The sequence below is a fragment of the Micromonospora sp. WMMC250 genome (genome assembly GCF_027460215.1).
GTDB lineage: Bacteria > Actinomycetota > Actinomycetes > Mycobacteriales > Micromonosporaceae > Micromonospora > Micromonospora taraxaci.
The window spans coordinates 7,264,769-7,322,439 of record NZ_JAPZBJ010000002.1 but is presented as its reverse complement, the minus strand read 5'-3'; the positions used below and the strand labels follow the sequence as shown (position 1 = coordinate 7,322,439).

Genomic DNA, 57,671 nt, shown 5'->3' with positions numbered 1-57,671 from the left:
GCCGAGGTCGACGCAGCCGTTGAGGCTGAAGCGGAGCTGGCAGCGGACCTGCTCTTCCAGCGGCTGGCCAACGCTGCGACGGTCGCGAGCCGGGCAATGACCTCCGGCACCGCCAACTCGATCCGCAGCCAGCGGCTGTGGTGGCCAACGAGTTGGTGGACCGATCGCCGAACGGACTGGCAGGTCAACCAGCTGTGGATGACCCTGCGAGCGGGCATGCCAGAGGCCGCAATCATCACCACCACTACTACTGAAAGGGTCCCGGTAGAAATTGGCGGCAGCCGCCAGCGATACCGGCGGGCCGTCGAGGTGCACGAGGCATTGCGGTTGCTGCGTCCGTGGTACTCGCGGCAGGTACACAACAGCGCGACCCAGCGTGCCCAGCGCTATCAATTAGATGCCACCAGTACGGCTGCGGTGGTCGAGGCGGCTCAGGTGGCGGTGGCCCTACGGCGCCATCAAACGGAGTCCCCCTCGGATGACGTTCCACCGTTACCTCAGCGACGGCTTGCCACATATGACGTTCGCGCGGAGGCCCGCCGCCTGGCGCTGGTCGGTCTTGCGCTACATGACTCCCCCCTCGTCGCTGCGGAACTCGCTCGCTGGAGCCCGGTGGCCTACGGCTCGCGGCCCGAGGAACCTAGGTCCACGGGCTTCGATAGTTTCCCGATCGCCCCGCTGAACAGGGCTGTGACTCGAAACGGCTGGGCCGGCGCGGCGTAGACGGAGCGGCAGGACCTGCGCTGCAGCGGCGTCCAAAGCTGACGGCTGCCAGAGTGTCGCGTGATCCCTGATCTGGGACGGGAACATCTCGCCGCCGAAGTGCGGGCCGCTTCCGAGGGCGCAACCGAGAGCAGCTAGTTCGCGTCGCTCGTCGTCGCTGGCGATGCCCGGGGCGATGACTGCTAGGTCGAGATCTACCGCTAGGTCAACGGCCGCGCGTATTACCGACCGCGCGGGGCGCCAACCCGCGTCCAGCGCGTAGGCCGGGTGCACTCGCAGGAAATGCCACGGTGCCGCATTCAGCGACTCAATACTCCGTGTACTACTGCCGTAGTCCTCCAACAGCAGCCGGACACCCAAATGACGGAGTTGCTCCGAGGCATCGCCGGGAGGTAGATCCGCTGCCTGACCTAGTGCGAGCACGAGCGAGGAGCCTGCCAGGCTGCCTTGCAGCGCCTCTCGCAACCCATCGGCAAACCGGGGTGTCACGGCGCGGGCGGGGACCGGCACGACCAGTGCAGCGTGTGGGAGCGCGTTCCGCCACGTCGCGGCGGCGGCTATCGATCGGGTCAACACTGTTCTCGCGAGACCCTCCAACGCGTCTTGGTCGTCAAGGAGTTGGTACGCGTACCCGTCGGCGGCGAGCACGTCATAGCGCGAGTACAGCCAACGGGGCACGGACTGAACCATCGTGATGCTGCCGCGGGCGAGATCAACGATAGGTTCGAAGGAGATCGACATGCGTGCGTCGTCGAGCTCTCGTGCGAGCGGAACGCTCTGGATCGGGCCAGCCTGATACGTGACCAAACGGTCTTGGCCTTGACGGATGGCCCACCACATCACCCGCTCCGCCGCGTCGAGTAGAGAGGCGGCTTCGTCGGGGGCGCCCGAGGTCATGCCTGCGCTCACCCGGACCGCTAGCAGCGAGCCTCCGACGTGGATGGGTCGGCGCAGGGTTGCCACGGCGTAGCACGCCCGCTGGTAGGCGCTCATCTCTGTCGTAGCCCACATCACGAGTGCGAACTCCGCGTCGCCAACCCGGGCGACCTCCGCCGCGTCTCTCGATGTGCGGCTGAGCCGTGTCGCTAGCTCGTTCAGCAGGACGAGAGCCTTATCGCGACCAACCGCGTCAGCCAGGAACTCATAGTTCTCTAGCCGGATTGCCACCACGTGACAGGTGTCCGAAGCCTTCTCAGCAACCCAGGTGAGCAGCGTCGCCCGGTTCGGCATGCCGGTGTCGCGGTCATGATGCGCCTCGTGCCTCATCAAGGCGTAGGCATGCGCGATGTCCAGGCTCGTCGACAGCGTCGCCGAAAACGCCCGCAGGGTCGAGCGCTCGCGAGCGGACAACCTGTCGCGAGGACCCCGAAGGTACAGTCTCAACGTGCCTTGCAGTCCAATCGTATTGGCACCAATCTCGTGCGCGATCGGCAGCGGGGCGCCGGCGGCGTACACAGGGACTTCTTCCGCTGGACCGTCGAACACCACCGCCGCGTCGCGATCGGCACGTACCAACCGGCCGCCGCCGGCAATCTCGATGTCCGCAGCCTGAGCACCGAAGAGCTTCACCGCCCCGGCAGCCGCGGTCCGGATCACGACATCGATGTCCCGGCTGGCCAAGGCATCGCTCAGTACAGCGAGGTGCTCCCACGCGCGCCGTTCCTCACGGATCCGAAGGCGATGTGTCAGCACCAGGTGCAGGACCAACATCGCGGCAGGCAAAGCTATCAAAGCCCGCATATCAAGGCTGGTGAGAACCGAAACCAAGCCTGCCGTGCCGACTTCGGCTAACCCCACGATCAGTCGTGTACGCCACATGTAGCGCAGAACCGTCAGGACGGGACGTCCAGTAGCCAGCGTCGCTGCGGCCGTCGTGACTATTTCCTGTAGAGCTAGCACCGCGATCCCTGCGATAAGGAATCCGAGTACATAGAGTTGCCACCGGGAAGTTGCCAGCCCCGAGTCCTCAAATCTCGGGCGTATACCGAAGGCGTGCATAGTTACGGCGGCCAGCGCGGCGGCTACGATATCCATGCTGACGTTGTGGATAGCCTTATGCACACCAGCGGAACGTGGGTATCGTGTGAGAATTCGGGCCACGCTGACGCCGACAGCTGTGCAGATAATTACCCACGGCACAGGCAAGACTGATGCGCATAACAGCGTCGCGGTCGGCGTCAGCGTGATCCGAAAAGGTATACGGGGGGGCACAGGCGCCGAAAAGATGGCACCGACCGCCATCACGGCCGCGCCCATGATCGGGTACACCGAATAATACGGTGTCGGTTGACGTAGGTTTATCGTCGCCCACAGAACGCTTGAGAACGCCGCCGCAAAGACTGTGATCGTCAGCAGTACCAGCGCAGGCCCGCGTCGTCGGGATGACATCAATCATTCCCCCGTATTCATCAACCCGAGCCCTCTCTGCAGCAGATCGTCCACATTAACAGGTGAAGCCAACCTTAGTCCCACTCAACGCCCTTGCGCATCACTGAACCCCCTCTCCTATCTCTCTCGTGGTGGGAACATATGACCGCGTGTAGACCATTATCAACTGCAAAGAGTCGTTTTCGTCACTTACCGCGCACTGGGACTCACCGACGTAACGAAAGGCAATCGCCTGGGGACTCGGCGCGAGAGTTGGTGGCTTAGTGTGACCACGCCGCCACATGAGGTACGCCATCGCCCTTGACGCTCGCAGCTTGGTCACTCGGTGCAACGAAGAAATGACTAAGGGGATGGACGCGGGATCCACGCCGCGGGTGGCAGATCCGTGTCCCCGCCGATCTTGCGCGCTCAATTCATGCCTCCCCCACCCGACGAGCCGGTTAGGTCAGGGTCGTGAGGAAGGTGTGCTGGTGTCGGTGGCGGCGCGGCCGCGTTCGAGGATCAGCACGAGGGAGAACAGGCCCGCCCTAGCGCCGGTCACCTGTTCATGAGCAGAGAGGACTTCACCGGTGCCAGGGTTGAGGATGAGCTGCGTTGTGGAGCCGTCGGCAGTCACGCTGAAGTCAAGGCCAGCCCGTCCGGCCAGGTCTGTCTGCTCGCCTTCGAAGGAGATGTTCGGCACGCCGGCCAGGACGCGCAGAGTCTCCGCGCGCTGCTCCTGGCTGAGATATTGGCTAGTGGCGAGGCCGATGACGCCGTGGACGAGCATGCGAGGGTAGGCAGGCTCGTTAGCCAGCTCGCGTGGTGCTAGGGAGCCGGCGAGCGTGGTCGCATCGACGGGCAGCGGTTCCGCCAGATACGGCTGCAGTTCGCCCGCCAGGTATCGCGTGGTCTTCTTTGGTGCTGCCGGGAAACTACTCCGCTCAGCCGGTGTCGGGCGGTGGGTGAGGCCAGGCACATCGCGCAGGCGGCGTGTCAACTCGCGGCCGGAGCTGTCGGAGTCGCGGCGCCAGCGACGCACATCAGAGCGTGTAATCACGTTGGTAGCGCGGGTCCACGACTGAGTGTGCAGATAGGTGTACGGCAGGCCGGTGGAGGCATCGGCGGGGGTGCTGGCGACGCTCGAGGCCAGTGTCATCAGGCGTTGGTGCGGGGTGAGGCCGGGATCGGTGGCGGCCGTTGCAGGCATCGTGGTGCTCTGCTGCTGTGGTGATGCGGACGCAGGGTGCGAGCCGGTTTCGCCGGTGGGGGTGCTTGATTGGCAGGCAGTGAACAGGACTCCGAGAGCGCTCGCAATCACCAGGTGGGCGAGAGTAGTCGTTCGGGACATGGGCATCGCGGCGATGATTCCTCGCTGGATAGGTAAGTGGTCAGAGGGCTGGCGCTGGCACGCTTCGGCGGTGAGGCGACCCGGCGTCGGTGTGGTCGGTTGGCAGTCGGGACGTATGCGCATGGACGTCGCTCGGTCTGTTTGGTCGGCTTGTAGGCGCTAGGTGGCACTGCTGAGCAGGTTGGTCAGTGCCTGTCGGCCGCGGTCGGTGAGCATGGCCGTCAGGGATCGCCGGTGTGGCACCTGCCGCAGGTGTCCGTTAGCGAGCAGCACATTGAAGGTGTCGCGGACGGTGCCCTCTGAAGGGGCCTCTGGAGGGCTGTTCACCATGCCGGCGAGCTCGCGCACCGTCCATGCCCGCGTGGGATCCTCGAGCAGCGTCGCGTAGATTCGGTGCCGCTTGCCTGCCATCGACCCATCGTCCGAGCGCAATTCCTCACCGCCTGGTCAGATTGGCCTGGCGCACAGGACAGGGCTGCGCTCACTGAGCGATGTGTCGGTCGCGATCGGCGTCTCTTGAGTGGGCTGGTCGGGGACGTAGGCGGGTGAGCCGATGGTGGCCGCGACCCACCCAGCGTTATGCCGATAGGCGAGCTTGGTTGCCGGCTTCGGGGAGGTCAGCATCAGGTAGCCATTCGGGCGTGGAGGGTGACGCTGCTGCCGACGCGAAGCAGGACCCCGGTGTCCTGCATGAGTAGGTCGAACTGGTCGAGTTCGGCGTTGGTGAACCCGACGGTGCCGGTGAGCTGATCCCGCAGGTGCCGGGCGGCGTGGCGGTAGAGGGCGCATCCGGGTCCGCCGCCACGGCTGGTCTCGGTATGCGTAGTCGCGCACACCTGGTCCATGCCCAGGGCGACGAGCAGCCCGATGGTGGCGTCGGTAGAGGGACAGACGGCCGGAGACGGAGTAAGAGCGTTGATTGCCCGGACAACCTTGTCGATGATGGTGGTGCCACCCGGGACAGCGGCGTAGATGACCGGCGGGGCGACGATGGTGCCGGCGAGGATGAGCCACCCCCCGGAGCGGAGCAGCGCGATCACCGGCGCGAGCGCGTCGAGGGGGTCTGGCTGACGGTGGGCGAGCACGACGTCGTAGCCGCCCGGATCGGCACGTGCATCCGTCTCAGTCGATGGGTCGGCTGCGGTGACGTGTCCTCGCGCCGACCAGGCGGGACACGTGCGCAATGTCGGCGGCGCCAGTCAGGTCCAAGACTCGGTGACCGGCGCTGACGTTGACCCGCTCGAGTTGGTCGGTCAGTAGTCGCGTGAGTGTTGTCTGTGCCGCTGCCCGCCACTGCTGTTCGCCGGTCGGCGTGCTGGTGTCGTTGTTGTGATCAGCGCGGCTAGTGCTACGGATCATGGTGTTGAGCTCCCATGGGTGAGTGCCGCCGCGGAATCGTGTGGCGGGTCGTCTAGTCCGGCCGGGTGGCCGTGGCGTTGGTCAATGCAGGTGGCACGCATGCGGGTTAATTCGTGGCGCAGACGCGGGCCGTCGCGGTGACCCGGGTGAGCGACGCGGTGCTCGGCGGCGGCCCGGGCGAGGAGTTGACGCGCGGGTGCGCAGTGCCCGTCTTGATAGAGGACGAGTGCGAGGGTCGCTTGCGCGGCGAGGGTGGGCAGTGCCCGGGGGCCGTCGGCGGACGTGTGGTGGCGGATGAGATCGCGGTAGCAGTCGGCCGCTTCGGCGAGTTTGCCGGTGCGGCGGTACGTGTTGGCCAGGATTCTGAGAGCGGCACGTGCCTCCGGCGATGTGGCGCCGCGCAGGCGGCCTAGGGAGCGGCACGCCCAGCGGGCCCAGGGCAGTGCGGCGCTGGGACCGTCGCCCTTGAGGGTGAGTTCTGCGAGCAGGGCGGCGGCGTTTGCGGTGGCGACGTCCAGGGCGGGCAGGTGGTCGGTGGGATCACTGTGCAGCAGGCCGGTCTGCAGAGCTTCGATCGCGCGCGCGTGGTCGCCGTGCTCGGCGCGGGCCCGCGCGTAGTCGAGGCGTTGTGCCATGGACATCCGAGGTCCGACGAGCTTTCGGGGCTCGGACCGCCACGTGACGTGCAGGTCGGTGGGCCCGGCACCGACCGCGACGCGGTGGATGCCACCGGGGGCGTACGCGGCAGCGCAATGGATCTTGCCGGGAGGTACGAGGTGAGGGGCGCGGTGCAGCACGGCTTGGGCGACCCCGTCGCGCAGCGCTTGCGCTGGCACGGGTGCGCGCCCGCAGGCGGGCATGCACAGGTAGACCGGCGGGCACCCGGGCAGCTGCACCAGGATCATCGGGTGGTTGCAGTCATGGCAGGTCACCAGTCCCGGCGGGACGGGGGCGGCTGGCACCGAGCGAGCTCGCGACACCCACTCGTCGATCGTGGCGGATGATAGGCCGCGCTCGCGGGCTACCTCGCTGATCGCCTGGTGTAGGTCGTGCTCGACGGCACGCTTCAGCGTCGCGGCGACCGCGTCGGCAACGAACGCAGGCGTCCATGGGGTGACCGGCGTGCTCCGCGACGGCATAGCGTGTTCCTTTCCTGATCAGGTGGTTCTCGCGGTTGGCAAGCCAGTCAGTGCTGGCCATGAGGGGGTTGCCTGGGTGCAGACGGCGCGGTGGTTTTCACTGGCGGGCGTCGCAGCGATGTCCGTGATGCGGGCGCGATGTGGATCGCCTTGGGGCAGGTAGCGGACGGCGATGGTCGCGGCGACGGTGAGGCAGCGATGGGCGAGGTCGCGCCATCCGCAGTCGCGGTAGAGGCACGCGAGTTGTGTGAGCGTTTTCAGGCTGACCGGCGCTTCGGGCCCGTGCGTCTGTGTGGCAGTGGTGTAGACGCCTGCGAGGTCTCGGATTGCCTTTGCGCAGTGGCCGACGCGGTGGTGTGCCTCGGCCATGCCGGCTCGGGCGTACAGGGTCCGCTCGTGGGTGAGGCCGAGTTCGGCGGTGGCGAGGTCGACCAAGTCGCGGTAGGCGGTAACGGCCTGGTTGGTGTGTCCGGTCAGCGCGGCCAGGGGTGCCAGCAGCACCGCGGCGTCGAGCTGCTCCGCTGCGGACGCGCCGTGGTCGGCGAGTGTCCGGGCGTAGACGGCCCATTGGTAGGCGTCCGTGAGGTCGCCGAGCGTCTGCCGTTCGGCGGCGTGGTCGATTGCCCTGCGAGCGGGCTTCTGGTGAAGCCCTCGCGCCGGTTGCGGTGCCCGGGGCATCGTGAGGTGCATGGTTGTTCCCTTGCGTCGGTCGAAGGGCTGAGAGGGGACTGTCGGGCTAGACGCGAGCCGCCGGTCAGGTGCCGCTCACGTCGGTGCGCGTGCAGTGGCGGCCAGGCGCCGAGGTTTCGTTCTGGCGCGGGCGCACTAGTGGGCGGGGGCTTGGGCGATGGTGGAGGTGAACTGGTAGGAGCGCAGTACCACCATCGGATCGGCCATCAGCTCCGCGAAGCGGCCCAGATCCTCTTCCGTCGCGCCGTCGACGAGGAGTTGGTCGGCCAGGTGGTGGACCTGGTCGGCGTAGAGCTGGCAGCCGGGGCCGCCGCCGGTCCAGGTGCGGGCGGTGGTGCGGGCGTGCACGTGGTTCATCCCGGCGTGCAGCAGCAGGGAGGCTGCCCTGTCGCCCCAGTGCAGGTCGACGCCCTGGCTGGCGAGGACGTCGAGGACGCGGTGCACAACGGCGGCGAGTAGTTCCGCGTCTTCAGGGGAGGGTGCCCGGTGCACCCACATGCGGGAGTAGACGATGTCGCCGAGGACGAGCCATCCGCCCGGCTTTAGTAGGGAGATCATTTCGTCGAGCAGTTCGGTTCGGTTGGCAAGCGGCGCCAGCGCGCAGCGCGCGTTGATCAGGTCGAACGGCGCGGTTTCGGCGGGTAGTTGCAGCCCGTGGCGCAGCTCGCGTTCATAGACGTAGACGATCGCGGTGGGGTCGAGCAGTTTCGCGTCGTCATCTAGGGCGACGACGCGACCCGACGATCCGACCAGGCCGGCGAGGTAACGCGTGAGCGAACCAGCCCCAGCACCGACATCGAGAGCCTGCTGCCCGGTTCGGACTCCGATACGTGCGAATTCACGTGTCGCGATCGGGTCGAACACCTTCGTGAGGTCTCGGGGCGGCGTGCTGCTGCTTATCGGGTTGCGCTGGTGGGTGGACGTCATGGTTCCTCCTAGGTTCAACCCTGGTTCGCGAGAACGCTGGTGCTGCTGTGGGTCCAGCGCAGCTCGACGGACTCGGGGCTATGGACGAGGGCCTGCTGGACAAGCCGGAGCAGGTGGTGGCGTAGGCTGGCTCGGGTGGACTCCTGCCATCGCTGGTAGGTAATGAGTGGCCGGGTGGCCGCGGTGCGCCGGTCGTAGGCGGCGGCGAAGCCGACAACGAGTGCTTCCAGGTGCTGCGCGTCGTACAGGCCCTCAGGGCAGAAGCAGACATAGAACCGGCGACGCGGGGCGGCGGCATAGGGCAGGAGGTACTGCTCGCAGGTGGTGCAGCGGGCCAGGTCGGTGAGCAGCCAGAGGCTGGTGTCGTCCTCGCTCACTCGCGTCACCGCCCATACCTGGGCAGCGGTGGGTGGGTGGTCGGCGACGTCGTTCGGGTCGGCGTCGCCGACCACCCGCCGCCGCCCGCGGTGGACCTTCGGCCGATGGCCCTGCACCTGGTGGAGCCGGACCCGCCAGGCGACGGGGTGCAAGCAAGGCGCGGAGGTCGCCTCGCTGGGCTGCGGAGTGTGGCGGTGTTGGTCATCGTGTGGATCCCGTGGGTACGGCAAGCACGTCGTGCAGTCGTGTGGGATCGGCACGCAGGTCTGCGGCGGGCGCGTGCAGGGTGATGGCGCCCCGGTCGAGGACGGCGACGTCGTGCGCGATGTCGAGGGCGAGGGCGAGGTTCTGCTCGGCGAGCAGGACCGCGCTGCCGGTCGCCGCGAGGCCGGTGATGATCGCGGCGAGCTGGCCGACGATGGCGGGGGCGAGGCCTTCGGAGGGTTCGTCGAGCAGCAGCACCTGCGGCCCGGCGAGCAGGGCGCGGGCCAAGGCGAGCATTTGCTGTTCGCCGCCGGAGAGTTGGTGGGGCCGGTGGTGTCGGCGCTCGGCCAACGCGGGAAACAGGTCGAGGATCTGCCGGGCGGTGACGGTGCGGGGGCGGCCGAGGTGCGGTCGGGGTAGCGCGAGGTGCTCGGCGACGGTGAGGCCGACGAACAGGCGGCGTCCTTGCGGAACGAGGCCGATGCCGGCGCGGCAGCGGCGGCGGGCGGAGAGGCCAGTCAACAGCCGGTCGTTGAGGACGATTTCAGTGCCCGACAGGGCGGGGTGCAGGCCAGCGATGGTGTTGATCAGGGTGGTCTTGCCGGCGCCGTTGCGGCCGACGACGGCGCTCACCCTCCCGGCCTGCACATCGAGGGCGACGCCGGTGAGCACAGGTGCGCCAAGGTGCCCGGCTCGCAGGTTGCGCACCCGCAGGACGGGCGGCACAGCTGCAGATGGGCCGTTGGGGGCGCAGGGCGTTGTGGGCACGTGGTCGGTGTGGTCTGCCCCGGCGAGGTACACGCGTCGCACGTCGGGGTGGGCGCGCACGTCGCTGGGGGTGCCGGTCGTGAGGTGTCGGCCGTGGTGCAGGACGGTGACGGTGTCGGCGACCGCGGTGACGACGTCGAGGTTGTGGTCGACCAGCAGCACGGCGATGTCGGTGGGCAGTGCGCGGATCAGCTCGACGAGGCGGGTGACCTCGGTGGTGGCGAGGCCGGCGGAGGGTTCGTCGAGCAGGAGCAGTCGGGGCTGGGCGGCCAGGGCGACGGCCACTTCGAGGCGGCGTTGGTCGCCGTACGAGAGTTGGCTGGTGGGCCACTGGGCGTGCTCGGCCAGCCCGACCTGGGCCAGGGCGTCCAGGGCCGCCGCCGATGCGCGAGGCCGCTCGCGCAGCGCGGCCATGTGCTGCCCGGGCACGGCGAGGAGCACGTTCTGCACGACGGTCAGCGGGCGGGCGAGAGTGGGATGCTGCCAGGTGCGGGCGATGCCGGCGCGGGCGCGGCGGTGGGCCGGCCAGCGGTGGATGTCGTGTCCGGCGTAGTGGATGCGACCGGCGGTGGGGCGCAGGGTGCCGGCGATCAGGTGTAGCAGGGTGCTCTTGCCGGCGCCGTTGGGTCCGATGAGCGCGTGCCGGGCCCCGGGGTGCAGGTTGAGGCTGACCTCGTCGACGGCGCGGCGGGCGCCGTAGGCGCGGCTGACGGTGTCCAGTCGCAGCAGCGGTGCGCTCATGTCCCCTCCCGGTCGCGTCGGGTGAAGAGCCCGGCCAGCCGGTGTCGGGGCAGGTAGGCCAGGGCGAGGAAGCTCAGGCCGAGCAGAGTGCTCCCGTGGCCGCTGAGCAGGCCGCCGGCCCAGTCCCGGGCGGCCACGAGGAGGATCGCGGCGGCGCAGGCGCCGATCATGCTGCCCGAGGCGATCAGCGCGGCGGCAAGGGCGAGGGCGGAGATGCCCATGGCGGCGTCGGCAGGCGAGACGTAGCGGGTCACCGCAACGAGCAGCGCGCCGGCGGCGCCGGCAATGGCACCGGCGAGGGTGTAGGCGGCGAGTAGAAGTCGGCTGGTGTGGTGGCCGGCGGCTTGCACGCGGGGCTCGTGGGCGGCGATGCCGCGCAGGAGCAGGGCGAAGCGAGTGCGGGTGAGGACGATGACGGCAGTGCCGATGATCAGGGTGCACGCGAGGACGTACAGGTATACCCAGCCGGGCCGGACCATCGGTGTCAGGCCGGGCAGCGCGACCACCGGTGGGGTGTGGGTGCCTTCGCTGCCGCCCGGCGCCCACTGGCTGGCGGCGGCGTGCACGAGTTCACCGACACCGAACGTGACCATCAGGAAGGTGGTGGCCCGAACCCGCACCGCGACCAGGCCGGTCACGGCGGCGGCGACGGCCCCGGCAGCGGTCGCTGCGAGCAGGTGGATCGGACCAAGACTGGTCAGCGTGGCGAGGGTAGCGGCGGTGTACGCGCCGACGACGAGGTACGCGGCCTGCCCCAGCGGTGGTTGCCCGGCCAGCCCGACCAGCAGCTGCGCGCTCATCGCGAGCACGGCCATGACCAAGGCGGTGGCGGCGAGCGAGATGACGTAGGCGTTGACCATCCACGGCAGCGCCACCGCCACCGCGACGACGATTCCCGAAGCGACAGGTACCAGGCGCGCCGCCCGGCTGACGGGTCGCCGTTGCGCCGTTGCGCTGGTGGGTGCGGGTGTGAGGGTGGTGGTCACGCGGGCCGTCCCGCAAGCGCAGGGCGGTGCCGGACAGTGAGCGCGACCAGCATCGCGGCGGCAAGGACAAACGCGGCGGCGCCGGGGACGAGAGCGACGCCGAGCGTGAGGATTTGGCCGACGCCGAGGGCGGCGAGTAGGGCGCCGCGGATGCTGCCGAGGCCGCCGACGACGCAGACGATCAGCGAGTAGACCAGGATCGTGGTGTCCACGCCGGGGGCCGGGCCGATGACCGGGGCGCCGAGCACGCCGGCGGTGACCGCGAGGACTCCCCCACCGACCAGCACGGCCGCCCGGGTCGTGCGGGTGCGTAGTCCGGTGGCCTCTGCCATGTCGGGGTCGGCGACCACGGCCCGCACGACCGCTCCGGTGCGGGAGCGCTCGACGAGCAAGATCAGCAGCACGACGATCAGGGCGGCGACCGCGATGAACCCCAGCCGGTAGACCGGGTACTGGTAGCCGCCGAGGCTGACCGACCCGGCGAGCGCGCGGGGTGGGTCGACGGAGCGCGGTTCGGCGCCGAACACGGTGCTGAATCCGTCGGCGGCGATATATGCCACCCCGAGGGTGGCGAGCACCTGGTCCAGCGGCCGGTCCGTGAGGGGGCGCACCGCGGCGGCGAGGCCCGCTCCCCCGACGGCGCCGATCAGGACCGCCGCGGCGAGGGCCAGGCCGAGGCCGACCCAGCCGCCGTCAGCGAGCTGCCAGGCGATGTAGGCACCAGCGAGGTAGAGGGTGCCGTGGGCCATCGAGAACACGCCGGCCACGCCGAAGATCAGCGTGAGTCCGGCCGCGATGACGAACAGCAGCAGTCCGTACGCGACTCCGTCCAGCGCGGTGATCGTGTAGGGGTTGACGAGCCCGCTCAGGCCCACGGCACTCTCCTTCCAGACGTCGGTCAGGTCAGGCTGGGGCGAGGCGCCGGCCGATGGTGGTGTGCATCAGGTAGCCCGACAGCATCAGCTGCGGGTCCATCAGCACCTCCCGCAGCTCGGCCAAGTCGTCGCGGCTCATGCCGGCAGCGACCAGCTCGTCCTCACGCTGAATCGAGTTGGAGTGGTGCAGCCGGCAGATGCCGGTGCCGCCGCGCCACGAGCGGGACTCGATCCGGCTGTCGACGTCGACCAGGCCGAGGCGCAGCATCACCTCCGGTGCCCGCTGCGCCCAGCCCATCTCCGCCCCGCGAGACTCCCCGTAGGCGAGCAGCGCGTCCTGGAACCGCTCGATCAGCTCGGTCGCCCGAGGGCTGGGGCTGCGGCGGATCATGTCGCGCCAGGTGCAGTCCCAGTCCGCCACCACCATTGCCCCGCCCGGGGCGAGAGCGCGCGTCAGGTCGGCGAGGACCTGCTCCCGCTCGGGCAGGTGCATCAGCACCAGCCGGGCCACGATGGCCTGCTGCGACCCCGCCGGCAGCTCCATCTCGCGGACGTCGCCAGCCCGGACGGTGACATTGGGACCCTCGGGGATGTAGCGGGGGTCGAGGTCCACGGCGGTGACGTGCCCATCCGGGGCGACCTGGTCGGCCAGCCAGGTCGTCAGCGTGCCCGCCCCGGCGCCGATGTCCGTGACCTTCCAGCCCGGCCCGACCCCCAGCTCGAACAGGGTCCGGCGAGTGCCAGCGTCGAGGATCTCAGCGAGGTGACGCAGCTGGTTGGCGGCCTCGTCGGTGGCGTTGTCGAACATGTACCCGGCCTGCGCACCGGTCGTCGTCGCGCTCATGGTGTCTATGCCTTTCGGAGTCAGGAACCGAGGGTGGTAAGCGTCTGCACGGTGCGGTTGACCCACACCTGCCCGTCCTGGGCCACTTCCCGCAGGTAGTACGCCTGCACAGGGGTGTGGTTTACCGGCCCGAACTGCCAGGCGCCCCGCGGCGAATCGACCTGCCCCACCCGCGGCAACGCCGCCGTGAGGGTCTGCGAGGTCAGCCCCGTGGCCGCCGAACTCGCGGCGGCAGACGACGCAACCGGGCGGCTGGCAGCCGGGCTGCCGCTGGATGCAGGGCTGCTGGAGGCGGATGCGGTGCCGGGGCCGGCGGGTGTGGTCGCGGGGGCATCAGGCTCGGCGAGTGCTTCCGAGATGGCCCTGTCCAACACGAGCGCTGCGTCCCACGCGCAGACGTGGTACACGTTCGGCAGCTTCCCGTCGTTACCTGCGGTGAACCGGCTTACGAAGTCTCTGTTGGCCGCGTTGTCCAGCGTCGGCGAATAGTTCAGGGCGGTGTAGATGCCCTTCGCCTGCGGGCCGAGCGCCGCCAGTGGCGCGCCTTCGGTCAGGAAGCCCGAGGCGTACAGCGGCGCGGTGATGCCGTACTGGCGGTACTGCTTGACGAACTCGATTGCGGACGCGCCGGCGTAGAAGGTGTAGACGGCCGCCGGCTTGGCCTCCTTGATCTTCGTCAGGTACGGGGAGAACTCCGTCGTCGGCGCCGGTGCCCACGGCGTCCAGGTCGGCTCTCCATCCGGGTTCGCCAGCTGCCCGCCAGCCTTGCGGAAGGCGGTGACGAAGCCGCCGATCTGATCACGGCCGCCGATGTAGTCCGGGCCGATCACCCACACCCGGCCGTTGCCGACCGTCGTGCGCAGGTAGCCGGCGATCGACGCGCCGGTCTCCTGGCTCAGCCACGACGTCGACCACAGGTAGGTGGGGTCGGCGATCGTGGAGGGCCGCCCACCCATGCCGATCAGCGGCACCTTGGACTCGTTCAGCAGCGGGTACAAGGTCTGCACGGTGTCGGCGGTCCCCCCGCCGACGAGGGCGAGGACTTTGTCCTGCTCGATGAGCTTGCGCGCCGACGCGAGGGCGGTGGCCTTGCCGTCGCCCTCGTCGGCCTCGATCACCTTCACGGGTCGACCACCGAGCTTGCCGCCCAGCTTGTCCAGGGCCAGCCGCCACCCGGCGGCCTGGTCATCACCGATCGACTTGTAGTTGCCGGTTTTGGGCACGATCAAGCCGATGCGGATCTCGGCGGCGTTGGTATCCGCGTCGCTGAGGCTCGACCCGGCACAGCCGGCGACAGCGAGCAGGGCGGTGGCAACGATGGAGGCGATCGTCGTTCGCCAGCGATGGTGCCGGCGGCCGGTTGGTTGAGGAGTCACGAGAGTCGACGTCCTTCCGTTCTGAGGGGATGGTGCGAGGGCCGTACGTGGTGCTGGGGTGGTATGACAGGGCTGGCCAGGCGGTGCAAAACGGCCAAGACGGAGGCGGGTTCCGTGGCGTCGCAGGTCAGGACCGGCACCTGCGCGCTCACCCGTAAGGCATCGCGAATCTCGTGGCGGTTGCGGGGACCGCCGAGCGGCCGGTTGATCGCGACTAGGTACGGCAGGGCACGGGCGTCGAGGTAGTCCAACGCCGGATAGGACACCGGCAGCCGGGTGGTGTCGACCAGCACGACTGCGCTGGTGGCGCCGAGAGCGAGGTGGTCCCACACCCACCACCAGCGCCGCAGCTCCGGCGTCACATGCAGGACGACGGTGACCCCGGAGGACAGGGTTGCGTAGCCGACCTCTCCGACCGCACCCGGCTGGCCGGGCAGCGTCGAGCGGCCACGCTGCGCGGCCCGAAGGAAGCACGACTTGCCCACACCCGCGCCGCCGGTCACCAGCACCTTGACCGTCGGGGCGGCAGGTCCGATCACCCCCGAGTTCGCGCTCATGCTCTTCGCCGCCCGCACGCCGGCTCAGCCGGCCGTTCGCGGCCCTGGCCTGACCGCGTCGCCGATGCGCGCCGCCAGGGTGGCCAGCTCGTAGGCGACCTGCGACGTGTCGCAGTCGTTGCGGGCGAGCGCCGCCAGAGACGACCCATCGGGCACCTGCTGCACGACGAGGATCCCGTCTCGCATCGTCAGCATCTGGAAGTGCACGCCGCCGGTCGCCAGCAGGTCGGTGGCGCCGCGCGCCAGACTGACAAGGCCGGACACGATCGCCGCGAGCTGATCGCCGCGGTCGGTGTCCAGACCGTCGGTGCTGGCCAGCAGCAGCCCGTCGCCAGATACCGCGACGACGTGCGCCACTGCGGGTATCTGGCTGGCCAGGTTGTTCAGAACAGTGGACAGCTGCGAATTGCGGGCAGTAGTGGCGGGGCTCATCGGCGTTCTCCTGTCGGGAGGGGAGGGGTGGACGGCGCGTTTCGCAGGCCGCGCATCGTGCCGGCGACCTGCGCCCGGATCGCCGCCGGGTCGATCTGCACGGAGGGCTCCGAGGGGGTCCGCTGTGCCGGCAGGCCGCCCGGGACGACGTGCGCCTGGGGACGACGTCGAGGCAGACCGGAGGTGGTGCGTCCATCGGTTGCTGGTTCGGCGGCGGACGCCGCCGCCTGCCAGCCCGCGTCGGCGTCGGTGCTGAAACCACGCTCGTCGCTGCGAGACGGCCACAACCACGGCGATTGGGCCGCCATAGCCTGGAACATCGGCGGGTCCGGCGGTCGCGGCGCGCCCACCGGCAATGACACCGGGCCCCGCTGGCGAGGCACGGGCGGCAGCTCCATCGTTACGTCCGTGCGCGGGGGTGATGGTGGCTCCGGCACCACCGGGGTTTGCCGTGTTGGACCAGTCCACCCGCTCCCCGCCCACGGCGCCGCGACCGGGTGAGCCGCCGGCGCGGGAGCCCGCCGGGACGGCCGTTCAATGTGGCCGGGCACGACGATCTCCCGAACGTGCACCCGTGTGACGTACTCAGCCGGCACCAGAACCTCGGCGGTGACGCCGGTCGGCTCGGTAGCGCCCAGCCGTACCCGCACCCCGAACTGTGCCGCCAGCCGGGAAATCACGACCAAGCCCATCTGGTCAGTGACCGCAACCTCCATCTCCGGGCTCGCCAGCAGCGCGTTGGCGCGGTCGAACTGCTCCGGGATCATCCCGAGACCGGAATCGGCGACAAGGATCCGCACGTCATGCCCCGACCACCCCGCGAAGACCCGCACCTGCGCGGCGGAGAACCGGGTCGCGTTGTCCAGCAGCTCTGCGAGGATCGACTTCACGGCGTCGACCGCGCGCGCGTCGACCTCGACCTCGACCAGCTGCTCCATCGTGATCCGGGCGAAGCCTTCGGTCTCCGACAGAGCAGCGTTCACCAGGTCCGCGAGCACCACCGGATGTGGCTGCGATTGGCCGGGGCCACCACCGGCAACGATCAGTAGATTCGATCCATAACGGCGCAGCCGGGTGGCCTGCTGGTCTGCGGCGAACACCTTCGCCAACCGGTCCGGGTCCTCCTCGTCGCGCTCAAGACGGTCGATGCTGCCCAGTAGTTGGTCGGTCAGGGCCTGCACGCGTCGACCAACAGAGGTGATCATGGCGATGACCACGGCACGCCCCCGTGCCTCCCCCACCGCCGCGTTCACCGCCACGTCCAGCACTAGATTGAAAGCGCCTGCGACCTGGCCGACCTCGTCCCCGCCAACCACCGGCACCGCCACGCGGCCGGTGTCCTCGGCCAGCCGTTGCGCCGCCGCTGGATCCGACGTCGCCCGCAGCCGCGCCACCAGGGCTGGCAGCTCCACGTCCGCGACCCGCCGGGCGCCCTGCTCCAGCGACGACAGCTGCGCGACCAGCGACCGGGCCACCCGGACCGCCGTTACCGCAGCGACCAGCAACATCACTAACAGCACCGCAGCTTGCACCGCCGCGGCCCGGACCTGCGCTATCCACAGGTCGTCGGCGGCAGCCGCGATGTCATCGTTCACCGCCGCCTGCACCTGGGCCAACAGGTCCGCGCGACTGGTCATCACTCGGCTCCACTGCCCGGCGCCGCCCGGCAACCGCACCGGCTCGTACACCCCGGTACCGGACACCAGCCCGTCCAGCCGCACCGCGACGAGGACGTCCCCACCAGTCAACGTGCGTCCCAACCGCGCCCTCCATGACGGGCGCGCCAACGCGTCGAACTCGCGCAACGCCTCGTCCTGGCCGGTACGAGCGGCCACGACTTCCGCGTGCAGCGCCGGAGTCAACCGCCGCGCCGCCACCGCCTGCAACACCGCCACCTGCTGCTGACCCACCGCCTCACGGGCCCACGACACCGCCGCGGACGCGCGCATCTCATCGGCGAGCTGCGGCTGCACGCCGCTCTGAGCCACCGCCAACAGCAGATCCCCCAGATCGGCGATGACGATCCGGTACCCGAACGCCACGGCGGACAGCGCCACCAGGCCGTCTCCGCGCACCCGCTGCCGCTGCGCCTGCACATCCGCCAACCCCGCGTCAGCGCGGGACAGAACACCACGCACGCCCCCGGGCGGGTTTTCGAGTTCTCCCCGCAGCACCCGGAATCGGGAGATCGCCTCATCGCTGCCCTGCACGGCCCGCTCGAAATCCGCAGGCTTCACCGTCGACCCCGGCAGCAGCAGACCCACTGCAGCCATCCGCTCAGCCTGCAGACGCTGCGTCACCTCGGTTGCCGACGCGCCGACAGCGAACAAGTCCCCGGCACCAGCGGCAGCCTGGGCCTCCCCCACAGAGGACCACAATCCGAAGCCCGCTGACACCACCGCGACCAGCACCGTCGGTAGCACGATCAGCCCGGCCTTCCACCGCACCGACATATCCGCCAACCGGCGGCCCACTATGACCCGTGAGACCCGCTTCGCACCGCCACTGGAGGCGCTCACACCGCCGCCCGGCTGTCCGTGGATGCGGCCCGGCAGCCACGCCCGCTCCACGCCGTGTCACGCGGCGAACGCCGCCCGGTCGCTGGCCGGGTCGTCGTAACAAGGACCTGCTCGCTGACAGGGCGGCCGGGGGAAAGTTGCCGGCCGGTCGACACCAGCAGCTGCGGCGCGATGGCCAAATGCGCCACCAGCGGCGTGATCAGCAGGGGCATGAGCCTCCCGGCAACAGGCACGGCGAACCTTCCCTCGGTGAGTTGGTATCGCTGGCTGGTGAGTCAGCGCAGCGGCGGCGATGACGCCGGCATAGAGCGACCTAAGACGAAATCGATCAATGTCGGCCAGCCCTGCCAAGCAGTTCTGACAATCCGCCAACATTCCCGGCATCGACAACATCCACCCAGAGATGAATGTCAGCGGATTGTCAGAACTGGATGACAACCCTTATCGACACGGTCGACGACGACTTTTGATGTTTGAGTCACCGTCCGCGTCGACTGAGCAGGCGGTGAGGGGCCGCAGCCGCCTGGCGGCGCGACGGTCCGTCGTGTCCACGACCGCTTGGGAGGGCATGCACCATGACCAGTTCATCCATGCCGGAGGTCGGAGAGGTTGGCCGTCGGGCCGCCGAGATCCTCGACAAGATGCAGGCGCACCCGGCCTACGGCCGACTGCAGAGCTCGTCGATGAGGTACTCCACCTGCTGGGCCACGTTCACCGGCTACCCGGCTATCAGCCGTTGGTCACTGGAGCGCGATGCCGCTCCGCTGCTGGACGAAGCGCTGCGCGTGCTGGCGCTCAAAGCTGCCGTGTTCGATCTTTCCGGCGGCGACGAGCAGGCCGCTGAACTGCTGGTGCCGGCGCCGGTGGACGAGATGATCCACGCCGTGCTGGCCCAGTTCACGCTGATGACGCGCCTGCAGAGCGACTTGGGCGTCACCTTCCCCCACGCCACGGAGCTGGAGGAGTTCACCTACACCCACGGCGGCATCACCGACGCCTACTACGCCGCCGCCGGGTGGGGAGAGCAACCACTGCGGTACTGGCTGGACTCGACCGAGGTGAATCGACGCCTCAGCCTGCTCAACGAGCACTACCAGGCCGCCGGCCTCGGCCGGGACGGACGCAGCCACGACTTCGACTTCGACCGGAACGAGCCACTCGCCGCCGGGGTCAGCGGTTAGCCAACTCCACCGACAGCACCCGCCGCAGGGCCGTCACCGCCTGCTTCGCTCCGAACCGTTCGGCGGCCAGCCGCTCGGCGCGGGCAACAGCGGCGAAGATGCCTTCGGCGGGTGCCTGCCGCAAGACGGCTACAAGCCAACCTTCCAAATCGACCACGTCGGCGGGCAACTCCAGCGCCGCCGCCGTCGGCGCCGGTCGGGGCGCCTGATCGGGAACCAGTTCCCCGTCCGAGGCGTACCGGCCGGCGGGAAGGCCCAACCGGAACGGATGAACGCAAACGGCGACACCGTCCGCGGTCGCCCGCCACCCCAGGTCAGGTCGGTACGCGAATCCGGGTCCCGGCCGGTCGATGACATCGAACTGGCCCGGCCCGAGCCGCTGAGCCGGACACACCACGCAGGTCTGTTCACACCATTGCGGAAGGGGCCCCGGCATGCCGCCAATCGTACGGCAATCAGGAGGTACCAGGGTATGACGGTCTTATCGCCTCCCCGTCCTCCCGCGATCGAACGCGCCCTCCGCGACGCTCGAACGTGGTGCTCGGGGCACACGATCGACGACCGACCAGCCTTGGTCCACGCGCTGCGAGTCGCAGTGACCATCGGGCAACACGTCCCCGCCCCAGCACAGGACGTCATCGTCGCCGCACTCCTACACGACGCACCGGAATTCGCTCCGACAGAGCGGGACGTCTACCAGACCCTCACCGTTGGCTACGGGACCGAGGTCGCCCGGATCATCGCCGCTCTCCAGGTCGAACACCGCGCCCTTGATGAACCCGACCCGCCCATCCGCGTCGACGACCAACCGGTGCTACTCGCCTCCACCGCCGACAAGATTGTCGCCCTGACCTCGCTGCTACGCCGGGCCCAAAGCTCGGGCAACGCACCGGACTTCTTCGACCGGCGCGCGGCGCTACGCGGACTACTGCCGCACTTTCGGGCTTTCCAACGCGCCGCACATCCTCGGCTGCCAGCCAGCATGTCGGCGCACCTCGACGCCGCCCTCACGCCGCTCGAGCGCGCCACCGCTTATCCGCAGCGAGTGGGTGCGCGGTGAGCAGCGGCACGCTCGATGAGCAGCTCTGCACGCAGCTACGAGGCGACCTGCTCGCCGCATCACGACGAGTACCGACGCAGCGACAAATCATTCAGGCATGGGAATTGTCCTCCGTCGAACGCTGGTTCTACCCCGACCGCCGCAGCCTGATCTGCAAGATCGCCTCCGCACCGTTCACCGGCGAAGCGACCGTCCTTCGCGCGCTCAACATCCAGCAAGCCCCAGTCCCGCTGCTGAACGGCTACACCCTGCGCCCTGACGGGCTAGGCATGCTGATGGAGGACCTGGGCGAGCCGACCCGGACCGCGACGTTCGCAGAGGCGGCCGCCGCGGCCCGATGGGTCCATGCAACTGCCGGCATCCCCAACCTCCCGACCTTCGACGAAGCGAGCTTGGCAGGGCTACCAGAGCATGGACTCGACGCGTTAGACGAGCTTCGTCGGCAAGGGCGTCTCTCCCACGACGCGGAAGGGATCGAAGCGGTGCTGCAGCGACTCGCTGCCACCGCACGACACAGAGCCGACGGTGCCGAGCGGCCACCGTTCGGGCTATGCCACGGCGAATTCCACCGCACGTCGCTGCACGTCAGCCGCACCGGCTGCCGCGTCGTCGACTGGGCCAAGGCGTTCAACGGGCCGGGCCTGTTTGACCTGGCCACCTGGTTCGGCACCCGCACACCCACCGAACCTCGACTCCTCACCAAACTCATCCACGCCTACGTCGCCGCGGGCGGCCATCCAGACGCTGAAGCCGACCGGGGCGGGCTTCCCGCTGCCCGATGGGCGCTGGGCTGGCACCGGGTGTGGGCAGCCTGCTGGCTGCTCACTACCGCCGCCGCAGGCCACTACCAAGCTCCCACCGATCGGCGCCACACCCAAGTCGTCCTCCGGCAACTCCACGGCGCCGCGGAACTGCTCGGAGCACCGCCCATCAGCGCCAGCCGCTCATCATTTACTACAGGAAGATCCTCGTGAAGCGCCTCATCGTCGACACCCACGCCTCGTCCTGCTACTTCCGTACCTCCGTTGGAGGCGACGGGCGCAAGGCGTTAGTGCAGATCACCGAACGCTGCAACCTGCACTGCGCCCACTGCTTCGTCTCCTCGACCGCAGCCGGGTCCGACCTGTCCGGGGTCGACTTCACCACCCGCGTGCTGCCACGGCTGCTCGACGCCCGCGTCGAACGCCTCACGCTCACCGGGGGCGAGCCCTTCGTGCACCCCGACCTGATCGCCATGTGCCAGGCCGTAGCCGATCGAGACCTACCGCTGGGAATCTGCACCAACGCGACGCTGACCCGCGACGCTGACATCGACGCCCTGGCCGCCCTCGGCAACGTCCACATCAACGTGTCCTTCGACGGCTTCCGACCCGAAAGCCACGGCAAGTTCCGCGGTGACCGATCGTCGTTCGACACCACCGTCGCGACCACCCGCAAGTTCGCCGATGCCGGCTTACTCAAGGGCCTGCTGTCCACACCCAACGCGCTGACCACTACGCAGGAGTTCGCCGACCTGTGCGCGTTCGCCGTCGACATCGGCGCGGAATACGTGCTGATGAACCCGCTGTCGTCCTTCGGCCGAGGAGTGAAGAGCCGCAGCAAGCTCGCCGCGACCACGACTGCCATGGACGCGATCCGGGCGGTGACCGACCGTTTCGCTGACCAGCTCGATCTCGTCCGTATTCGCTTCCCCAACGACAACCTGCCGCTGGGTGGCTGCGACGCCGGCAAGCTGATCTACGTCTTCGTCGATGGCCAGGTCGCCGTCTGCCCCTACTTGGTCTTCGCCGCCCGCACGCCCGCCTCAGCGCACCGCGACACCGAGTTCCTGACGGGCAACATCCTCGACGGGGAGGCTGGACCCAGCCTCGACGCCTACGACTTCCACACCCGCTACAAAGTCGGCGCCAACCCGACCTGCGGCTCCTGCCAGGTGGCCGGGCAGTGCGGCAAGGGCTGCCCGGCTGCGGTCGTCGCCGCGGGTGGCCGCATAGGCGACGTCGACAGCGACCAGTGCCCCATCACCGAACCCAACGGCCGCCGCTTGCTGCCGCTGTCCCCGTCGAAGGGGTGAGCAGTCTGTTCATCGCCGTCGAAGGGCCCAATGGAGTCGGCAAAACCACGATCGCCCGGCTTCTTGCCGACCGTCTCGCCGAACTCGGATCGGCCGGGGTCCACCTGACCGGCGAGCCCACCCGCACACCCTTGGGTCAACTCCTGCGCCGGCAGGAATCCTTCCTACACGGCAAGGCCTTGGCCCTCGCTGTGGCGGCGGACCGGGCCGCGCACATCGAAACGGAGATCATCCCCCGGCTCGACGACGGACTCCACGTCGTGACCGATCGTTACGTCGCCTCCTCGCTGGTGCTGCAGCGCATCGACGGCCTCGACCTCGGTGAGATCTGGTCCTACAACCGCTACGTCCTGCCCGCTACCGTCATCTACCTCGAAGACCACCCAGAGGTCATCCGCACCCGACTGGCAGCCCGACCGCAGCTGACCAGGCTGGAGCTGGCCGGCTCACCCGAGAAGGAACTCATCCTCTACCGAGACGCCGCGGCTCACCTGCGCCGGCAGCAGTGGCGTCAACACGTCGTTGTCTGTCACGGCCTCTCCCCCGAGCACGTGGTGGACACTATCCTCGGCCTGCTACCCGCCGACGGCCCCTGACCAGCGAGGCTCACCGTGCTGTCCATCCTGACGATCAACGTGCAGGCCACTGCGCTCGCCCGGGCGCAGAACCTTCTGACCTGGCTGCTGCAGCGCGAGGACCACGTGGTCATCCTGACCGAAACCAGCAACGGACCCGGCACCCGTCACCTGCTCAGCGGCCTGCGCGCAGCCGGGTTGTTCATCACTCACCAGCCTTCAGCGGACGGAGACCGCGGCTGTGCCATCGCCAGCCGTATCCCCACCCGCCCAGCCCTACACCTCACCGCGGGTATCAGCCTGCCTGGCCGGGCCCCCGCCCTCACCCTCGACACCGACCCTGCCGTGACGATCCTCGGCCTTTACGTCCCCTCCAGCGACCGGGCGCCGGCCAAGCTCGCCAAGAAGCGGACCTTCCTCACCACCGTCACCGACACCCTGGGCCGACTACCCACCACCGACCGCGCACACCTGGTGGTCGGCGGGGACTACAACGTCATCAGCCGCGACCACCAGCCCCGCTACGCCGGCTTCCGACCCTTCGAGTACGACTTTCTCGACGCTCTCACCGCACTCGGGCTCACCGACGTCCACCGGACTCTGTACCCCGAGGTGCAGGCACACAGCTGGATCGGCCGAGCCGGCAACGGTTACCGCTTCGACTATCTCCACGCCGGTGCTGGTTTACTGCCCCATCTGGCAACCGCCGCCTACCTGAACCAACCTCGCCTTGATGGCCTCACCGACCACTGGGCGCATAGCGCCGACATCGACATACGGCGTACCGGCGGGCGCGGCGCCGGTACTGCCAACACCGAAGCTTCCTTAACGTCCCGTACGTCTTCCTGAACGAGCGGCGGAATAGGCGCGTGATCCTCTGAACGATCGCCACGGCGGCCGCGCGTCCGTCAAACCGACCGCTACGACGTGCCACTCCTGCAGTTCAGTTGAAGACAGCTGAGCACGGCGGCCGAGGTTCACAGTCTGGACAGCCGGGGCGCCAACACCGCGGACCCGACCACCTCAGATCGGTGCCGACGTCCTAACAGCCACGCTCGTCAGATTCCAGATCAATGTGTCGTAGGTGTCCACGACCCGCAGCATCGGCACACCGAGCGAGCGAATCATCGCGTCGAGTCCGTGCTGCACCTGTTCACCCGAGTGTTGGGAGCTGACCACCCGCTCCACCTCGACGAACGCGCCGAGCCCGTCGACGACGTCCACGCAGACTGTCGCGCCGTCCCAATCGCCAGTCCGGCGCTGCTTGACGATCCGCACTGTTGGCACCCAACCCATCGTGACGAGAGCAGCGTGCATCGCGTCGCGGTCGAAAATCACGCACTCGTGCTCTAGACACGCCATCTCGTTGTCGATCGGCTTCTTCACGGTGAACAGATGGCGACCCTCCTGGGTGCGCAGACGCGCGAACGGCACACCGACCTTCGACATTCCGTACGACCAGCCGGCTGGTGCGTACGCCTGGTCATCCTGCACCGACGGCTCCGTCAACACCACCTGCCGCCGGGCAAGCGCCGCCATCAACCCTCTCGGGTCGTCAACGCGGTACTTGGCTTCAACCTCATGATCATTGTTGGCTGATTCGTGGGTCACGAGCAGGAAGCCTACGAGAGTCGCAGGTCACGCGACCTCAGAGGACCGCGAGGGCGATGTCGGAACTTTGTTGGAAGAATGTTGGGGAAGCCGCTGAGGAGCCGTCACGTCACCGACCTGCACTACAGTGCCCCCACGCCACCGTGTCTCGCCTCGCGCGAGCGTCCGTACTCATCGGGAGCTGCTGATGTCGAGCGTGCCGCCACAAGACGTGGCCAAAGCATGGGTCGCCCTTGGTCAGATGCTGGCCCGCAGCCGTAAAGCCGCTGGTTACACGCAAGAGACGTTTGCGGCTCGGGTGAGCTATGGACGGAGCACGATCGCAAACGTGGAAACCGGCCGGCAGCGCGTGGGGCGCGACTTCTGGACCCGAAGCGACGAACTGTTGGGGACCGGCGGGAGACTGTCCCAGGAATACGATCGCATCCGGCTCGCCAGCACCCGGTACATGCCCAGCGGCATGGCTGCCAATCAGGCATCTCAGGTCGCTGCCGAGCCGTCGTCCTTCACCGCTGGGGAGATGCTTGCTCGCCCGTCCGGAACCGACTACCTGATGGGCGAGTGGAACAGCTTTTCCACGCTCACCAGCATGCTGGCCCAGCAGCGCCAGGCCGTGTCACCCGACGCGTTACTTGGCCTGATCGAGGCCCACCGTGATTGCCTGTCGGCGCTGTACCGCAAAGCAGGCCGTGCGCCCGTCCGCGCTGATATCGGAGCGATGCTCGCCGAAGCTTCGATCGTCGCCAGCCGGTTGTGGAGCGCACAGGGCAACCGTGCCCTCGCGCTCGCTCACTGTGCCTACGCTCGCCAACTCGGTGACAGGCTCGGCAACCGCAGGATCAGCGCGACTGCACGGATTTTCGAGAGCAACCTCCACTCGGAAGCCGCCACCCTGATCGGAGCAGACGGCGACACCATGATCGGCCTGCGGCTACTCAATGAGGCCGCCCAAGCGTCCGCCGATCTCAGTCCCGCCGCACGAGCTCGAGTGGCCGCCGAGCAGGCCCAAGCCTTCGCCGCCCTGCGACTTCCACGCGAGGTCACGGCGGCCCTGAAGCGGGCAGAAGAAGCGGTCAACGACTTGTCACCCGTTGACTGTGTCGGCCTCTACAGCGACTGGAGCAGCGCTCGCCTCCACGTCTATGCGGGCACATGCCATCTTCTTCTCGGCCAGCCCCACCAGGCTGTGACCGTGCTCGAAAATGCAGCACAGATGCTGGAGCACGATCATGCCAACGTCAACGTCGCCTTGGCAGCAGCCGTGGATCTCGCCAGTGCCTACGCCGAGGCCGGCGAACTTGAACAATCCTGCACCCTGCTTGGCAACACCTACGACCAGCTGAAAGCAGGTGGAAATCATCGTGGCATTGCTCGAGCTCAACGAGCCCGACAGCGGTTGGCCCGATGGCGCGACGAGCGGGTTGTCCTCGAACTCGATGAACAGATGGCCGCCTAACGAGCAGCCGGCGACCCGCCCGCATTCAGCAGCGAACTGACGGCGGCCACCACTGCCGTCGGGTCGAGACTGTCAAGTATCAGGTCAGGTTCGTAGGACACCAGCTCTCGACGCCCAATCCGGTGAGCGACGACGGCGACACGAAACCCGGCGTGACGCGCGCAAGCGATATCGTTGGGCGCATCCCCGATGAGGATCACTCGATCGGAATGAAGCGGCTCACCGTAGACCGCGGAGTAGCGCTGAGCCACGACTGCCGGAAGCTGAAAGCGATCTCGCGCGTCCGACCCGAACCCGCCGATGCGAAGATCAAGAAACTCATCCAAGCCCGCCACGTTCAGCTTCACGTCGGCGGCCGAACGCAGATTGCCGGTCAGCACGGTCTGGATGAACCCACCATCGTGCAACTCCGCGATGCTCGCCGCGGCGCCTGGATACGGCGGCTGAACCTCAGCCAACTCCTGCCGACCTTCTTGCATAACCGCGGCAATGGCCTGACGGAAGGCGGGTATGCCCGCCTCCGCAGCTGACGGGTCCACGCCCGAAGCGATCGCCGTGTCGACGGCAATCGACTCGTCTGTATACCCATGTACCTTGTTGTCCGGGAAGACAACCTCGGACTGCGCGATGCCGTACGCACGAGCAATCGCGCGCGTCAGCCAGCGCAAGTCCGCGGGGATGAGCGTCCCGTCAACGTCCCAGATGACCAAGCCGGCGCTGCTGTGGTTCATGTAAGCATCGTGGCACCCTCGCCACGCCCACCGACAGTAGGCCCGCCTTGGTTTACGGCCGGCCGACCAACCGGGGCCTCCTGGGACTACCTCATAAGGGGTGGCGGGTCGGCGGTGTAGTAGGCGATCAGCTAGGGGTGCTGCGGGACCAGGCCCATACGTCGGGCTGTTGGGCGGCGACGGCCATGTCGAACGCCGCGCAGACGTGCTCCCGCGCGATGCGGAAGGCCCGTAGGGCCAGGTGGAGGGCCGCCCTGCGATGTGTGCGGCGGACCAGCAGGCAGAACGACGCGACATCCGGGATGAGTCCCACCAGCTCTACCTCCAGGCTGTCAGGGGCAGTCAGCAGAATGGACAGCATGACCACACCTTCCGCAGCGGCGACCGCTGTCGACCTCGCTGACGACGCCGCCTACCTTGAAGCCGTCGCACAGGCGCGGAAGGCCGCCGATGCCTATTACGGTTCCGGCGAATCAGACTTGGACGACGAGACCTACGATCGGCTGCTGCGCGGTATCACCGCGTGGGAGGACGGGCACCCCGGGCAGGTCGCGGTCGACTCCCCGTCCCAGCAGGTCGCGGCAGGCGTGACAACTGGCGACGTCGCGCACCCCGTGCCGATGCTCAGCCTGGGCAACGTCTTCTCAGACGAGGAACTGACGGCCTGGGCCGCGTCGCTGGAGCGGCGGCTGGGCGGAGCCGCAGTGGCAGGCTGGGCGGTGGAACCCAAGCTCGACGGTGTGGCCTTGGCAGCCCGCTACCGCGAGGGCCGGCTAGTTCAACTCGTCACTCGCGGCGACGGGACGACCGGGGAAGACGCGTCCCACGCGATCGGGGACATCATCGGCCTGCCCATGACCCTGACCGAACCGGTCACGATCGAAGTGCGGGGCGAAGTCCTCATGGCCGAGGACCAGTTCGCCGCTGCGAACGAGCTGCGGATCACGCACGGCGCCACGGCCTTCGCCAACCGCCGCAACGCCTCCTCGGGCTCACTGCGCGCCAAGGACCGTGCCTACCGAATCGGGCAGACCTTCCTGGCCTACGCCGCATTAACCCACTCCGAGCACACCGACGATCCCGGCCTCGCCGCGCTCACCCACACCCAGCTCATCGCCCGCCTCGCCGATCTCGGGCTGGGGACGATGACCGACACCCCGCTCGCCACCCGGACCTACGCGACCCTCGACCAAGTGGTGAACCGGGTGCACGAGATTGGCGCCCTGCGTGCAGGGCTCGACATCGAACTCGACGGTGCCGTGATCAAGGCCGACAGCCCTGCCGACCAGATCCGGGCGGGAATGGGCTCTCGCACCCCGTACTGGGCCACCGCCTTCAAGTTCCCGGCCGCCCAGAAGATCACCGTGCTGCGCGCCGTGCAGTGGAGCGTGGGCCGCACCGGTGTGATCGCCCCACGGGCCGTCCTCGACCCTGTGGACGTCGCGGGAACCACCATCACCTACGCCACGCTGCACAACCCGGCCGACATCACTCGCCGGGGCCTGATGCTCGGAGACCACGTCATCGTCTACCGAGCCGGCGAAGTCATCCCCCGCGTTGAAGGCGCGGTCGCCGGTCTCCGCACCGGCACCGAGCAGCCCATCGACTTCCCCGAACTCTGCCCGCGCTGCGGTTCCGGCATCGACCGCAGTCAGGAGCGGTGGCGCTGCGCGCGGGGGCGCTCCTGCGGCCAGAAAGAGGCGATCCGGTACGCCGTGGCCCGCGACGCGCTCGACATCGACGGCCTCGGCGAGAAAATCATCGTGCAACTCGTCGACAAGGGGCTGATCGAGGACTTCGCCGACCTGTTCACCCTCACTCGCGATCAGCTACTCACCCTGGACCGCATGGGGGCCAAGAGCGCCGACAACCTCCTGGCCGCGATCGAGACGGCCAAGACCAAGCCCCTCAATCGCGTCTTCTGCGCCCTCGGCGTCCTCGGTACCGGCCGTTCCATGTCGCTGCGCATCGCCGCGCACTTCGGGTCCATGCAAGCCATCCGAGACGCCGACGCCGTCGCTTTGGAGCAGGTCAACGGCATCGGCAACGAGAAGGCCCCGGTGATCCTCGAAGAACTGGCTGACCTGGCCCCCGTCATCGACAAGCTCGTCGCCGCAGGCGTGAATATGAACCAACCGGGCTTCGTTTTTTCTACTCCCACAGATGCTGAAGGCGAGGCCGAGACGTCCGCCCACGAGGCGAAGAGCGAGCCGCCCTTGGCGGGAATGACCGTGGTGGTGACCGGCGCGATGACCGGGCCTCTCTCGGACCTATCCCGAACCGAGATGACCGAGCTGATCGCCAAGGCAGGGGGACGCGCATCCTCAAGTGTCTCTGCCCGCACCCACCTCGTCGTCGCCGGGGAGAGGGCCGGCAGCAAGCGCGACAAGGCCCGGGCACTGGGCATCGAAACCATCACGCCCGAGGAGCTCGCCCAGCGCCTCGCTGGACACCTAACGTGAATAGGGGTAGATGAACAGGCCCACGTCGACCGGCGACGTTGTTGCGACTCTGGTTCGCAAGGCAGCTCATGCCGCGATGGTGGATTCCGTTGTTCCGATCGTCTTCGCTGACCTGGTCGCCGGCTAGGCCCTGATCCACGCTGGTGGCCGATGCAAACGGCCAGTTCGTCGGGGAGACGGATGTCGTGACGACTGTGGCAGACAGGCGAGGCCGTCGGATTCAGGTCAGCCGCCGGGTGCTCCTGCAGGGCGGCGGTGCACGACGCCACCGCGGTAAAGGCGCGCCCTCGTGACACAGGTCATCGGGCCGTCGCACAATCCGTGGCATGAGTGCGGACGAAGTGCGGCCGCCGGTCATCCTGCGGGTGCAGCAGCCCGCCGACCCGGTCGGCGCGGTCACCGAGGAGGACGCGGCACGGCGAACGGTGACCTACCCGAAGAGCCGCATCGGCGCCCCACTGTTCGGCCACGCGGTGCACATAGATCGCGGGCGGTGGCAGGTGTACGCCGTCATGTCGGATACGCCGCAGGCCGCGCGGGACGAGCTTGCGCACCACCTCATGGAGCAGCTCGACGAGACCACTGACCCCCCGCTGGCTGCGGAGTTGACCACCGCGCTCGGCGTCCTGGACCGGGAGAAGGTGAACGAGGTGGTGATCAACGGTCGCGTGCACCGCATCGTGCGGGTGGACACGTTCGCGCGGTTCGGCCCGGACGGGCCTGAACCGCCCCGACCCACCGACCGCGACCCCCGCGACGCCGAGGACCACGACAGCTTCCTCGCCCCAGAGATCGTCATCGACCCAGACGGGGCGACCGGCCTGAGTGAGGCAATGCTGCGGGCAGAGCTGACGACCTCGCACTACCCCCGCGCCCAGGTGCCCGCCAACGTATACGCCGACAGCGTCGCCGCCGTCGCCTCCCACCCAGTCGGGGTCATCCTGCCGACCCGCTACGCGGCAGCCGAATCTGTAGCAGGGTCGTGGCGGCCCTACAGTCGCGCGGTGGCCACACCGCAGCTTGCCCGCGACGAGATCGCCTTCGGCCTGCGCCACATCGAACCGCGCCTGCTGAGGCTGACCGACGACCAGGCATCCGCCTACCAACAAGCCGCCGACACCCTCGACACCAGTCCCGTCGACGACGTCACCGCGCTCGGGCGCCACTTCCGGGTCACCCGCATCGAGACCCTGCTGCGCATGGGCGCCACCGGCCCGGAAATGCCCCGACCATCGGACCCCGATCCAGACCAGCCACCGGGCGCGGGCCGCCAGCGCTAAGACGAGCAACGGCATCACCATCGGGCTGGACAACCACCAACCGGCCACCACCCTCCTAGCCAAGGCTGCCCAAGCGCTTCACGGAGACTGTTCGGCGAACGCCGGGCAGCGGGGTGATCCTCACCGGGTTCTTGAGTCGTACACCATCGGCGCGTGAGGAGCGGTACATGAAGTTGATCTGGATCAACGGTGCGTTCGGCGCGGGGAAGACCACTCTGTCGGAGATGTTGACTGCGGAGGATCCTCGGCTGTTGATGTTCGATGCGGAGTTGCCAGGGTTCATGCTCCGCGAGATAGTTCCGCTGCCCGCGAGCGGCGATTTCCAGGATCTACGAGTGTGGCGTCGTAGCGTGGCGGATACGGCGATAGCACTACTGGAGGAGTACGGACGCACGCTCGTGGTACCGATGACCGTGGTGGTGCCGTCGTATCTTGAGGAAATTTTCGGTCGGTTGCGTGCCCACAGCGTGGGCGTCGACCATTTCTTCATCGACGTGCCCTTCCGCGTGCTTCAGGCTCGAATTGAGGCCCAGTCGATCTGGCCGGATGACCCGGCCCGTGATGCGCAGGTGCGTACGTGGCGGCTGGAGCAGGTGAACCGCTGCGTTGCCGCTGTCGGTTTGTTGCCGGTTGACACGGTGGTGCTAGATGGTGAGCTGCCGGTAGTGGAGTTGGCGTCGCAGGTGTTGGCGCGGTCGGCTCAGTCGTGATCAGACGTGCGGCCCAGAGCCCACGGTCGCTTGGACTGCGGCATTGTTAGCCGCCAACGAGGCAGCGGGATTGCCACAGTCGTGGTACTCGCCGGTGATGTGGTGGATCAGTACGTCGTTGTCGCGGGCGAAGGCGATCGCGGCGCCGGTGGCCTGGCACTCACCGTTCGGCGCCGGAGCCATGGCCTCGCCGGCCAGTCGTAGGCTCGTTGAGGTGAATGGTCAGTGGGTCACAAGCCAAGGGGCGCGGTCGCCACCGTTGTCCACTCGTAACTGCGATGTTCTCGGCGCAGCGCGATCAGCGTTGCTTGCCGGATGGTCACCCAGGCTGGTGGCTGGTGGCGGATGGCGTTGAGGCGGTCGCGGATTGGTGCGGTAGGCGCTTGCGAGCCGCTGTAGGCGATCGTCACGTGTGGCCGGAATCCTTCTGAGGCCTCCGGCACGGTCTCCCATACCGCGTTGATGGCATCGCGGATGGTGGCTCGGAGTCGTTCGACGCGGTCCCAGGGACGGACGAGCAAGCCGATTCCTTCGGCGTCGGGGTCGACCGGGCCAAGTGACAGCTCTAGAGGCGACATGCCAGCGCAGCGTCGCCGGGTTTCGGTGACGATTGCTTCGAGGTCGCTGTTGGTGACCTCGTCGGTGAAGCCGAGACCTTGCATGGTCAGGTGGAGCCCGTCGAGCGGCACCAGGTCCAGTCCGGGCAGAGTGAGTTGGCTCTGCACGGCGGTGACGAGGTGATCGAGTTCCGGTTGATGTTCAAACGTGAGGTGCCAGGTGTAGAACTGGCGGTCGGCCCGCCAGCCCGGGCGCCAGTACCAATGGTCGGTGAGTCTGGGCAGGTCCTGGTAGGCGGTCCAGCGCTCGTGCAGGCTGGCCAGTTCCCGGCTGCTCATGACAGCGATGGTAGAGCGGCCTGCCCGGTGCCAGCGACCGGTGTGCGGTCGACAAGCAGGTCGGCAACGTGCCGTAGCTGTGGGTGGCGAGCGAAGGGGTGGGCGGCAGCGAGGAACTGACGGGCGCGCTGGTGGACCGATTCGAAACGCTGGTCCGCGGTGAGAGTGAGGGCCTCCGCCGCCAGTGCGCCTGCTTCCTCGGGGTCGGGGTTGTCGGCGTGCAGGTGTGCGGTGGCCAGGTCGAGGCGGCTGAGTGCACGTGGGCCAGCCAATCCTGCGGTGTCGAATGCGGTGATCGCGGTGGTGAGATGGTTGGTGACGCCTGCGGTACGCCCGAGCGCCAGGTAGGCGGTCGCCGCATTGGCCGCGGTCCTGGCCGCGCAGTACGGGCCGAGGGCGAGACTAGCGCTGACCGACGAGCCCGCCGGGTAGTCGGACAGCATGGTGAACGCGTAATCGACGGCGCGGTCGACGCCGTACCGATCGCCGAGGCGGGCGAGTGCCCGCGCCTGACCGTTGATCGTGAGGCGGATACGCTGCGCGCTGGCGCCGCCACGGCGCAGGCCGTCCTGGGCGTAGGCCAGCGCGTCATGGTAGTCACCGGCGTAGAAGGCGATCAGGCTCTGCGTGGCCCGTGCCCAGGCTTGCGCTTCGGACTGCTCGGCAGCCTCGGCGAGGTCGAACGCTTCGGCGGCATAGGCGTGCGCCGCACCGAATGCGCCGAGGTCAAGGGCGAGTGCGCCGAGAAGGCCAGACAGGTGAGCGGCGACGGCGTAGAGCCGGGCGCGTTGCGGTGGGTGCTGCCGGCCTGCCATGAGCTGGTCGACGTAGGACCGAAGCGGTCGCATACGCGCCATGAGGATGACCGGCGTGAGGCGCTCGTTGTCGGCGATCGCCTGCCGGACCTCGCGTTCCAGATATGCGAGACGAATGTTGTCATCGACGGAAGACTTCAGTGCCAGACGGCGGGCGTTGATGGTGTCCTCGCGCTCCCAGAACGCAGCACCGCCGTTTGCTGCAGGGACTTCGCGGCCAGCGTCGGGCGTCACCGGCACTGACGTGCTCCTGACCGCCTGGATCGCCGCTGACCGTCGTCGTTGGCGGTCCAGCTCGGTGATGCGGTCGTACTCACTGACGAGCGCGTCACCGGTTTGCAGGACGGTGTCGCAGCGCGCCCAGAAAGCACGGTCCGGGTGCTGGTGGCCAGTCTCGGTGCTCGCCACGGAACTGCGGCCGTATTGCACGAGCCGCGCCAAGTCGTGCTGGGTAAGATTGCCAGCCCTACGCAATTGAGCGAGTCGGCGGCCGAGTGCGCGGCGGGCAACCTTGATCTCGTCGCTGTCAGCCATCGCTGCTACCTCCGGTCGACTGCAGACACTGTGGCCATGGTCCGTGGAGACCATCAGTGTCGCCTGTGACAATCTCGCGGTCCGGCGAAGCATACGAGCATCTCAGCATGCACCGGTGCAACCGTTGATCGCTGCGAGACCGTGCAAAATCGTCAGATGCCCATTATCGAGAGCGGCGGCTGCCCACGGCAGGGTCACAATGTCGAGGTTTTGTCGGAGTTTGATGTCGGCATATGCCGACATTATCTACACATGGCGCTGCGGGCGTGTCGACCGACCAGCCTCTTACCCTGCCGGCATTCGTGATCATGCGCGAGGCCCAGAGGCCACGATCGCTTGGGCTGCGGCGTTGTTGGCCGCCAACCAGCCGGCGGGATTGCCGCAATCGTGGTACTCGCCGGTGACGGGGTGAATCAGTACGTCGTTGTCGCGGGCGAAAGCGATGACGGCGTCGGTGGCCTGGTACTCGCCGTTCGGCGCCGGGGTCAGCTTCTGGAAGTAGGCCATCGCGTCGGCGGGTAGCAGAGTGCGACTGATGTTGATGTAGGCGGTCAGCTCGCCGTAGGTGGTCGGCTTCTCCAGCAGCTGATCGAGTAGCTGGTGACCTTCCGCTACTCGCGGAGCCAGAATGCCATAGCGGTGGGCCTCGGCGCCGGGCACCGTGGCGGCGGCGAGTGCGGCCGGTACTCCGGCGGCGGCCCGGGCAGCGGCGAGGTCGGCGAGGTCCGATCCGCCGTCGTTGCGAAGCAAAAGGTCGTCGCCGGCCACCAGGAGGAAGTCGTCGCCGGCGATGAAGTCAGCGGCGACGATCGCGGGCAGCGCGGTGCCGTACCGATCGTCGCGTGGTTGTTCGATGAACGTGAAGTCGGCTTGGCTGTGCAGGTCGGCGAGGGGCGTGTATTTGTCCTGCCAGCCGCGTGCGGTGAAGTAGTCCTTCAGGTCGTGGTCTTCGGTGAAGTAATGACGCACCTGGCGGCCGATCTCGCCGGGGGCGGTGACGATCGCGATCTCGTGGGCGCCTGCGGCGACGCAGTCAGCGACTGCGTAGGCGACGACTGGTTGGTTGAGGATTGGCAGCATGCACTTGTTGATGGTTTTGCCGATGGGGAAGAAGCGGCTGCCCATGCCGGCGACAGCGATGACGGCCCTCACGCGCTTACCTTTCGGTTGGGTTGCACCGGCCGTCAAGGTTAAGGCGACAGTGAGCCGGGCGGATCTGTGCCAGTTTACGCATCGCACTGGTCCGAATCGGGGCACATGGTGAAGGCGCGCACGGGTGCGGGCCGCCGGCGTGTCGACGTCGGCGGCCCGCGATATTTCGTCAGCGTGAGGCGGGTGCCTTGAGCATGGTGGTGGTCGTGGACTTGGCGGCGGCTGCGGCCAGGGAGCCGGCCTGACGGATGCGGTCCCACGTCGGGGTCCGGCGTGTCTCGGGGTCGAGGCCGTGGCGCAGGGCCTGCCGGTAAACGCCGTTGAGCATGGTGTCGTAATCGTGCGGGGTGCTCCGGTGACCTTCGACGTACTGGTGGAGGGCAGCGACGCCGACCTCGGCCACGGTGTGTCCGCAGCGGGCGATGGCGGCGAGCAGGTCGGTGTCGAACGCCAAGCTGTGGTCGGCGGTGAGGGGCAGTGCGGTGCGCAGGGCGGTGGCCGGGAAGGCTTTGAAGCCGGCCTGCGGGTCGGTGGCGTCGAGGTGCAGCAGGTCCCGAACGGCTCGTTGGTAAAGCCGGGTGGTGGGGGTCGGGCCGGTTGGCGGGTAGTAGCCGTGGGAGTCGGGGCGGCGGCGGGAACCGATGACGGCGCCGACGCCGGGTTGGTCAAGGGCAGCGACGTGAAGACCGAGTTGCTCCAAGGGGTAGGTGAGGTCGAGGTCGGTGTAGGCGAGGATGGTGCGGCCGGCGCCGGCGAGCTCAGTGAGGCCCCAGAGCACGGCGCCACCTTTTGCACTGGTGTCGTCGGGGCGTTGGACGACAGTCACGCGGATCTGCGGGTGGTCGACGTCGATCGCACGGGCGGCGCGGGCCGAGGCGCCGTCGGTGCTCTCGTCGACCAGGAGGAGGTCGGCGTGGGCGTCGGGACAGGCTTGCAGGAGCCAGCCCAGTTGAGCGACCTTGACGGTGAGCGCGTCGTCACAGTGCATGGCGGTGAGGCGGTGGGCTTCGGCGCGCATCGGCACGACGATGCCGAGGTCCGCGGGGACCGGCCGGGTCAGGAGTGCGGCTTTGGACCGGGCGGCCTTGACGGCGGCGATCAGGCCGTGCAGGTGTAGGTCCGCGGGGATGTTGTCGTGACGGTTCTTGGCGAGGCCGTTCACGAAGGCAATGAGGAGTTGGTCGTTGTAGTGCGGGAGAGGGCTGTGCGTCTGGTGGCCGGTGAGGTGGTCGGCAACCAGGTGCAGCAGCGCGCGGCCGGCGGGGTCGGCGGCCCAGTAGTGGTCGGGGGTGGGCGGGGTGTCGGGTGATCCCCAGGTGCTGCGAACGTGGTTGGCGAGCAGGTCATAGCCGGCCACAAGGGCGCGTTGAGTGTCGTCCCATCGAGCGCCCTCGTCGGTGAACTCGGCTGCCTGCCACGCCTGCTCCCAACCGCCCGACTGGGCTCCGGCGGCGCTCGCGGCGGCGGTGACGTGCTGCCAGCGGCGACGGACGGCAGGCCAGGCGCAGGCCGGGTCTTCTCCCGAGGCGAGGCTGTTTGCGGCGTTCTCGGCCACGGCGAGGGCTTGGCTGGCTTGCGCGGGGGTGTCGGCGGTGGCCGTGAGCGAGTCAAACCACAGCTCGGCGGCCAGCGTCAGTCCCGCGGTGTGGTCGGCGAGGTCACGGATCGTCTGTTCGCGCCGTGCGAGAAGCGCGGCGCGCACCTGCTGCTGGCGGGCGCGGTCGAGAGCGGTCGCGCCCGCCAAATCGAGGGGGGCCGTTGGGACGCGGCCGGCGCGGGCGTCGAGCAGCGCGAGCAGCCCGCTCTGGGCGGGACCGGGCAGGGTGCCCCCGTCCAAGATCGGCGCCAGTAGCTGTTCCAGGACAGCCGGGTCGGCTGCGGCGGCGGATGCGCGGAATCGTTCACTGTCGAGGTAGGCATCGTCGACCGATGCGGGCTGGTGGACGAGCGTTGCCATGGTGCGGGCGAATCGATGACATGCACCGGGTGAGCTGCTGTCGGGGAAGAGTCTGCCCCTCAGGGCACCGGTCGCCTGCTTAGCGTCGGGCCGGTGCGCCACGAGTAGCGCCAGTGAGGTAAGGGGTAGGTCCGTTCGCTCGTCGAGCGCACGGGCGATCCGATCGGCGGCCAGGGCGGCGGTGATCGACAGCAGCGCCCGCACGGTCGCGGGTTCGGGGTCAGCGGTCGTGGCCAGGAGCACGGCGAGGTCGACGTCCTCCTCGCCGTGGTGGCTAAGCAACGGGGACTCGGCCAGGGGCAGGAAGATCCGCTTAGGCGTGGGGCGTGCGGCGGCGGTCATCGGGTGATCCTTCCGGCGACGAGTTCGGCGGCCTGCCGGGCGGTGTGCACCGGGAAGAGCAGGTTCTGGCGCAGGAACGTTCGTTCGAACGGGCTCAGCTCGGCGTGAACGACGGTGGTGATGCCGGTGATGTCCACGCGCGCGTCAGGCCTGCCGATGCGTGCCAGGAGGTGCCGAACTGTTTCCTCGTCCGGCGGCTGGGCTGCCGCGCACACCTCGTGCTGGGCGGCGGGGCAGCGCAGGCGGCAGTTCGTGGTGGGCTGGTCGTAGTGGCCGTTGTAGTCGGGGATGTGGCTGCCGCGTTCCACCGCTCGACCGCACGAGGATCGTTTCAGGACCGCGGGGCGCCAGTCGGAGGCCACGTCGGCGTACACCTCGTCGAACGCGGCCATGATCCGCGCTTCGGTGCCGGCGGTGAGCAGCTTCTTGCCTGGGGTGAAGGACCCTGCCGGCAGGGGCAGCCCGTAGGACATGAAGGACTGGACGTGGTCGTCGGCGAACTTCAGCCCGCCGAGGACCACGGTGCGGGCGTCGGCGTCCTTGAAGGTCTGCCAGACGTGACGCAGGTGAGCGTCGTTGGTGTTGAGCCCTTCGGCGATCGGCCGGTAGTACGCCAGCACGTTGATCTTCTCGGAGTGCAGGATGCGGCGCAGGAACCGAAGCCTGCGCCCACGGTTTGGCGGCTCGATTGACTCGGGCATGGCGGCGTAGCAGACGTTGATGTCGAGGTCGACGTGGACGAGGGATTCCAGGCAGTCGATCTGCTCGTCAGAGAGGGTGTACTTCGTGATGCACGAGACGCGGTTGGTCAGGCCGAGCTCGTCGAGCAGCTGCAACGCACGCCAGGTCCGCGGCCACAGCTTCGGCAGGAACGCCTCGGAGGTGGACATGTGCAGGCCGATGGGCGTGTGGTGCGGGGTGAACCACGGGTGCGACAGCAGCCGCGCGACGACATCCTCGGGCTCGAGGAACCCGGTCGGCTCCCAGGAGCCGAGGTAGCCGTCGACGGTGTCGCCTTCGCGCCGGTAGCAGTAGGCGCACATCAAAGGGCAGCCGATGCCGAAGTCGGCGGACATGCCGCCCTTCATCTGCGAGATCATGTAGCTGGTGTTCAACCCATCGGGGCCGGCGGTGGCCTGGCTCGCGGCAATCTGCTCGACCGTGGCGATCGGCGCGAATCCGGCCGGGAGCACCGACTTGAGCGCGTGCGGCGCGTCCGGGGTACCGACGACGCCAGGCCAGGCGAAGGCGCAGCGGAGCGCGAATCCCAGGGTGTCGCTCTGGTCGGCGTCGAGGTGGTGGGTGCGGGTGAGCGCAGCGATCGTGCGGGCGGGTAGTTCCTGCAGCGGGATGCGGCGGCCGGTGGGCTCGTGCAGCAGCCGGCCCGCAACGACGTCAGCCAGGGCACGCTCCAGCGCCCCGGCGGCGAGTTCGCGCGCCGCGGTTACGACCGGGTAGGGGTCGGATAGGTCGAGGACGGCTTGCAGGTGGCGGGCGACCTCGGATCGGGCCGCACCGCTGCAGAGGGCTGGTGGTTCGGCGGCCGGTTGGTCGACGGTCGGTGGTCCGCTGAGGGTCGGTGTGCTGGTCGGACTGCTCACATCTGCTCCTTCTGTGATCCGGCGGTGGCGTCGAGGGGTTCGGGTTGGATCCATCCGTGTGGTGCACGGACGTTCAGGTGACGGCCGGCCTCGATGAGCGCAGCGAGATCGTCGGCGTCGAGGGCGATGCCGTCCTGGCGGGCCCGGTCGTGCTGGGACCAGGCGCGATCCCCGGGCATTCGGGCGCCCTGGTCGCGCACCGCCCGGGCGACGGCGGCAACGCCGGTCGCCAGCGACTGGGCGACGGCGAGGCGTCGAGGGTCGACCGCAACAACCAGCAGCCCGCGGCCGTCGTCTCCTGCCGGCAAGGGGGTACTCCCGGTCAGCGCGCCGACCAGCAGTTCCAGGACGATCGCCAAGGCTTGGCCGCGCTCGCCCACGGGCAACAGCGCCGCAGCGAGGTTCGGATCGCGGACCCGATGCCCGCTCGCGTCGAGGGCAACCCCGTTGGGCAACGTCTGGCCGTTGCGGGCCAGGTGGTGCAGGTGGCCCCAGGACATCGCGGCGGCTGCCAGGTCCACCAGCACGGGGCGCTGCGGGTCCGGACCTGGAACGGCGACCGCCAGTGCGCTGCTGCCCAGGACTGGCGTGCTAGTGCCTCCGTGCAGGGCCACGCTGCGTGCCGACGCCTGCGCGGCGGCCACGCCCACCAGGCCGCGGCGGGCCAGCTGCTCAGCGGGAATGCCGAGCGCGCCGACATGACCGGCCCGACGAACGGTCACGGCGGCGATGCCACACCGCCGCGCACGGAGCATCGCTGCGGCGACCGCAAAGCGGGCGGCTACCGGCCCCGGGGCCAGGTCGGCGTCCACGACCAGGACGGCTTCCTCGTCCTGCACGGTCCGAATCAGGGGACGCGGGTTCAGGTGCCCGGTGCGTAGCTTGTCCAGGTAGCCGGGTGCCAATCGGCTGCCGTGGCCGGGGATGCCACGAAGGTCGGCCTCCACGTGGGTATCGGCCATCACTCGCGTCCCGGCTCGGGTCATCCCGGCTGCCTCGTAGAGGCACTGCAGGAATTTGGCGAGCTGGCCGGCCGGAACCCTGGTCACCATGACGCACCGCAGACGGGTACGAGACCGTGGGCGCGGCCGTCGCCGAGCAGGATTCGGGCCACCGTCGCGACGGACGCCCAGTGCGGGCTGAACGCGGCCACCAACACCGGCGCGGGCGAACTGGCCAGGTCGTCCACGTCTCCGAATGCGACCTGAACGACCATCCGCCCGCGCTCAATCAGCCGAGCGGCTTCCTGGACAGCTCTACTCGGACCCGCCGTTGTGGTGCGGGTGTCGTAGCCGTACACGATCACGGGGCCGGCTGTCGGCACTGGGGCGCCGACCGGCACCTGCACCACACGGTGACGCGCGGCTAAAAGCGTGGGCAGATAGTCCGGCGTTGAGCGGGCACTGTCGGCCCGCCGCTGCCCCTCGTCAGGCACCCACACCAAGGCCAGCACCTTGCCGGGCGGCACGTCCAGCGGAAGGACCCGGTCTCCGCGCACCACCGCCACCGAACGGTCAGCGATCCGTTCCGCCGCGTGCCAGGCCGCCGCGTTCGCCGACGGCCAGTCCGGTCGGAGCGAGCTGGGCGTCAGCCCGTATCGCCGGTGCAGTGCCTGCACACGGTCCACGGCCTCGCTGATGCGCTGGCGGTCGATCACGCCCTGCTCGACCGCCGTCGCCAGCGCCTGCACCACCTCTGCGCGACGCCGAACCGCCGCCGTCCGTGCCGCCGCTGAGCTATGCCCCCGGGAAACCTCCGAGTCCAGCATCACGATGTCCACCCCGGCGACCACCGCGGCGACCGCCGCGCGGGCCGGACCGCCAAGCGGCTCGTGCACCGCAGGAATCGACAGGTTCTCGCTCACCACCACACCGCCGAAGCCCAGCTTGTCGCGCAACAGATCCAGCACGCGCGGCGATGCGAACGCCGGCTTGTTGTCCACGGCGAGCACGGTGTGGCTGCCGACCATCACGCACGCCACCTGCGCGTCGATCGCCGCTCGAAACGGCAGCAGCGCACCTGGACCGAGTCGGTCGACCACCGGCGCGACGTGGTGCGGGTCCCCACCAACCCCGCCCAGACCGGGAAAGTGCTTGGCGGTCGCCGCGACGCCGGCCCTCTGCAGCCCGCGTACGTACGCTGCCGCCAACAGCGCAACCCGTTGAGGATCGGAGCCGAAGGAGCGAGCGCCAACCGCAGCAGTCGCCGGCCACCCCGTGGTGTCGCACACGGGCGCCAAGTTCCAGGTCAACCCCACCGACCGGAGCTGCTCACCGATCGTCGCCCCAGCGAGCTCGGCCAGGTCCTCGTCCCCTGCTGCCCCGAGCGCCAGGTTTCCCGGCAACTGGGCCACGCCTGGCCAGTCCAGCGCGTTCAGCCGGCCGCCCTCCTGATTCACGCTCAGCAGCAGCGGCGGCCAACCGACCGAGTTCTCGCTCGCCGTCCGGGTGACCTGGCTCAACCGGGCCGGGCCTGAGACGATGGCTTTACTGATTCGGCCCGGCTCACTAGCGGCCTGCTCATGCAGTGACTGAGCGCAATCGTCGGGCCGTAGGGACATCCGGCCGGGGCGCACCAGCAGATCAATGTCAGCGGTGAGGACGGGATCGACTCCTACCGGCTGGCCGGAAAACAGACGTGGCATGACAGCTCTCCTTGCGACCGCAGGTCGACTGATGGGCATCAACTGCAGGACGGCCGGAGTGACAACCGATGCCTGGCCCTGCCCACACATCGACCTTTGTCGGTTTCGAGCGCCTGGGGCAGGCATCGAGACAGTGCCATCGGTGCCGCTCGCTTGGAACCTGGTGCGGATGGTGCGCTTCGCTCCCCGCCACTGACCGTGGCCGCTACTGTCAGGCCCGCGGCTGCACTACTCGCACCCGGAAGGGGATCCCACCGTGGAGGCCGAACCCACAACCTCCCGCGCCAATCGACGTCTGGCCGGCCTGCTCCGAGAGGCGCAATGGGGGCCCGAGGCCCTCGCCCGACGAATCAACTCGGCTCTGGTGGCCCGCGGCAGCACCCGCCGAGTCCACCCCAAGACCCCCTACAAATGGGTCTCAGACGGCGCGGTGCCGCACGGTGACATACCCGAACTCGTCGTCGAGGTACTTTCCGCCAAGCTCAGAAGCGACCTGATGTTCGAGGACGTCTGGGGGGTAACGGCCCCGCGTCCGCATCCAGCGCTGCCGGCGAACCACGCAATGGACCTACCCTGGGACAGCAACGGACTGCTCAGCCTCGTAGGAGGACCCGTGCCGACCCGTCGCACCATCATCGCTGTCACCGGCGCCGCGCTCACCGCCCACGCCTGGACCGCACTTCACCAGCCACACCCCGGCCTGATCGCGGCTGCCGGAAACGGCGGACCGGTCACCCCACCGCTACTCGACATGATCGACACCGTCGTCGCCCACGCACAGCAGCTCGACGACCACCAAGGCGGTGCCGCCCGCGGATTCGTCAGTGACCAGTTCACCGCGGTAGCCCGGCTCCTGCGCCGCGCGTCCTACAACGCGGAGGCCGGCCGCCGCCTCGCCGCCGCACTAGCGCAACTCGCCCAAACCGCGGGGTTCATGGCATTCGATGCCAACGAGGACGGCCTCGCCCAACGCTGGTACCTCACCGCTCTCCGCGCCGCGCACGCCGCTCGCGATCCCGGCCTCGCCGCAAGCATCCTGGCCCTCATGTCCAACCAAGCCGCCGACCGAGGCCACGCCCTCGACGCCCTGCAACTTGCCTCAGCAGCCCAAGAGTCGGCGGCAAAGGCTCCGCCCGCCGTCCGCTCGCTGGTAACCGCCCGCAGCAGCCTCGCCCACGCCGTCGCCGGCGACCTCACCAGCTTCTTCCACATGCGCGAGAACACCCTCGCACTCCTCGACACCGCCCCCGACGCCCCGCTTCCCCCATGGGCGTCATACATCGATCGGGTCGAACTGGACGCGATCACCGGCCGCGGCCTCGTCGTACTGGCAGAGCAGGTCCCGATTCAACGGCCAGGACTCCTTCGCCAAGCTGAACGGCTGCTCCACGCCCGCGCGCACACCAGTCCCACCGATTCCCCGCAACGCTCCGCACTACGCCACGGCGCCTGGCTCAGCCTCGCCCACCACGCCGCCGGTGACCTCGACCTCGCGGTCAGCACAGCCCGCCTCGCCCTTGGTCGCCTACCCGCCGTCAGCTCCGTGCGCAGCGTCGCACTGCTACACCGACTGCACGACGAACTCGCCCCCGCCGCACCGCGCTCACTAGCGGTCCGCGACATCCTCCGCGAACTTCGTGAGTTGCCGCGGACATCACCCACACGGTGATCATCTCGGAGGGTCGTGCATGTCTCCTGCCCGCGGCATCACCGGTGGACACTCTTCGGGCCCATAGCCGGCGCGGTAGCGCCATCAGATGTTGCCGAAACCAATCAAGGTTGCGGGTGTTGGAGTTGGTGTCGGGATGTGCCGACATTGTCGGTGCGCGGCGCTGCGGGCGTGTCGGCTACCTGGAGTTCTACGGTGCCCGCATGCCCTCCGCCCCCCAGGAAATTCACCGCTGGTCCGCCGCGTCGGCGAGTACCTCCAGGCGCGAGCCGACGGGTCGACCCGCCAGGCGTACCGGTCTCCTGATCTCGACCTTCCGCATCCCAGCATGGGGCCAATGCTGGTCGCGGTCGGCCCGGTTGCTCACCTGATATTCGTTCGAGGGAGGAGATGTCCTCGTGGCACCAGAACGCAGGACGACCGAGACGTTGGCGGCGCAGGACGCTCGCCGGCAGCTGGTCGATCAGCTGCGCAGTCAGGGTTGGATTACCCGACCGGAGGTGGCGGCAGCGTTCACCGCGGTGCCGCGGCACCTGTTCGCTCCGGCCGGTACCAGCATCGAGAGCGCGTATGCGAATGATGTTGTCGTCACCCGACGCGGCTCGGACGGAAGGGCGACCAGTTCGATTTCCGCGCCGTGGTTGCAGGCGTACATGGTGGAGACCGCCGGGCTGAGGCCCGGAGCCCGGGTTCTTGAGATCGGCTCGGGAGGGTGCAACGCGGCGCTGATCGCCGAGGTCGTCGGCCCGGCCGGAGCGGTCGTCAGCATCGACATCGACGGGCAGGTCGTCACCCATGCGCAACGGGCGCTGGCACGGGCCGGCTACCCGCAGGTCCAGGTGGTCCACGCCGATGGCGCACACGGCCATCCTGCTGTTGGATTGTGGGACGCAGTGCTCGTCACGGTCGAGGCCAGTGACCTCCCACCCGCATGGACCGACCAACTCGCACCAGCCGGCAGACTGGTGGTGCCTCTGCGGATGCGCGGCAACACTCGCTGCCTCACCCTGCAGTCCGCAGGTGACCACCTGGCCGCGACAGCGTCCGTGCAGTGCGGCTTCGTCGCGATGCAAGGCCACGGCCGGAACTCGGCCCGCCGGGTGCCGCTGCGTGGCGACGACGCTGTTCTCACCCTGGATGACGACACCACCACCACCGACGCCGAGGCCCTCCGCGCTGCTCTTGATGGGCCACGGCTTGAGGTGTCCTCCCCGGTGACCCTGGACGACACGAACATGGACATCATCGAGAGCCTGCACCTGTGGCTGGCCAGTCAACCTCGCCCTTACGGCGTACTCAGAGTCGACCGGGACCGCACCGCCGGCCTGCTGGATCCACAGGACCGCTTCTTCTGCCCCACCCTGCTCACCCGTGACAGCCTCGCCTACCTGACCATGCGCCGCCACGACACCACGACGTGGCAGCTCGGCGGGCACGGCTTCGGTCCGCACGCCACCAGACTGACCAGCGATTTGATGGAACTGATAGCGGCATGGGATCAGCAGTTCCGGGCCGGCGCCGGCCCGGACATCACCGTGCATCCGGCCGGCACGCGACTGCCCGACACTGACCGGTTGCGGCTGCTCGTGCCCCGCCGCCACACGCTGACCGCGATCACCTGGCCGGAGACAGACCGATGAGCAACACCGAGTTGCCGATCTTGATCTGCCTTCGGGGGAACTCCGGCTCCGGCAAGAGCACCATTGCCCGTGAGTTGCGGTATCGGCACGGCCGCGGCTGCGCCCTCGTCGGCCAAGATCATATTAGACGGATCCTTCTGCGGGAACGGGACAGGCCAGGTGGTCTCGCGCCCACCCTCATGGCGCAGAACGTCCGCTTCTGTCTTGATCACGGCTACCACGTGGTCCTGGAAGGAATCATGCATACCGCCCGGTACCGGAGCATGCTCACCGAGCTGCGCGACGCGCACCGCGGGCGAACGCTCTTCGTCTACCTTGACGTGTCGCTGCCAGAAACCCTGCGACGCCACGAAACGCGTCCCATGGCGGCGGAGGTATCGCCGGACCACCTGCGCAGCTGGTACACCCCGCGCGACGTGCTCGGCTGGCCCGACGAACTCGTCCTGCCTGAGACCACCACCCTGGAGCAAGCGATCGAACGCATCGCCACCGCCGCCGGCCTGCCGTTGACCGGCCGCAACGACGACCTGCTCCCCGTCGTCCCATGACCGCACCACCCAGAGCAACCCCAGACCATGCCGGTCTTGGGGCGGCCGGGGCGGATGACGTGTTTGCGGCGCTGGTCGCCCGTGCCGCTGCCGCAGGGGTGGGCACCGGTCGGGTGGGTGCACCGCACTGACAAGGCCGTCGTCGCCACCGGCCGCCGCGACGGCCAACCGGTGATCGTGAAGCTGTTGACCACCGACGACCCGTACTGGGCAGGCCGGCGCCAACACGAACTGCGCACGTACGAGCTGTTTACCAATCAGCCGCCCCCCGTGCGCGTGCCGAAGGTCCTGTACGCCGACGCCCACCTCACCGTCCTGACCCATCTACCCGGGCAGCGCCTGGACGACCAACGCCACCTCACTCGCGACGTCAGCCCGGCCACCGCACAGGTGGTCCTGGACACCCTCGACACCCTCGCCGCCTGGAAGCCGACACCGCCACTGCCGCAACCGATCGACTACCACGGCCGGGTCGAAGCCGAACACGCCGCCGGCTTCCTCGACGACGCCAACCAGTACGCCCTCCACACCCTCGTCGGCCAGCTCGGCCCGGACCGGGTCACCGCACACGGCGACCCCTACCCGCGAACCTGCTCCTCGACCACGAGCACTGCGCTCTCATCGACTTCGAGCAGCAGCTACCTACCCGGCTACGACCTCGCACTGCTGCACAACGTCGGCGCCACGGCCAGCCCGACCTTCACTGCCGCGATCGCCGAACGTATGCACGACGCCGGCATCGCCACCGCCTACTACGTCAACCTGCTCCTGCTGACCTGCCGCGAGATCCGCCTGCACACCGTGCTGCCAGGAAGTGACTCGACCACGTCCCGGATAGCGTACCTGCGACAGCTGCTGAATCGGGCACGCCGCGACGTTCAGGCACTGATGCGATGGGCTTGAACCGGACAACCGCCGGCGCACCGGTCCAGCGCGGCCTCGCGGACGGCTGGTATTTACCGTCGCCGGGCGAATTGACCGTCGTCCGGGATGGACAACCACACCGGCCTCTAGAACTGGGACGACGACGACCAGCGCCCGCTGGTCGCCTCTCGACGGAGGAGGATCATGGTCCCGTACAGGAACGGCTCCCGGGCCTTGGCGCTGCTGTGCGCTCTACTCTCTGGCTTCGCTCTCACCGGAACACCTGCGGCGGCAGCGTCTCCCGCTACCGGGGCAGGTCAGGAGCGTACGGTCGCTGCAACCCTTCGCTATCAGGTCGTGGACGCGGACAACGATCCCTACTCCGGGATCTACCTCCGCAACTTCGCCTGGATGAGCGCGGTCGACCGCGTCTACTACCGGTTCGTCTACTACGGCACCACAGTCGAGTTGATCTGTGGTGACTGGGGCGAGGCCGTGGGGCCCTACGCCAACCGCCGGTGGCATCTCGTCACGCCGTTGGACGGCCCCGCCAAGGGGCAGGTCGGCTACATCGCCGATCGATACCTCAACACCCCCAACTCGGCCAACCAGCCCACGCCGGGCGAACCGGAGTGCTGGCAGGACTGATACCTGCTCCCAGCAGGCCCCCGGTGGTGCGGCCCCGGTCGTATCACCGGGGGACTGTCGGACTTACAGGATCGGCACTCGTGACACCCACCCGACAGACACTGTCGCCCGTCCAGCCACACCTTGTAATCTGGTGATGCCGCCGTGTGACTGAGGCCAGCAACGTTGCGGGGCTTCGATCCGGAGTGTCCTGGGAGCCACCATGCCGCGCCCTGAGCGTCCTATAGACGCCGACGCTGGCCCTGTCCAGGCGTTCGCGCAGGCACTCCGCGATCTTCGAGGCTCCGCGGGCAACCCGAAGTACTTGCAGATGGCTCGCTCCACAGGTCGATCCCGCACAGCCCTCACGGAGGCCGCTGGCGGCGACCATCTGCCGAGTTGGGAGACAGTAGAGGCATTCGTGAGCCACTGCGACGGCGACCTGCTCGCGTGGCGGATGCGATGGGAGATGGTTCGCGAACAGATCAAACCCGCTGGTCCACCGCAGCCTTCGCCCACACCGGCGAAGCCGATGCCACGGAATCCCAACCGCCACCCTCGCTGGATAACCGCCGCCCTCGCCGGCTTGTGCGCCGTTGTGGTCGGCTACTGGATAGGACGGCGTGACGGTGAGCCGGCTGAGCGAGGGCTGGAAGGTACCTCGTCAGTCGTCACCGTGCAGAACAAAGTCGCCATTGGCCCCACCGAACTGGCCGAAGACACCACACCCTCCTATCTGTCGACCAAGCCGGTGGCTCGCTGCGCAAAGCGCGGGTGCATGGTCGCCGGCACCGAGGTATGGAGTGGAGCAAAGCTCGTGGCCCGCTGCTGGAAACGCGGCGAAGCCGTTACCAACCGCGACCTGACCAGCGCCGGGATCGACCAGAACCCGGCCGGCGTCAGATCCGATCTCTGGTACGAGATCGTGCTGCACGACGGGAGGGCTGGCTATCTCGCTGAGGTGTACATCGCCCCTTCCCAACGTGGTGGCATGGGCCTGCCGGAATGCTCCCAGCAGGGGGCGACCATCTGATCGATGGGGAACGAGCCCAGCATTGTGTTGACGTGGTTCTACGTACGCTGGCGGGGTGGAAGGCACCGGCCCATCTACAAATGGGCGCGCCGGCGCCTGACCTCGCCGCCTGCCCAACTCACCGTGCTGCAAGAGGTGCAACTTGACTCCCGGCGGCATCGATTCCTAGGGCGGCGTGCCACCTTGCTGTTCGCGCCACCGCCCTGCCGAGTGGGCGCGCAAGAGACGATCGACCATCGCTGCTGCCTCGTCTTTCGAGTCGTACGTCAAGCGCAGCATCTGCCCGGTTTCACTGTCTCCGGTACGAGCTACCACCTTCCATCGCGTCTGACGGATCAACCAGACATCGCGCCGAGTCAGGCGTCCCCAGTGGGGTCGCGCCGAAGCGCCGTGCCGGACTTTCGTCTGGTCCGTTTCTTCGGCCCGCCCTCCGAACCGGACGTGCAACTCTCGCTGCATCCGGCTCTCCACGGACTCACGTCGGCTGGGTCAGACGACGCGTCGGTGGCGTCCAGGGGTTGGGGATCACGCTGCGGCGTCGGTACCGAGCAACGGTGACCGAGGCCGGGTTGAACAGGGTGAGCTGTCCGTCGGTGATCGTCCATCCGCCGGCCATGAAGCGCCGTCGGAGGTGCTTCCACGTCAGGCCCTTGTGTCGTTTGCGGATCCAGATAGCTGTTCGGCGCCAGGTGAAGGCACCGAGGTAGCTGAAGGTCCGCTTCGACACGCCGTGCTTGAAGTAGTTGCTCCACCCGCGTAGTACGCCGTTGACGCGTTCCAGCAGGGCGGTCAGGTCGGCTTGTGCTGAGCTGTGAGTGAGCGCGCGGACTTTGTCCTTGATCGCGGTGACCGCTTTCTTGGACGGGTACGTGTACACGCATCGCCTACCCGTGCCTCGTTTCTGGTGCCGCTGGATGCGGAACCCGAGGAAGTCGAAGCCCTCGTCGATGTGGGCCACCGTGGTTTTCGGCGGAGACAGGCGCAGGCCCATCCCGGCGAGTACCACGGCCACCTCGTCGCGTAGCTGTTCGGCGTCATGCCGGTCGCCGTGCACGAGGATGACGAAGTCGTCTGCGTATCGGACGAGCCGTCAGTTTGGCTGGCCGTGCCGGCGACGTTTGGCCCGCAGACCTTTCGTTGACATCGCCGTCTGCCACATGTGCTGGGCGAAGTCGTCCAGCACGGACAGGGCGATGTTGGCCAACAGCGGAGACAGGATGCCCCCTTGCGGAGTGCCGGTGTGCGTGTCCTCGCGGGAGCCGGCTTCCGTGAGGATCCCGGCCTTGAGGAACGCTTTCACCAGGCTCAGAACGCGCTTGTCCCCGATGCGCCGACGCATCCGCGCCGTCAGCGCGGCGTGGTCGATCGAGTCGAAGCACGCCTCGATGTCCGCCTCCAAGATCCATTCGTATGACTTGGATGTCAGAAGGTGGATGTCGGCGATCGCGTCCTGGGCGCGTCGGCGAGGCCGGAAACCGAACGAGCACGGATGGAAGTCCGCCTCGAAGATCGGCTCCAGCACCAGCTTCAGCGACGCCTGCACGACCCGGTCCGCGACGGTCGGGATCCCCAACCGGCGCTTCTTGAGGCTGCCCGGCTTGGGGATCATGCGCTCCCGCACCGGAAGTGGCCGGAACTGTCCCGACCGCACCGCCTCCCGGATCATGCCCATGAAGGGTTCCGCACCGACCAGCGCCTGAAGGTGATGGGCGGTCAAGCCGTCCACACCAGCGCTGCGCGAGCCGGTGTTGCTCCGCACCCGATCCCACGCCACCATCAGGAACGCGGGATCAGTGACAAGGTTGAACAGATCATCAAACCGACGAGAACCATCCTCGCCTGCCCATCGATGCAGTTTGGTCTGAATCTCCAGTACCCGCCGCCACGCCTCGTCGAGACTTGGCCACGGCGCGCCGGTATTCACCAGCGACCTCCTGGCATGACAATCCCTCCCTGCGAGCCCGCTGCCCGCCTTCGCCATGGACGGCTTTCCCGCCCTCGGACTACTACGCGGACTCCGCCCCATCGGGATGCCCCGGCAGGACAACGCGCCCTCCCATCTCCGCCACGCTGGCCGCGTCACGGCGGGTCCGCACCCGACGGTTCCCACGTTCACTACCGATCGATCGACGGAGGAGGTGCCCGACTTTGCCCCTGCGGCCTGCTACGGGTACGCCGTAGACCTTCCCCGCAGCCACCACGGACAGCGAGACTGTCGCCGCCGTGATGCCCACCCGAACAGCATCAGCCCGGGTAGTTCGTCCGCGATCCCGGCCCATATCCACCAGATTCGAGCCGGTGGTGGAATTAAGAGGCTTTACACGTCGGTTCCTCACGTACACCTTTCCGTCTCGCTTGCCGAACCTGGGCCGTCTGGCAGTGCCAACCCATCCCGGCGTTGTCGAGGCTGCTTCCCACCCTCCCGCGCGTTCCCACGGTCAGGCTGCCTCCAGCTTCACGCCCACTGCTACGACAGCGAGCGGGTGAAGGTCTCCCACCTCCACTCGATCAATAGCGCCTCGTGGCGCACGACGCCGTTCCACCACCGCCTCACTACCTCCTCCGCCACCACCGGATCGTACATGCGTTCGATGGCCGGACTTCAGATGAGCGGTTGGATGGCGTCGGCCTCGCCGATTGCCCGTTTTGCCGGTAAGGCCCGGCCGGCTCGACCGGTACCGAAGGGTGACTCAGCACTGAGCCGGGCAAGAACGCCAGCGTATTCGGTCAGCCGGCGGTGACGTGCGAGCACGTGCTGCGGGGTCGGTAGCCGGGCGCGTCTTGGCCGGTAGCGGGCCACAAACACGCGGGACTTCCGGCAGGCTGCCCAAGAGTGCGCCAGGCCAAGCCGGGATGCTCGGTCGGCAGAGCCTGTAATCGACCTCGAACACCAAGTCGTTCCCCGGCCTGCAATTCCCCGCCTGCTTAGGCAGGTCAGGCTGCCATCAGTCGGCGCCGATAGAGCGGCGCTGCTCGCACGGGGGAACGAGCAGCGCCGTCCCATCGACGATACTTCACCCCCCGAATCACCGCTGCCCTCCAACGAAGCGACCGGTCCCATGCGAAGACGCCCCGACAGCCCCACACTCGGGCTCCCATGGCGGCCAACTAGGCATGTCGTCGAACCTCTAGCGTGCGTTACGCCAACCGGACTCCGGCAGAGTGGCCGGGTGGAACCGGGCTCCGACGAGTGGCCGCGTCTCGGTTGGCGCTGGTCATCCGCTTCCTGAGCCGCCTCCTGTCCGGTCGTCCTTCCCATGACGGTCGTCGGCCGACTGCTACCATCGAAACCTCTTCGGCCCCACACCGCATTCGCGGCGTGGGGTTGGGAACGTTGGTTGTTTCACGCGGCCGGGGGGTTGCCACTTCGTTCGTTCGCGGACGTTGTTCCCCCGGTCGTTCCAGCCGCTGGCCACTCGCGGGCAGGAACAGACATGGAGATCCGCTACATCGGTGGCCGCCCACACACCGACATTGCTGGCGCAGCCGAGCTGACCCGGCGGTCCGAGGCGACCGTCCGACTCAAGACATCACCGAAGCAGCGAGAGCAGGGTTCCGGCTGGCCAGCGCCGGTTAAGCAGGACAAGAAGTCATGGTTTCCCGTCGACGAGCTGGAAAACGTCCGGGACATCCTCCTGCCGCGAATCGTCGAGGCGGGTCAAGCACGTGTTCACTGCGTCGACCTCGTCGGCGATCCAGAGGCACTGATCTCCGCGACCGAGTTTTGGAAGATTCTCGGCATCAGCCAAGGGACATGGGACTACTACGTCGGCCTTAGCAGGGCGGCGTGGGACCGCGGCGAGGATGGCTACCTTCCCCGGTTTGACGTCGAAGAGCCGGCCCCTGCACGGGGAATGATCCGATACTGGAAACGCCACCGAGTGCAGGCGTGGATCAACAGTAGGGCGGGGAAGGTTCAGCGCCCCGAGGGGTGCGAAGTAAGCCAGTCCCCTGGGCAGCAATCGGCGACGTCCGCCCCTACTTCCCGCCACTAGCCCCGAACGCAGCTCTCGTCGTCGCTGCGGCTGGAATCGGCCTCCGGCCGATGGCCTCCCGCCGGGTCAGCGTCCCGCCGCTGAACCGCGGCGCCTCGCCGGCGAGGCAGGCTCCGGGATGAATCAGAGCAGCGCCGATTCTTCCCGGCGGCCTGCCCCAAGGGGCACCATGTTCGGGGGTGAGCCGCAAGCCCACACCCCAGGCTTGCCCCTCACCCCCGAACATGGTGGATCGCAGACCAGGCCGCCGGGAAGAATCTTCAACATCGCGCACGGATGCGCGAAAAGCGCCCCAAGGCACCCGCAGGAATAACGCAGGCCATGGCAGTCATGTATCATTAAATAAATCGGCCATGGCGACCCGTCGCGCCGAATTCGCCCATTAGAAAGGCGACCCATGCCGCTCCTGCACGTCCAGTTTCCACGTCGCCAGCCCGAGGCGCACCGCACCGACTGCAGCAAACCCCGCACTAAGCGCTATCGGCGAGCAGGCATCATTCAGGACACCTATGCCGTCGCCACACGCCGTGACCTCATCCTCGCACTTCACCCCGAGACAGAGCCCACCGACTGGCAGCAGCACCTCGACTCCATTGACCTCACCTGCTGGTGCATGTGGGCCGTACGAAGCGAGCCCTACACGAAAGCCCAGTTGATGACGCTGGGGCGTCACCACCTCCACAACAGCCTGTCTGACGTGCTACGCAGCCTCGACCTCAGCCAGATGCGCAACGGCGCGCTGGCGGAGCTAGCCGCAGATGCCAACGACACCAGGGTCATCGAAGCTCTTGAGTCTGTCCATGCGGCAACCGCCACCCTGCGGCAGGCGCAGATGCAACTCCTCCCAGACCTCTCACGAGCCGTCGCATCGCCCGCCGCTGAATCGACGAAGAGCGATGCCCGAGCCACCCAAAAGACCCTTCGGGAAAACGGTTCGGACTAGACGCAGGAGGACCTAGTCATGTATCATTAAATACATGAGGAGGGGCGGCAACCCCCTACCGAATTCCAACAATTCCCGACCGAAGGAAAGCACCGTGAGTGGAACGCTCAATGCCATTCCTCTGACCGCCCGACACGCCAGCCTGGCAGATCTGACCGCCATCCTCAACGAGCAGCACAGCCACAAGCTCGACATCGTCGCCGGCACCGGAATGCTGCGCGCCGAAGCCGGCCACCTGCGCATCACGGGCGCAGACCCGATCCTCACGGACACCGGCGTCACCCCCGCCGATGGGCTGTACCTGCCCACCGAAATCGGCGACGCTGGACTCGGCGACAAGCTCGGCATCCCCACCGCCTACCTGCGCAAGACCCGCGCCCAGGCCCTGCACCTTTACGACGCCAACGTCAACGGCTGGCTTGATCTCCAGCACGGTAAGCGATACCTCGCCCGCTGTCTGTCCGACGGCAACGGCGGCGGAATCCTGCGCGCCTTTCTCAGCGACGGGTACAAGATCATTGACCACCTCGACGTTCTGATGTCGGTGTTGTCCGGCATCCGCGAGTCCGGGTTGCGGGTGGAACTCGCGTGCGACCTGAGCGAGCGGCGCATGGTCGTCCGGGTCCACTCCGAGGCCATCAAGTCCCTCGCCCCCACTCTGCTACGCAACTACCGCAGCCCTTTCACCGGGGCGACTGGCGCGGACAACCCGACCGTCTTCGCCGGGCTCGTCTTCACCAACAGCGAAACCGGCTCCGGTGCAATGACCGTCACCCCGCGCATCGTCGTCCAGGTCTGCGACAACGGCGTCACCATCACCAAGGACGCGCTCCGCGCCGTGCACCTCGGCGCGAAGATGGACGAGGGCACGATCCGGTGGAGCAACGACACCCACGAGGCAAACCTCAGTCTCATCGGCAAGCAGGCCCGCGACGCCGTGCGCCGCTTCCTCGACGTCCGCTACGTCCGCCGGAAGATCGAGGAAATCGAGGAGACGGCAGGCCGGCGAATCCCCGACCCGGACCACACCATTCGGGTCGTTGGGCAGCGGCTGCGTTTCACCGAGGATGAGCAGCGGCTGATCCTGAACCACTTCATCGACGGCGGGGACCGCACCGCCGGGGGAATGCTGCACGCGGTCACCAGCGCGGCGCAGACGCTCAGCGACCCCGATGCCGCGTTCGACATGGAAAGCGTCGGCGTACGTGCCATGGAGATCGCGGCCACGGCCTGACCGATCCGCCGGGTGCCGCCCGCCGGCACCCGGCCCCCGGCCGCACCAGCTCATCGATGGCCCGCACCAGCACCGGCCGCGCTCTCGACAGCGCGTGTCCTACGCGAGCCGCCCGTGACGTCATTTCACCGTCAATGGAGGAACCATGCCCCTGTTCATCGGGCTGCCTCACGGCGTGTCACTACCCCGAAACCTCGCCGAGCCCGACGCCCGGCACCTCGTATCTGTTCTCGCCCGCACCTTCCAATGGACCGGCCCCCTGTTCGGCCGCGCGGAGGTCGAGGCATACCTCCACGCTCAGGCAGAAGACCCCGCCAGCCTGCCTGCACTAACCGACGACGACTGGCAGCGCGTGCAGGCAACTGCCGCGTGGAAGAGCCTCCCCGCCGCTGCCCGCCGCGCGATCTCCACGGCGGACATCATCGGTCGTGCCCTTCGGCAAGCCGGGCGGTGTTGCGCTGACTGCGACACCCCCATTTCCGGTCCGCCGACCGCCAATTGGGGGCTGTGCCCGATCTGCTTGAACCGCGCGGAGATCACCGACCTACAACGCCGCCCGTGCCCGGCAGGCGACGGAGCGAGCCCACACCGCTGGGATGACAGCACCTGCACCGGCTGCACCATGCCGTCCCCGCCCAATCGCCCGCACCTCACCGCGCTACCCACAGCGGCCTGACCGATCGAGCACCGTTCCTTGACAACTCCACAGCGCTCGGCGCGCAGCCCGCCACCGCCGCTACCGACAACAACCCCCGCAAGCCCCGGCGCGCTCTGGACGGCAACCCCAGACGCGACCGGACAACCAACACACCCACAATCCAAAGGGAGCACGAACCGTGCTTACGGAAATCGCACTCGCACCCGCACCGCAGCCCGACCCGCCGGTCGAGACCGAGGCACCGAACGATGCCCAGGAGGCCGCGTTTCACACCGACGCCGCCGAAGCAACCGCTACCGATGTGGGCGTCGAGGGAACCGACGAGGCCCACGAAGCCCCCGCCCTGCCCGGCCGGCACTGCATGGTCAGGGTCAAGAACATCCAGCCGAACCCCGGCAACGCCCGCGATGATGCGCAGGCCCTGCCCGGCATCGTGCAGAACCTGCACCAGGACGGTGTTCGCGGCCTCCTCTCACCCCTCATCGTCGTCCCGCTCGGACCGGACGAGGACGGCCCGTATCTGATCATCGACGGCGAGCAGCGCTACTGGTCCGCCGTCGAGGCGAACCAGGAATGGATCCCGGTCATCGTGCGCGAGGACCTGGCCGCCAACCGCGAGCAGATCATCAGCATGCTCCGGCAGGTTCACCGCACGGAACTCACCGCCACCCAGCAGGCCCGAGCCATCGAACAACTCGCCCTCGACGGCATGAACGACGAGGACATCGCCGAGCGCACCGGCTACCAACCGGAGCAAATCAAGGCCGGCCGGCAACTCGCCACCCTGGACAAGCGCACTGCCGAGCGCACGCACACCCTCGGACTGGACCTCACCCAGGTCGCCGCGCTCGCGGAGTTCGCAGACGAACCGGACCGCGTCGAAACCCTGCTAGAGGAGGCCGAAGAAGGTCCCTTCGCGTTCGCCCGTGCGGTAGAGCGCTTTCGCGGCACCCGCGCTGCCATCGCCGCAGAGGCGGCCCGCCGCGCCGAACTCGTAACCGGCGGGGTGACGCTGCTGTCCGAGCACCCTCGCTACAACGACCCCAAGATCAAGGAGGTTATCGATCTACGCGACGCCGAGGGCAACCGCATCGACGCCGCGATGCACAGCGACTGCCCCGGACACGCTGTGCGGCTGTTCCTCGCCTACGACGACCAACTGACGGAGACGAACTACTGCGTCGACTGGCGCAAGTACGGACACGCCCTTCCCGCCCACGCTGTCACCTCCACTCGCAGCGGTCCCATGACCGAGGAGGAGAAGGCGGAACGGCGACGGGTCATCGAGAACAACAGGGCCATGGAGGTCGCCAACACGGTCCGCCGCGAATGGTTGACGGCCTTCCTGACCGCCAAGACCCCACCCAAGGGCACGGCGAAGCTGATCGCCGAGATGCTGGCCGACTCCGGTTACATCCTCTCGACCTGGGTCAACGGCGGCCGGAAAATGCTCGACGACCTTCTGTCGCCGGGCAAGGCACGGCGGCCCGGCACCAAGCGCGTTCCCGCCCGGGGCGTCAGCGACGGCCGCTACTCCGTCATCTCACTCGCGGCCATCGCCGCCGCCAACGAAAGCGGCATCACCCGATCCTCGTGGCGGGCACCCGACCCGGCGGTCGCCAAATGGTTGCAGTGGTGCGTCGCTAACGGCTTCCAGGTCGGCGCGGTCGAACAACTCATCATCGACGCCACCGCCAACCACACGAAGCAGCGCGCCGGCCTCAGCGTCGTCGCCGCCCCAGAGCCCGACGAACTGCTGACCGGAGACGACGCCGACACCATCGACAGCAGCACCAGCGCCGACGGACCGGACGAGGGGCCGACCCGCGCCCTCCGGGACGCCAGCGACGAGCCCTCGGGCTCCGAGGTGGAAAGCACGCTCGCCGCATAACCTGCCGGTCGGGGGCCTGGTATGGCCCCCGACCGGCAGGGCCACCAACACCGCAACGGCCCCCGCCCTTGGTCGTTGTCCGGCCAGCACCGCTAGACCTCACGCGCGCTCCCGGAGCCGGGGCGCATCGAGCGCCCCGGCTCCGACGAGGGGCGCTCACGCGCCGCCCCTCGCCTCCCCTGGCTCGGCGCTCACCCGCCGTCCGACCGGCACTCAATGACCACGTGACCAACCACAGGACACGCTCCGGACGGACCGCCATGCACTCGCAACTACCAACCTCCCGCCCTGGATCGGGCAGCTCTGCCGATCGTTTGCACGTCGTCCAATACTCCGGAGGCATCGCAAGCTGGGCCGCCGCGCAACGCGTCGCCGCCCAACACGGCACCGAACGACTGGTCTTACTCTTCGCTGATGTCCTCACCGAAGACCCCGACCTGTATCGCTGGCTAAACGACAGCAGCGCCCAGCTCGGCGTTCCCATCACTCGCGTCCTGACGGCCGCACCCCCTGGCAGCTCTTCCAGGACGTGCGCTACCTCGGCAACAGCCGCGTCGCCCCCTGCACACTCGCACTGAAAATCCGACCGTGCCGGCAGTGGCTCGAAACCCACGCAGACCCCGACTCCACCACCCTGCACATCGGACTCGACGCCTCACCCCGCGACCGGCGCCGCTCCCCCGCCATCGCCTCCGGCTGGAAACCCTGGTCGACCAACTTCCCCCTGCTCGACTCGCCGCACCTTGGCAAAAACGACCTGCTCGCATGGGCCCGCCAACTCGGGCTACGCCCACCGCGGCTGTACGACCTCGGCCTACCACACAACAACTGCGGCGGAGCCTGCGTCCGCGCCGGCAAGAACCACTGGGCGCGGCTACTGCAGGTCCTCCCTGACCACTACGCCATCGCCGAAGCAGCGGAAAACCAGCTACGCGGCCATCTCGGCGATGTCGCCATCCTCACCGAACAGCGCCAACGGCAACGCCACCGGCTCCCCCTGGCCGAGCTTCGCCGCCGCCTCACCGACGGCTGAGAGCCATGACCGTCGCACCGCCGCATCGCGAACAACGACGGGTAGTGCCAGCGCCGGTCTCACCGTCGGAGGTGTTAGCAGCACGGCCCTCAACCGGTCGACGCCGGCTGCCGCCGGGTCCGGCCCGTGCCACTTCCGATTGTCGGACCCAGCTTTCGACCTCGGTCCGCGCCGGTCCCGATCGCTGCTCCCGCAGACACCGGCCGCCCCGGCCGCTCG

Annotated in this window: 50 protein-coding genes and 2 pseudogenes (1 of these 52 cut by a window edge); 23 read left to right on the top strand and 29 right to left on the bottom strand. The window is 68.3% G+C overall.

The genetic code is table 11. The features are described from left to right. Positions 1-555: pseudogene (locus O3438_RS34400) on the top strand (DUF6545 domain-containing protein) (its annotated part extends 294 nt beyond the left edge of the window); the annotation flags it as partial. A 9-nt stretch (positions 556-564) separates the two neighbouring features. Here O3438_RS34400 and O3438_RS33290 read toward each other — a convergent pair. The 16 genes from O3438_RS33290 to O3438_RS33215 form a co-directional block, all read right to left on the bottom strand. Further along, entirely contained in the window at positions 565-3,111 is a 2,547-nt protein-coding gene (locus tag O3438_RS33290; protein ID WP_269683424.1) for an EAL domain-containing protein, read from the bottom strand. A gap of 445 nt (positions 3,112-3,556) precedes the next feature. Then, positions 3,557-4,300 carry a hypothetical protein gene (locus O3438_RS33285; protein ID WP_269683423.1) on the bottom strand — a complete coding sequence of 248 codons (744 nt, stop codon included), beginning with the start codon at positions 4,298-4,300 and terminating at the stop codon, positions 3,557-3,559. A 300-nt stretch (positions 4,301-4,600) separates the two neighbouring features. Next, positions 4,601-4,852, bottom strand: a complete 252-nt coding sequence (locus O3438_RS33280) for a hypothetical protein (protein ID WP_269683422.1) — start codon at positions 4,850-4,852, stop codon at positions 4,601-4,603. Between the two features lie 212 nt (positions 4,853-5,064). Then, positions 5,065-5,526: a hypothetical protein gene (locus O3438_RS33275; RefSeq protein ID WP_269683421.1), complete on the bottom strand. Its 462-nt coding sequence runs from the start codon at positions 5,524-5,526 to the stop codon at positions 5,065-5,067. Between the two features lie 270 nt (positions 5,527-5,796). Continuing rightward, positions 5,797-6,636, bottom strand: coding sequence for a tetratricopeptide repeat protein (locus O3438_RS33270; RefSeq protein WP_269683420.1), 840 nt, complete (start codon positions 6,634-6,636; stop codon positions 5,797-5,799). A gap of 321 nt (positions 6,637-6,957) precedes the next feature. Next, positions 6,958-7,629, bottom strand: coding sequence for a hypothetical protein (locus tag O3438_RS33265; protein ID WP_269683419.1), 672 nt, complete (start codon positions 7,627-7,629; stop codon positions 6,958-6,960). Between the two features lie 135 nt (positions 7,630-7,764). Then, the gene (locus O3438_RS33260; RefSeq protein ID WP_269683418.1) at positions 7,765-8,556 is read right to left on the bottom strand and encodes a methyltransferase domain-containing protein; all 792 of its coding nucleotides are present in this window, start codon (positions 8,554-8,556) and stop codon (positions 7,765-7,767) included. Between the two features lie 14 nt (positions 8,557-8,570). Then, positions 8,571-9,050 (bottom strand): hypothetical protein, encoded by a 480-nt coding sequence (locus O3438_RS33255; RefSeq protein ID WP_269683417.1) that lies wholly within the window; start codon positions 9,048-9,050, stop codon positions 8,571-8,573. Between the two features lie 85 nt (positions 9,051-9,135). Continuing rightward, positions 9,136-10,647: an ATP-binding cassette domain-containing protein gene (locus tag O3438_RS33250; protein WP_269683416.1), complete on the bottom strand. Its 1,512-nt coding sequence runs from the start codon at positions 10,645-10,647 to the stop codon at positions 9,136-9,138. After that, complete coding sequence (locus tag O3438_RS33245) at positions 10,644-11,633, bottom strand: branched-chain amino acid ABC transporter permease (protein WP_269683415.1); 990 nt, start codon at positions 11,631-11,633, stop codon at positions 10,644-10,646. Before O3438_RS33245 ends, O3438_RS33250 begins: the two co-directional genes overlap by 4 nt. After that, on the bottom strand, positions 11,630-12,508 hold the full coding sequence (locus tag O3438_RS33240) for a branched-chain amino acid ABC transporter permease (RefSeq protein WP_269683414.1): 879 nt from the start codon (positions 12,506-12,508) through the stop codon (positions 11,630-11,632). The genes O3438_RS33245 and O3438_RS33240 overlap by 4 nt, the downstream gene beginning before the upstream one ends. Positions 12,509-12,536: 28 nt before the next feature. Continuing rightward, positions 12,537-13,352 (bottom strand): class I SAM-dependent methyltransferase, encoded by an 816-nt coding sequence (locus O3438_RS33235; protein ID WP_269683413.1) that lies wholly within the window; start codon positions 13,350-13,352, stop codon positions 12,537-12,539. A gap of 20 nt (positions 13,353-13,372) precedes the next feature. Further along, positions 13,373-14,728 carry an ABC transporter substrate-binding protein gene (locus O3438_RS33230; RefSeq protein ID WP_269683412.1) on the bottom strand — a complete coding sequence of 452 codons (1,356 nt, stop codon included), beginning with the start codon at positions 14,726-14,728 and terminating at the stop codon, positions 13,373-13,375. After that, positions 14,725-15,285, bottom strand: coding sequence for a hypothetical protein (locus O3438_RS33225; RefSeq protein ID WP_269683411.1), 561 nt, complete (start codon positions 15,283-15,285; stop codon positions 14,725-14,727). The genes O3438_RS33230 and O3438_RS33225 overlap by 4 nt, the downstream gene beginning before the upstream one ends. 24 nt (positions 15,286-15,309) lie before the next feature. Further along, positions 15,310-15,717, bottom strand: a complete 408-nt coding sequence (locus O3438_RS33220) for a roadblock/LC7 domain-containing protein (RefSeq protein ID WP_269683410.1) — start codon at positions 15,715-15,717, stop codon at positions 15,310-15,312. Next, complete coding sequence (locus O3438_RS33215) at positions 15,714-18,170, bottom strand: sensor histidine kinase (protein WP_269683409.1); 2,457 nt, start codon at positions 18,168-18,170, stop codon at positions 15,714-15,716. Before O3438_RS33215 ends, O3438_RS33220 begins: the two co-directional genes overlap by 4 nt. Positions 18,171-18,811: 641 nt before the next feature. On the opposite strand from O3438_RS33215, the gene O3438_RS33210 reads away from it, so the two are divergent. Beyond that, on the top strand, positions 18,812-19,417 hold the full coding sequence (locus tag O3438_RS33210; RefSeq protein WP_269683408.1) for a hypothetical protein: 606 nt from the start codon (positions 18,812-18,814) through the stop codon (positions 19,415-19,417). Here the strand turns inward: O3438_RS33210 and O3438_RS33205 are convergent. Next, entirely contained in the window at positions 19,407-19,853 is a 447-nt protein-coding gene (locus O3438_RS33205; protein WP_269683407.1) for a hypothetical protein, read from the bottom strand. The two genes, O3438_RS33210 and O3438_RS33205, sit on opposite strands and share 11 nt — an antisense overlap. Positions 19,854-20,012: 159 nt before the next feature. Here O3438_RS33205 and O3438_RS33200 point away from each other — a divergent pair, with 159 nt between their 5' ends. The 5 genes from O3438_RS33200 to O3438_RS33180 are packed head-to-tail and all read left to right on the top strand — an operon-like array spanning position 20,013 to position 23,975. Continuing rightward, positions 20,013-20,477: a metal-dependent phosphohydrolase gene (locus O3438_RS33200; protein ID WP_269683406.1), complete on the top strand. Its 465-nt coding sequence runs from the start codon at positions 20,013-20,015 to the stop codon at positions 20,475-20,477. Further along, on the top strand, positions 20,474-21,451 hold the full coding sequence (locus O3438_RS33195) for a phosphotransferase (RefSeq protein ID WP_269683405.1): 978 nt from the start codon (positions 20,474-20,476) through the stop codon (positions 21,449-21,451). The genes O3438_RS33200 and O3438_RS33195 overlap by 4 nt, the downstream gene beginning before the upstream one ends. Beyond that, positions 21,448-22,551 (top strand): radical SAM protein, encoded by a 1,104-nt coding sequence (locus O3438_RS33190; RefSeq protein WP_269683404.1) that lies wholly within the window; start codon positions 21,448-21,450, stop codon positions 22,549-22,551. Before O3438_RS33195 ends, O3438_RS33190 begins: the two co-directional genes overlap by 4 nt. Next, entirely contained in the window at positions 22,548-23,147 is a 600-nt protein-coding gene (tmk, locus tag O3438_RS33185) for a dTMP kinase (RefSeq protein ID WP_269683403.1), read from the top strand. The genes O3438_RS33190 and tmk overlap by 4 nt, the downstream gene beginning before the upstream one ends. 15 nt (positions 23,148-23,162) lie before the next feature. Continuing rightward, positions 23,163-23,975, top strand: a complete 813-nt coding sequence (locus O3438_RS33180; protein WP_269683402.1) for an endonuclease/exonuclease/phosphatase family protein — start codon at positions 23,163-23,165, stop codon at positions 23,973-23,975. Positions 23,976-24,149: 174 nt separating this feature from the next. Here the strand turns inward: O3438_RS33180 and O3438_RS33175 are convergent, their stop codons facing one another. After that, positions 24,150-24,737, bottom strand: coding sequence for a class IV adenylate cyclase (locus O3438_RS33175; protein WP_238672463.1), 588 nt, complete (start codon positions 24,735-24,737; stop codon positions 24,150-24,152). Between the two features lie 187 nt (positions 24,738-24,924). On the opposite strand from O3438_RS33175, the gene O3438_RS33170 reads away from it, so the two are divergent. Then, positions 24,925-26,193, top strand: a complete 1,269-nt coding sequence (locus O3438_RS33170; protein WP_269683401.1) for a helix-turn-helix domain-containing protein — start codon at positions 24,925-24,927, stop codon at positions 26,191-26,193. Here the strand turns inward: O3438_RS33170 and O3438_RS33165 are convergent. Together O3438_RS33165 and O3438_RS33160 are read right to left on the bottom strand one after the other, a co-directional pair. Next, entirely contained in the window at positions 26,190-26,924 is a 735-nt protein-coding gene (locus O3438_RS33165) for an HAD family hydrolase (protein WP_269683400.1), read from the bottom strand. The two genes, O3438_RS33170 and O3438_RS33165, sit on opposite strands and share 4 nt — an antisense overlap. A 127-nt stretch (positions 26,925-27,051) precedes the next feature. After that, positions 27,052-27,285: a hypothetical protein gene (locus O3438_RS33160; protein ID WP_269683399.1), complete on the bottom strand. Its 234-nt coding sequence runs from the start codon at positions 27,283-27,285 to the stop codon at positions 27,052-27,054. On the opposite strand from O3438_RS33160, the gene ligA reads away from it, so the two are divergent. The 3 genes from ligA to O3438_RS33145 all read left to right on the top strand — a co-directional run bounded on the left by ligA (position 27,284) and on the right by O3438_RS33145 (position 31,376). Then, on the top strand, positions 27,284-29,386 hold the full coding sequence (gene ligA / locus O3438_RS33155) for an NAD-dependent DNA ligase LigA (protein ID WP_269683398.1): 2,103 nt from the start codon (positions 27,284-27,286) through the stop codon (positions 29,384-29,386). The two genes, O3438_RS33160 and ligA, sit on opposite strands and share 2 nt — an antisense overlap. A gap of 326 nt (positions 29,387-29,712) precedes the next feature. Continuing rightward, a complete protein-coding gene (locus O3438_RS33150; protein ID WP_124771769.1) occupies positions 29,713-30,666 on the top strand; it encodes a DUF5954 family protein in 954 nt (317 codons plus the stop codon). A gap of 167 nt (positions 30,667-30,833) precedes the next feature. After that, the gene (locus O3438_RS33145; RefSeq protein ID WP_124776502.1) at positions 30,834-31,376 is read left to right on the top strand and encodes an AAA family ATPase; all 543 of its coding nucleotides are present in this window, start codon (positions 30,834-30,836) and stop codon (positions 31,374-31,376) included. Between the two features lie 230 nt (positions 31,377-31,606). On the opposite strand, the gene O3438_RS33140 is transcribed toward O3438_RS33145, so the two are convergent. The 7 genes from O3438_RS33140 to O3438_RS33110 form a co-directional block, all read right to left on the bottom strand. Beyond that, the gene (locus tag O3438_RS33140; RefSeq protein WP_269683397.1) at positions 31,607-32,272 is read right to left on the bottom strand and encodes a 2'-5' RNA ligase family protein; all 666 of its coding nucleotides are present in this window, start codon (positions 32,270-32,272) and stop codon (positions 31,607-31,609) included. Then, positions 32,269-33,621 carry a helix-turn-helix domain-containing protein gene (locus tag O3438_RS33135; RefSeq protein WP_269683396.1) on the bottom strand — a complete coding sequence of 451 codons (1,353 nt, stop codon included), beginning with the start codon at positions 33,619-33,621 and terminating at the stop codon, positions 32,269-32,271. Before O3438_RS33135 ends, O3438_RS33140 begins: the two co-directional genes overlap by 4 nt. A 306-nt stretch (positions 33,622-33,927) precedes the next feature. Further along, the gene (locus tag O3438_RS33130) at positions 33,928-34,773 is read right to left on the bottom strand and encodes a sugar phosphate nucleotidyltransferase (protein WP_124776496.1); all 846 of its coding nucleotides are present in this window, start codon (positions 34,771-34,773) and stop codon (positions 33,928-33,930) included. 169 nt (positions 34,774-34,942) lie between these two features. Further along, positions 34,943-37,072 carry a glycosyltransferase gene (locus O3438_RS33125; protein ID WP_269683395.1) on the bottom strand — a complete coding sequence of 710 codons (2,130 nt, stop codon included), beginning with the start codon at positions 37,070-37,072 and terminating at the stop codon, positions 34,943-34,945. Further along, positions 37,069-38,673 (bottom strand): hypothetical protein, encoded by a 1,605-nt coding sequence (locus O3438_RS33120; RefSeq protein ID WP_269683394.1) that lies wholly within the window; start codon positions 38,671-38,673, stop codon positions 37,069-37,071. The genes O3438_RS33125 and O3438_RS33120 overlap by 4 nt, the downstream gene beginning before the upstream one ends. Continuing rightward, a complete protein-coding gene (locus O3438_RS33115; protein WP_269683393.1) occupies positions 38,670-39,722 on the bottom strand; it encodes an Ldh family oxidoreductase in 1,053 nt (350 codons plus the stop codon). The genes O3438_RS33120 and O3438_RS33115 overlap by 4 nt, the downstream gene beginning before the upstream one ends. Further along, complete coding sequence (locus tag O3438_RS33110; protein ID WP_269683392.1) at positions 39,719-41,317, bottom strand: glycoside hydrolase family 3 N-terminal domain-containing protein; 1,599 nt, start codon at positions 41,315-41,317, stop codon at positions 39,719-39,721. The genes O3438_RS33115 and O3438_RS33110 overlap by 4 nt, the downstream gene beginning before the upstream one ends. 613 nt (positions 41,318-41,930) lie before the next feature. Between O3438_RS33110 and O3438_RS33105 the strand changes: the two genes are divergently transcribed. From O3438_RS33105 to O3438_RS33080, 6 genes are all read left to right on the top strand, one after another. Continuing rightward, positions 41,931-42,986 (top strand): hypothetical protein, encoded by a 1,056-nt coding sequence (locus tag O3438_RS33105; protein ID WP_269683391.1) that lies wholly within the window; start codon positions 41,931-41,933, stop codon positions 42,984-42,986. A 398-nt stretch (positions 42,987-43,384) separates the two neighbouring features. After that, entirely contained in the window at positions 43,385-44,626 is a 1,242-nt protein-coding gene (gene fxlM, locus O3438_RS33100) for a methyltransferase, FxLD system (protein WP_269683390.1), read from the top strand. After that, positions 44,623-45,174 carry a kinase gene (locus tag O3438_RS33095; protein WP_269683389.1) on the top strand — a complete coding sequence of 184 codons (552 nt, stop codon included), beginning with the start codon at positions 44,623-44,625 and terminating at the stop codon, positions 45,172-45,174. The genes fxlM and O3438_RS33095 overlap by 4 nt, the downstream gene beginning before the upstream one ends. A 117-nt stretch (positions 45,175-45,291) precedes the next feature. After that, complete coding sequence (locus tag O3438_RS33090) at positions 45,292-46,077, top strand: hypothetical protein (RefSeq protein ID WP_269683388.1); 786 nt, start codon at positions 45,292-45,294, stop codon at positions 46,075-46,077. A gap of 318 nt (positions 46,078-46,395) precedes the next feature. Next, complete coding sequence (locus O3438_RS33085; protein WP_269683387.1) at positions 46,396-46,686, top strand: hypothetical protein; 291 nt, start codon at positions 46,396-46,398, stop codon at positions 46,684-46,686. Between the two features lie 655 nt (positions 46,687-47,341). Continuing rightward, entirely contained in the window at positions 47,342-47,698 is a 357-nt protein-coding gene (locus O3438_RS33080) for a hypothetical protein (RefSeq protein WP_269683386.1), read from the top strand. Between the two features lie 475 nt (positions 47,699-48,173). On the opposite strand, the gene O3438_RS33075 is transcribed toward O3438_RS33080, so the two are convergent. Both O3438_RS33075 and O3438_RS33070 read right to left on the bottom strand, forming a co-directional pair. Continuing rightward, a complete protein-coding gene (locus tag O3438_RS33075) occupies positions 48,174-48,575 on the bottom strand; it encodes a group II intron maturase-specific domain-containing protein (protein WP_269683841.1) in 402 nt (133 codons plus the stop codon). 48 nt (positions 48,576-48,623) lie between these two features. Beyond that, positions 48,624-49,307 (bottom strand): annotated as a pseudogene (locus O3438_RS33070) (reverse transcriptase domain-containing protein); the annotation flags it as partial. A gap of 1,825 nt (positions 49,308-51,132) precedes the next feature. Here O3438_RS33070 and O3438_RS33065 point away from each other — a divergent pair. The 6 genes from O3438_RS33065 (at position 51,133) to O3438_RS33040 (ending at position 57,452) form a co-directional block, all read left to right on the top strand. Beyond that, positions 51,133-51,693: a hypothetical protein gene (locus O3438_RS33065; protein ID WP_269683385.1), complete on the top strand. Its 561-nt coding sequence runs from the start codon at positions 51,133-51,135 to the stop codon at positions 51,691-51,693. A gap of 397 nt (positions 51,694-52,090) precedes the next feature. Further along, positions 52,091-52,636, top strand: a complete 546-nt coding sequence (locus tag O3438_RS33060; RefSeq protein WP_269683384.1) for a hypothetical protein — start codon at positions 52,091-52,093, stop codon at positions 52,634-52,636. Between the two features lie 34 nt (positions 52,637-52,670). After that, on the top strand, positions 52,671-53,870 hold the full coding sequence (locus O3438_RS33055; protein ID WP_269683383.1) for a DUF932 domain-containing protein: 1,200 nt from the start codon (positions 52,671-52,673) through the stop codon (positions 53,868-53,870). A 145-nt stretch (positions 53,871-54,015) separates the two neighbouring features. Continuing rightward, the gene (locus tag O3438_RS33050; RefSeq protein WP_269683382.1) at positions 54,016-54,546 is read left to right on the top strand and encodes a hypothetical protein; all 531 of its coding nucleotides are present in this window, start codon (positions 54,016-54,018) and stop codon (positions 54,544-54,546) included. Between the two features lie 160 nt (positions 54,547-54,706). Then, a complete protein-coding gene (locus tag O3438_RS33045; protein WP_269683381.1) occupies positions 54,707-56,419 on the top strand; it encodes a ParB/RepB/Spo0J family partition protein in 1,713 nt (570 codons plus the stop codon). A gap of 529 nt (positions 56,420-56,948) precedes the next feature. Then, complete coding sequence (locus tag O3438_RS33040) at positions 56,949-57,452, top strand: hypothetical protein (RefSeq protein ID WP_269683380.1); 504 nt, start codon at positions 56,949-56,951, stop codon at positions 57,450-57,452. Positions 57,453-57,671 lie beyond the last annotated feature (219 nt).

Excerpts from the sequence above, each read along its gene's own strand:
- O3438_RS33285 (WP_269683423.1), bottom strand. The coding sequence starts at position 4,300 with ATGCCTGCAACGGCCGCCACCGATCCCGGCCTCACCCCGCACCAACGC.
- O3438_RS33095 (WP_269683389.1), top strand. The coding sequence starts at position 44,623 with ATGAGCAACACCGAGTTGCCGATCTTGATCTGCCTTCGGGGGAACTCC.
- O3438_RS33260 (WP_269683418.1), bottom strand. The coding sequence starts at position 8,556 with ATGACGTCCACCCACCAGCGCAACCCGATAAGCAGCAGCACGCCGCCC.
- O3438_RS33170 (WP_269683401.1), top strand. The coding sequence starts at position 24,925 with ATGTCGAGCGTGCCGCCACAAGACGTGGCCAAAGCATGGGTCGCCCTT.
- O3438_RS33165 (WP_269683400.1), bottom strand. The coding sequence starts at position 26,924 with ATGAACCACAGCAGCGCCGGCTTGGTCATCTGGGACGTTGACGGGACG.
- O3438_RS33150 (WP_124771769.1), top strand. The coding sequence starts at position 29,713 with ATGAGTGCGGACGAAGTGCGGCCGCCGGTCATCCTGCGGGTGCAGCAG.
- O3438_RS33220 (WP_269683410.1), bottom strand. The coding sequence starts at position 15,717 with ATGAGCCCCGCCACTACTGCCCGCAATTCGCAGCTGTCCACTGTTCTG.
- O3438_RS33160 (WP_269683399.1), bottom strand. The coding sequence starts at position 27,285 with ATGCTGTCCATTCTGCTGACTGCCCCTGACAGCCTGGAGGTAGAGCTG.
- O3438_RS33065 (WP_269683385.1), top strand. The coding sequence starts at position 51,133 with ATGGAGATCCGCTACATCGGTGGCCGCCCACACACCGACATTGCTGGC.
- O3438_RS33215 (WP_269683409.1), bottom strand. The coding sequence starts at position 18,170 with ATGTCGGTGCGGTGGAAGGCCGGGCTGATCGTGCTACCGACGGTGCTG.
- O3438_RS33110 (WP_269683392.1), bottom strand. The coding sequence starts at position 41,317 with ATGCCACGTCTGTTTTCCGGCCAGCCGGTAGGAGTCGATCCCGTCCTC.
- O3438_RS33050 (WP_269683382.1), top strand. The coding sequence starts at position 54,016 with ATGCCCCTGTTCATCGGGCTGCCTCACGGCGTGTCACTACCCCGAAAC.
- O3438_RS33140 (WP_269683397.1), bottom strand. The coding sequence starts at position 32,272 with ATGAGCAGCCGGGAACTGGCCAGCCTGCACGAGCGCTGGACCGCCTAC.
- O3438_RS33135 (WP_269683396.1), bottom strand. The coding sequence starts at position 33,621 with ATGGCTGACAGCGACGAGATCAAGGTTGCCCGCCGCGCACTCGGCCGC.
- O3438_RS33125 (WP_269683395.1), bottom strand. The coding sequence starts at position 37,072 with ATGACCGCCGCCGCACGCCCCACGCCTAAGCGGATCTTCCTGCCCCTG.
- O3438_RS33250 (WP_269683416.1), bottom strand. The coding sequence starts at position 10,647 with ATGAGCGCACCGCTGCTGCGACTGGACACCGTCAGCCGCGCCTACGGC.
- O3438_RS33145 (WP_124776502.1), top strand. The coding sequence starts at position 30,834 with ATGAAGTTGATCTGGATCAACGGTGCGTTCGGCGCGGGGAAGACCACT.
- O3438_RS33225 (WP_269683411.1), bottom strand. The coding sequence starts at position 15,285 with ATGAGCGCGAACTCGGGGGTGATCGGACCTGCCGCCCCGACGGTCAAG.
- O3438_RS33055 (WP_269683383.1), top strand. The coding sequence starts at position 52,671 with ATGAGGAGGGGCGGCAACCCCCTACCGAATTCCAACAATTCCCGACCG.
- O3438_RS33060 (WP_269683384.1), top strand. The coding sequence starts at position 52,091 with ATGCCGCTCCTGCACGTCCAGTTTCCACGTCGCCAGCCCGAGGCGCAC.
- O3438_RS33210 (WP_269683408.1), top strand. The coding sequence starts at position 18,812 with ATGACCAGTTCATCCATGCCGGAGGTCGGAGAGGTTGGCCGTCGGGCC.
- O3438_RS33235 (WP_269683413.1), bottom strand. The coding sequence starts at position 13,352 with ATGAGCGCGACGACGACCGGTGCGCAGGCCGGGTACATGTTCGACAAC.
- ligA (WP_269683398.1), top strand. The coding sequence starts at position 27,284 with ATGACCACACCTTCCGCAGCGGCGACCGCTGTCGACCTCGCTGACGAC.
- O3438_RS33205 (WP_269683407.1), bottom strand. The coding sequence starts at position 19,853 with ATGCCGGGGCCCCTTCCGCAATGGTGTGAACAGACCTGCGTGGTGTGT.
- O3438_RS33280 (WP_269683422.1), bottom strand. The coding sequence starts at position 4,852 with ATGGCAGGCAAGCGGCACCGAATCTACGCGACGCTGCTCGAGGATCCC.
- O3438_RS33265 (WP_269683419.1), bottom strand. The coding sequence starts at position 7,629 with ATGCACCTCACGATGCCCCGGGCACCGCAACCGGCGCGAGGGCTTCAC.
- O3438_RS33290 (WP_269683424.1), bottom strand. The coding sequence starts at position 3,111 with ATGTCATCCCGACGACGCGGGCCTGCGCTGGTACTGCTGACGATCACA.